The 55,517-nt window shown below is 63.1% G+C and carries 56 protein-coding genes and 1 riboswitch (2 of these 57 only partly in view); of the genes, 32 read left to right on the forward strand and 24 right to left on the reverse strand.

The window, feature by feature from the left end; translation table 11 throughout:
- Positions 1–174, forward strand: the end of a protein-coding gene (gene ubiA / locus USDA257_RS02825; RefSeq protein ID WP_014761362.1) for a 4-hydroxybenzoate octaprenyltransferase. The gene continues 786 nt to the left of window position 1, outside the view; 174 of the gene's 960 nt are visible here — the last part of the coding sequence; the start codon falls outside the window, past its left edge; the stop codon is at positions 172–174.
- A gap of 294 nt (positions 175–468) precedes the next feature.
- On the opposite strand, the gene USDA257_RS02830 is transcribed toward ubiA, so the two are convergent.
- Positions 469–1,035: a DUF6101 family protein gene (locus tag USDA257_RS02830; RefSeq protein ID WP_014761364.1), complete on the reverse strand. Its 567-nt coding sequence runs from the start codon at positions 1,033–1,035 to the stop codon at positions 469–471.
- Between the two features lie 328 nt (positions 1,036–1,363).
- On the opposite strand from USDA257_RS02830, the gene USDA257_RS02840 reads away from it, so the two are divergent.
- A complete protein-coding gene (locus tag USDA257_RS02840; RefSeq protein ID WP_014761366.1) occupies positions 1,364–3,673 on the forward strand; it encodes a DUF1217 domain-containing protein in 2,310 nt (769 codons plus the stop codon).
- 16 nt (positions 3,674–3,689) lie between these two features.
- On the opposite strand, the gene USDA257_RS02845 is transcribed toward USDA257_RS02840, so the two are convergent.
- From USDA257_RS02845 to USDA257_RS02855, 3 genes are all read right to left on the reverse strand, one after another.
- Entirely contained in the window at positions 3,690–5,120 is a 1,431-nt protein-coding gene (locus USDA257_RS02845; protein WP_014761367.1) for an FAD-binding oxidoreductase, read from the reverse strand.
- A 60-nt stretch (positions 5,121–5,180) separates the two neighbouring features.
- Positions 5,181–6,155, reverse strand: coding sequence for an L-threonylcarbamoyladenylate synthase (locus USDA257_RS02850; RefSeq protein WP_014761368.1), 975 nt, complete (start codon positions 6,153–6,155; stop codon positions 5,181–5,183).
- Between the two features lie 79 nt (positions 6,156–6,234).
- Complete coding sequence (locus USDA257_RS02855; protein WP_014761369.1) at positions 6,235–6,834, reverse strand: DUF6656 family protein; 600 nt, start codon at positions 6,832–6,834, stop codon at positions 6,235–6,237.
- 307 nt (positions 6,835–7,141) lie between these two features.
- Positions 7,142–7,343: riboswitch (cobalamin riboswitch) on the forward strand.
- A gap of 104 nt (positions 7,344–7,447) precedes the next feature.
- Between USDA257_RS02855 and USDA257_RS02860 the strand changes: the two genes are divergently transcribed.
- Together USDA257_RS02860 and USDA257_RS02865 are read left to right on the forward strand one after the other, a co-directional pair.
- A complete protein-coding gene (locus USDA257_RS02860) occupies positions 7,448–8,692 on the forward strand; it encodes an aromatic ring-hydroxylating oxygenase subunit alpha (RefSeq protein WP_041413871.1) in 1,245 nt (414 codons plus the stop codon).
- Between the two features lie 2 nt (positions 8,693–8,694).
- Complete coding sequence (locus tag USDA257_RS02865; RefSeq protein ID WP_014761372.1) at positions 8,695–9,789, forward strand: hybrid-cluster NAD(P)-dependent oxidoreductase; 1,095 nt, start codon at positions 8,695–8,697, stop codon at positions 9,787–9,789.
- Between the two features lie 21 nt (positions 9,790–9,810).
- On the opposite strand, the gene USDA257_RS02870 is transcribed toward USDA257_RS02865, so the two are convergent.
- The gene (locus tag USDA257_RS02870) at positions 9,811–10,872 is read right to left on the reverse strand and encodes a glycoside hydrolase family 25 protein (protein WP_041413872.1); all 1,062 of its coding nucleotides are present in this window, start codon (positions 10,870–10,872) and stop codon (positions 9,811–9,813) included.
- 161 nt (positions 10,873–11,033) lie between these two features.
- On the reverse strand, positions 11,034–12,023 hold the full coding sequence (locus tag USDA257_RS02875; RefSeq protein ID WP_041413873.1) for a transporter: 990 nt from the start codon (positions 12,021–12,023) through the stop codon (positions 11,034–11,036).
- A 190-nt stretch (positions 12,024–12,213) separates the two neighbouring features.
- Here USDA257_RS02875 and USDA257_RS02880 point away from each other — a divergent pair, with 190 nt between their 5' ends.
- The 3 genes from USDA257_RS02880 to mcpU all read left to right on the forward strand — a co-directional run bounded on the left by USDA257_RS02880 (position 12,214) and on the right by mcpU (position 17,326).
- Positions 12,214–13,995: an acyl-CoA dehydrogenase gene (locus USDA257_RS02880; protein ID WP_014761375.1), complete on the forward strand. Its 1,782-nt coding sequence runs from the start codon at positions 12,214–12,216 to the stop codon at positions 13,993–13,995.
- Positions 13,996–14,162: 167 nt separating this feature from the next.
- Complete coding sequence (locus USDA257_RS02885; RefSeq protein WP_014761376.1) at positions 14,163–14,915, forward strand: crotonase/enoyl-CoA hydratase family protein; 753 nt, start codon at positions 14,163–14,165, stop codon at positions 14,913–14,915.
- Between the two features lie 311 nt (positions 14,916–15,226).
- Positions 15,227–17,326: a methyl-accepting chemotaxis protein McpU gene (gene mcpU, locus USDA257_RS02890; RefSeq protein ID WP_014761377.1), complete on the forward strand. Its 2,100-nt coding sequence runs from the start codon at positions 15,227–15,229 to the stop codon at positions 17,324–17,326.
- 46 nt (positions 17,327–17,372) lie between these two features.
- Here mcpU and USDA257_RS02895 read toward each other — a convergent pair whose 3' ends face one another.
- From USDA257_RS02895 to USDA257_RS02925, 7 genes are all read right to left on the reverse strand, one after another.
- Entirely contained in the window at positions 17,373–18,620 is a 1,248-nt protein-coding gene (locus USDA257_RS02895; RefSeq protein WP_014761378.1) for a class I SAM-dependent RNA methyltransferase, read from the reverse strand.
- On the reverse strand, positions 18,617–19,372 hold the full coding sequence (locus USDA257_RS02900; protein WP_014761379.1) for a TlyA family RNA methyltransferase: 756 nt from the start codon (positions 19,370–19,372) through the stop codon (positions 18,617–18,619). The genes USDA257_RS02895 and USDA257_RS02900 overlap by 4 nt, the downstream gene beginning before the upstream one ends.
- Before the next feature lie 59 nt (positions 19,373–19,431).
- On the reverse strand, positions 19,432–21,345 hold the full coding sequence (gene dxs, locus USDA257_RS02905) for a 1-deoxy-D-xylulose-5-phosphate synthase (RefSeq protein WP_041413874.1): 1,914 nt from the start codon (positions 21,343–21,345) through the stop codon (positions 19,432–19,434).
- A gap of 163 nt (positions 21,346–21,508) precedes the next feature.
- On the reverse strand, positions 21,509–22,432 hold the full coding sequence (locus USDA257_RS02910; protein ID WP_014761381.1) for a pirin family protein: 924 nt from the start codon (positions 22,430–22,432) through the stop codon (positions 21,509–21,511).
- Between the two features lie 96 nt (positions 22,433–22,528).
- Positions 22,529–22,786: an exodeoxyribonuclease VII small subunit gene (locus USDA257_RS02915; RefSeq protein ID WP_014761382.1), complete on the reverse strand. Its 258-nt coding sequence runs from the start codon at positions 22,784–22,786 to the stop codon at positions 22,529–22,531.
- Positions 22,787–22,789: 3 nt separating this feature from the next.
- The gene (locus USDA257_RS02920) at positions 22,790–23,719 is read right to left on the reverse strand and encodes a histone deacetylase family protein (protein ID WP_014761383.1); all 930 of its coding nucleotides are present in this window, start codon (positions 23,717–23,719) and stop codon (positions 22,790–22,792) included.
- A gap of 63 nt (positions 23,720–23,782) precedes the next feature.
- Positions 23,783–24,751, reverse strand: a complete 969-nt coding sequence (locus tag USDA257_RS02925; protein ID WP_014761384.1) for a zinc-dependent alcohol dehydrogenase family protein — start codon at positions 24,749–24,751, stop codon at positions 23,783–23,785.
- 14 nt (positions 24,752–24,765) lie between these two features.
- On the opposite strand from USDA257_RS02925, the gene USDA257_RS02930 reads away from it, so the two are divergent.
- The gene (locus tag USDA257_RS02930) at positions 24,766–25,167 is read left to right on the forward strand and encodes an acyl-CoA thioesterase (RefSeq protein ID WP_014761385.1); all 402 of its coding nucleotides are present in this window, start codon (positions 24,766–24,768) and stop codon (positions 25,165–25,167) included.
- Here the strand turns inward: USDA257_RS02930 and USDA257_RS02935 are convergent.
- Genes USDA257_RS02935 through USDA257_RS02955 form a run of 5 tightly spaced genes read right to left on the reverse strand, consistent with a single transcriptional unit; the run spans position 25,155 to position 29,707 of the window.
- Complete coding sequence (locus tag USDA257_RS02935) at positions 25,155–26,348, reverse strand: thiolase family protein (protein ID WP_041413875.1); 1,194 nt, start codon at positions 26,346–26,348, stop codon at positions 25,155–25,157. The two genes, USDA257_RS02930 and USDA257_RS02935, sit on opposite strands and share 13 nt — an antisense overlap.
- The gene (locus USDA257_RS02940) at positions 26,332–27,828 is read right to left on the reverse strand and encodes a class I adenylate-forming enzyme family protein (RefSeq protein ID WP_014761387.1); all 1,497 of its coding nucleotides are present in this window, start codon (positions 27,826–27,828) and stop codon (positions 26,332–26,334) included. Before USDA257_RS02940 ends, USDA257_RS02935 begins: the two co-directional genes overlap by 17 nt.
- Positions 27,829–27,832: 4 nt before the next feature.
- Positions 27,833–28,396: a biotin transporter BioY gene (locus tag USDA257_RS02945; protein WP_014761388.1), complete on the reverse strand. Its 564-nt coding sequence runs from the start codon at positions 28,394–28,396 to the stop codon at positions 27,833–27,835.
- Between the two features lie 31 nt (positions 28,397–28,427).
- Positions 28,428–29,033, reverse strand: coding sequence for an energy-coupling factor transporter transmembrane component T family protein (locus USDA257_RS02950; protein ID WP_014761389.1), 606 nt, complete (start codon positions 29,031–29,033; stop codon positions 28,428–28,430).
- Positions 29,027–29,707 (reverse strand): energy-coupling factor ABC transporter ATP-binding protein, encoded by a 681-nt coding sequence (locus USDA257_RS02955; protein WP_014761390.1) that lies wholly within the window; start codon positions 29,705–29,707, stop codon positions 29,027–29,029. Before USDA257_RS02955 ends, USDA257_RS02950 begins: the two co-directional genes overlap by 7 nt.
- 117 nt (positions 29,708–29,824) lie before the next feature.
- On the opposite strand from USDA257_RS02955, the gene USDA257_RS02960 reads away from it, so the two are divergent.
- From USDA257_RS02960 to USDA257_RS02970, 3 genes are all read left to right on the forward strand, one after another.
- On the forward strand, positions 29,825–31,024 hold the full coding sequence (locus USDA257_RS02960) for a winged helix-turn-helix domain-containing protein (protein WP_014761391.1): 1,200 nt from the start codon (positions 29,825–29,827) through the stop codon (positions 31,022–31,024).
- Positions 31,025–31,097: 73 nt separating this feature from the next.
- Positions 31,098–32,513 (forward strand): metalloprotease TldD, encoded by a 1,416-nt coding sequence (gene tldD / locus USDA257_RS02965; protein WP_014761392.1) that lies wholly within the window; start codon positions 31,098–31,100, stop codon positions 32,511–32,513.
- A 10-nt stretch (positions 32,514–32,523) separates the two neighbouring features.
- A complete protein-coding gene (locus tag USDA257_RS02970; RefSeq protein ID WP_014761393.1) occupies positions 32,524–33,036 on the forward strand; it encodes a GNAT family N-acetyltransferase in 513 nt (170 codons plus the stop codon).
- On the opposite strand, the gene USDA257_RS02975 is transcribed toward USDA257_RS02970, so the two are convergent.
- Complete coding sequence (locus tag USDA257_RS02975) at positions 33,033–34,280, reverse strand: D-alanyl-D-alanine carboxypeptidase (protein WP_014761394.1); 1,248 nt, start codon at positions 34,278–34,280, stop codon at positions 33,033–33,035. The two genes, USDA257_RS02970 and USDA257_RS02975, sit on opposite strands and share 4 nt — an antisense overlap.
- 240 nt (positions 34,281–34,520) lie before the next feature.
- On the opposite strand from USDA257_RS02975, the gene USDA257_RS02980 reads away from it, so the two are divergent.
- On the forward strand, positions 34,521–35,570 hold the full coding sequence (locus USDA257_RS02980) for a polysaccharide deacetylase family protein (RefSeq protein ID WP_014761395.1): 1,050 nt from the start codon (positions 34,521–34,523) through the stop codon (positions 35,568–35,570).
- Positions 35,571–35,585: 15 nt separating this feature from the next.
- Here USDA257_RS02980 and pdxH read toward each other — a convergent pair whose 3' ends face one another.
- Positions 35,586–36,206: a pyridoxamine 5'-phosphate oxidase gene (gene pdxH, locus USDA257_RS02985; protein ID WP_014761396.1), complete on the reverse strand. Its 621-nt coding sequence runs from the start codon at positions 36,204–36,206 to the stop codon at positions 35,586–35,588.
- A 137-nt stretch (positions 36,207–36,343) separates the two neighbouring features.
- On the opposite strand from pdxH, the gene USDA257_RS02990 reads away from it, so the two are divergent.
- From USDA257_RS02990 to USDA257_RS03005, 4 genes are all read left to right on the forward strand, one after another.
- Positions 36,344–36,796, forward strand: coding sequence for an RT0821/Lpp0805 family surface protein (locus USDA257_RS02990; protein ID WP_041414929.1), 453 nt, complete (start codon positions 36,344–36,346; stop codon positions 36,794–36,796).
- 208 nt (positions 36,797–37,004) lie between these two features.
- Positions 37,005–38,051, forward strand: a complete 1,047-nt coding sequence (locus tag USDA257_RS02995; RefSeq protein ID WP_014761398.1) for a DnaJ C-terminal domain-containing protein — start codon at positions 37,005–37,007, stop codon at positions 38,049–38,051.
- 204 nt (positions 38,052–38,255) lie between these two features.
- Complete coding sequence (fabI, locus tag USDA257_RS03000) at positions 38,256–39,074, forward strand: enoyl-ACP reductase FabI (protein WP_014761399.1); 819 nt, start codon at positions 38,256–38,258, stop codon at positions 39,072–39,074.
- 129 nt (positions 39,075–39,203) lie between these two features.
- Positions 39,204–39,788, forward strand: a complete 585-nt coding sequence (locus tag USDA257_RS03005; RefSeq protein ID WP_041413876.1) for a histidine phosphatase family protein — start codon at positions 39,204–39,206, stop codon at positions 39,786–39,788.
- A 45-nt stretch (positions 39,789–39,833) separates the two neighbouring features.
- On the opposite strand, the gene USDA257_RS03010 is transcribed toward USDA257_RS03005, so the two are convergent.
- The gene (locus USDA257_RS03010; RefSeq protein WP_014761401.1) at positions 39,834–40,094 is read right to left on the reverse strand and encodes a DUF1344 domain-containing protein; all 261 of its coding nucleotides are present in this window, start codon (positions 40,092–40,094) and stop codon (positions 39,834–39,836) included.
- 515 nt (positions 40,095–40,609) lie between these two features.
- Between USDA257_RS03010 and aroC the strand changes: the two genes are divergently transcribed.
- The gene (aroC, locus tag USDA257_RS03015) at positions 40,610–41,704 is read left to right on the forward strand and encodes a chorismate synthase (RefSeq protein WP_014761403.1); all 1,095 of its coding nucleotides are present in this window, start codon (positions 40,610–40,612) and stop codon (positions 41,702–41,704) included.
- A 23-nt stretch (positions 41,705–41,727) separates the two neighbouring features.
- Complete coding sequence (ribB, locus tag USDA257_RS03020; RefSeq protein WP_014761404.1) at positions 41,728–42,828, forward strand: 3,4-dihydroxy-2-butanone-4-phosphate synthase; 1,101 nt, start codon at positions 41,728–41,730, stop codon at positions 42,826–42,828.
- A 99-nt stretch (positions 42,829–42,927) separates the two neighbouring features.
- Here ribB and USDA257_RS03025 read toward each other — a convergent pair whose 3' ends face one another.
- The gene (locus USDA257_RS03025; protein WP_370056485.1) at positions 42,928–43,482 is read right to left on the reverse strand and encodes an invasion associated locus B family protein; all 555 of its coding nucleotides are present in this window, start codon (positions 43,480–43,482) and stop codon (positions 42,928–42,930) included.
- 358 nt (positions 43,483–43,840) lie between these two features.
- Here USDA257_RS03025 and coxB point away from each other — a divergent pair, with 358 nt between their 5' ends.
- The 13 genes from coxB to rnhA all read left to right on the forward strand — a co-directional run bounded on the left by coxB (position 43,841) and on the right by rnhA (position 53,774).
- Positions 43,841–44,725 (forward strand): cytochrome c oxidase subunit II, encoded by an 885-nt coding sequence (coxB, locus tag USDA257_RS03030; RefSeq protein WP_014761407.1) that lies wholly within the window; start codon positions 43,841–43,843, stop codon positions 44,723–44,725.
- A gap of 20 nt (positions 44,726–44,745) precedes the next feature.
- Positions 44,746–46,434, forward strand: coding sequence for a cytochrome c oxidase subunit I (ctaD, locus tag USDA257_RS03035; RefSeq protein WP_014761408.1), 1,689 nt, complete (start codon positions 44,746–44,748; stop codon positions 46,432–46,434).
- A gap of 98 nt (positions 46,435–46,532) precedes the next feature.
- Entirely contained in the window at positions 46,533–47,489 is a 957-nt protein-coding gene (locus USDA257_RS03040) for a heme o synthase (protein ID WP_014761409.1), read from the forward strand.
- Positions 47,489–47,629: a hypothetical protein gene (locus tag USDA257_RS36995; RefSeq protein WP_014761410.1), complete on the forward strand. Its 141-nt coding sequence runs from the start codon at positions 47,489–47,491 to the stop codon at positions 47,627–47,629. The genes USDA257_RS03040 and USDA257_RS36995 overlap by 1 nt, the downstream gene beginning before the upstream one ends.
- An 11-nt stretch (positions 47,630–47,640) precedes the next feature.
- Positions 47,641–48,240, forward strand: coding sequence for a cytochrome c oxidase assembly protein (locus USDA257_RS03050; RefSeq protein ID WP_014761411.1), 600 nt, complete (start codon positions 47,641–47,643; stop codon positions 48,238–48,240).
- A gap of 61 nt (positions 48,241–48,301) precedes the next feature.
- A complete protein-coding gene (locus tag USDA257_RS03055; protein WP_014761412.1) occupies positions 48,302–49,180 on the forward strand; it encodes a cytochrome c oxidase subunit 3 in 879 nt (292 codons plus the stop codon).
- A gap of 69 nt (positions 49,181–49,249) precedes the next feature.
- Complete coding sequence (locus tag USDA257_RS03060) at positions 49,250–49,747, forward strand: L,D-transpeptidase family protein (protein ID WP_179875408.1); 498 nt, start codon at positions 49,250–49,252, stop codon at positions 49,745–49,747.
- Positions 49,744–50,127, forward strand: a complete 384-nt coding sequence (locus USDA257_RS03065; protein ID WP_014761414.1) for a DUF983 domain-containing protein — start codon at positions 49,744–49,746, stop codon at positions 50,125–50,127. The genes USDA257_RS03060 and USDA257_RS03065 overlap by 4 nt, the downstream gene beginning before the upstream one ends.
- Positions 50,096–50,881 carry an SURF1 family protein gene (locus USDA257_RS03070; protein WP_014761415.1) on the forward strand — a complete coding sequence of 262 codons (786 nt, stop codon included), beginning with the start codon at positions 50,096–50,098 and terminating at the stop codon, positions 50,879–50,881. The genes USDA257_RS03065 and USDA257_RS03070 overlap by 32 nt, the downstream gene beginning before the upstream one ends.
- A gap of 12 nt (positions 50,882–50,893) precedes the next feature.
- Positions 50,894–51,259: a DUF1304 domain-containing protein gene (locus USDA257_RS03075; protein ID WP_014761416.1), complete on the forward strand. Its 366-nt coding sequence runs from the start codon at positions 50,894–50,896 to the stop codon at positions 51,257–51,259.
- 3 nt (positions 51,260–51,262) lie between these two features.
- Complete coding sequence (ispH, locus tag USDA257_RS03080) at positions 51,263–52,273, forward strand: 4-hydroxy-3-methylbut-2-enyl diphosphate reductase (protein ID WP_014761417.1); 1,011 nt, start codon at positions 51,263–51,265, stop codon at positions 52,271–52,273.
- 62 nt (positions 52,274–52,335) lie between these two features.
- Complete coding sequence (locus USDA257_RS03085) at positions 52,336–53,316, forward strand: homoserine kinase (RefSeq protein ID WP_014761418.1); 981 nt, start codon at positions 52,336–52,338, stop codon at positions 53,314–53,316.
- Positions 53,313–53,774 carry a ribonuclease HI gene (gene rnhA / locus USDA257_RS03090; RefSeq protein WP_014761419.1) on the forward strand — a complete coding sequence of 154 codons (462 nt, stop codon included), beginning with the start codon at positions 53,313–53,315 and terminating at the stop codon, positions 53,772–53,774. The genes USDA257_RS03085 and rnhA overlap by 4 nt, the downstream gene beginning before the upstream one ends.
- Before the next feature lie 47 nt (positions 53,775–53,821).
- Here the strand turns inward: rnhA and USDA257_RS03095 are convergent, their stop codons facing one another.
- The gene (locus tag USDA257_RS03095; RefSeq protein WP_014761420.1) at positions 53,822–54,307 is read right to left on the reverse strand and encodes a peroxiredoxin; all 486 of its coding nucleotides are present in this window, start codon (positions 54,305–54,307) and stop codon (positions 53,822–53,824) included.
- A 71-nt stretch (positions 54,308–54,378) separates the two neighbouring features.
- On the reverse strand, positions 54,379–55,221 hold the full coding sequence (locus USDA257_RS03100) for a protein-disulfide reductase DsbD domain-containing protein (protein ID WP_041413877.1): 843 nt from the start codon (positions 55,219–55,221) through the stop codon (positions 54,379–54,381).
- A gap of 240 nt (positions 55,222–55,461) precedes the next feature.
- On the opposite strand from USDA257_RS03100, the gene USDA257_RS03110 reads away from it, so the two are divergent.
- Positions 55,462–55,517, forward strand: partial view of a YqgE/AlgH family protein gene (locus tag USDA257_RS03110; protein WP_014761422.1) — the start only. Its footprint extends 550 nt past the window's final position; the window shows 56 of its 606 coding nt (coding positions 1–56); its start codon is at positions 55,462–55,464; its stop codon lies off the right edge, out of view.

Here is a 55,517-nt window from a genome sequence, read left to right on the forward strand (position 1 = left end):
GGTTTTTTCGCCCATCTCGGCCTCGCGGTGGCGGCTGTCATGCTCGCCTATCAGATCCTGGTGCTGAACATCCACGACGCCGAACAGTGCCTTGCACTCTTCAAATTCAACAGTGTCGTCGGGCTGATCGTCTTCGCCGGGCTAGTGCTTGCGCTTCTGCTGCGTCTGATATGAAAAATCCTCCGAGAGATCCGGAGGATAGGAAATTCAACTTGATCAGGTCGGGGGATCACGCCCAGCTTGCTTCGGCGTCCGCCTTGCGGCGGATGGCAGAAATGCGCGTGCGAACAGCGGCCCGAAGGTTGATGAGGGTGGCGAGCAGGCGCTTGCGCATCGGTACCTCCTTCATTCGTTGCCTTGGCTATGCGCCGCTTGTGGCATGACGAAGGCCGCGCCTGCTGTTCCCGCCGTAACAAAAAGCCGGCCGCAGGGATTTGGCCGGCTTCTGAACTGGAGATGGATGGGCGGTCAGGACCGAGCGATGATCTCGCGGCCGTCGATTTTCATATGCACACCGAGCTTGCCGGTGGAGCGGCGCACGAGGAAGCGTGGACGGCGCTCGGCAAAGAAGGAGTGGCGCCGGCGCGGCTTCACCGGTGCGGTGCGGATCTCGCCGAGATGTTCTTCCAGCGGCCGGGCGACCCCGTCCGCTTCGACCATCAGCATCGGGATGCGATAGGCCTCCGCCCAGGCACGCCAGTCGGCCGCGATGTCGGATAAATCATGCGCAACGAGCAACGGGATGCAAAGATCCGGATCGTCGTGATGAAGCTCCAGCGTCACAGTTACCTCCCCGTCGCCATGGTCGATGGCCCGCGCAGCCACGCCCTTGAAAGCTCGCGCAGGCAAGGCGATCGAAAGGGGCAGGCCGCTGGATGGTAGCACCTTGCGCAGAACGGCGCCACGGTGGTCGAGGCTGATGCTCACATTGCCCACATCGCCGCGCAGGACATAGGTCGCCTGCTGGGGAAAACGCTTCGGGTCGAGCCGCAGCGTATTTCCGGCCCAAGCCGGTTGAGAAAGTGTGTTGCGCATTTTCAATCGCCCTTGTTTTCCTTGAGAGCCGGTTCCCGGTCTTCTCCTCGGGACGTTTTCGTCCTCTATGGGCTGGAGGATAGGCGGCCCCTCTTCCGGACGACTTAAAAATCGCGGTTAAAAAAACTTTGCGTCGCCCGATGGTTAGCAAAAGCCGAGGTGGCAAGGTTTCTCTTTCGTCAACAAAAAGGCCGGCATTTTGCGGTTCGCCGGACAGTCGGCCGAAAAGCCACGCGCAAGCCTGTTGATCCAGGTTCGGATGATCGGATAACTATCGGGGATGTCGCGACGCCGGCTGTCCCCGATCCTTGTTGGCGGGGCGACGCGCATGGTTTCGACCTATCTCGACTATAATCTCATCGCGCGGGACATGAAGGTCAGCCTGAAGCGCGTGTCGGAGCAGACGGTCGTCGCGCGCGACATGCAATACTACAAAGAGAATATCGGCAATGTGAGCTCGGTCGACGCGTTCCTCGACGACTACCGCCTCTATTCCTACGCGATGACGGCCTTTGGCCTGGGAGACATGATCGATTCGGTCGCCTTCATGCGCAAGGTGTTGGAAAGCGACCTCTCCGACGCGAGCAGCTTCGCCAACAACCTGACGGACGACCGCTATCGCGAATTCGCTCTCGCTTATAGCTTCAGCGGCGGGACCGCCGTCTCGCAGACGGAGGCGCAGCTCGACGAGATCATCGGCCTCTATGATACGAGCATTCTCAATATCGCGGAGACCCAGAAGGAGGAGACCCGCTACTACAACATCATGATCGATAAGATCACCAGCGTCGATCAGCTGTTGAATAACGACCGGCTCAGAGCCTACGTCTTCACCGCCTACGGCATCGACGAGAGCACCTACTCCCGCCAGACGCTCCGCAACGTGCTCTCCAGCAGTTCCGACGATGCGAGCAGCTACGAGAATACGGTGATCGCTCCTCAGATCACCAGCCTCGAGGCGGCCAAGGCCGAGGCGCAGTCGAAGCTGGCGGCAGGCGGACTTACGGATGCCGAGGAGACGGAACTCACACGCAATATAACGACCTATGCCAACTCGATCGCCACGCTGAACAACTATCTCGACCTCGCCGCCGCCTTCGACTTTGACTCCGACGGCGCGGTGACCGCAGGCGCTGCCCAGACGGCCGAGAACAAGGACGCGACCAACGAGCTCTATGTCTACAGCAATTCCCGCGTCACGCAGCAGGCAGCGCTGCTGAACAAGGCCTATTTCGAGGAGAAGATAGAGACGATCACGACCGTCGACGAACTCGTTTCCGATACGCGCCTCTACGGCTATATCAGGACCGCCTTCGACCTCACCGGGGTCACAGTCGTTTCCGCAACGATCAAAAACATTCTCACAAGCGACCCGGATGATCCGGACAGCTATGTCAACACGGTCGGCGGCGGCGACGAGAACTACATAGCGCTTGCCGGTGCCTTCAATTTTGAGGAGGACGGCACGCTGGCCGATGGCGACAGCGCGCAGACTTCGGCCCAGACGACGCTCACCTCAAATCGCTACCTGACGCGCTACAACGACGAGGACGACGAGGCGGACGAGGCGGCGATCAGTGCCTACAAGGCTGCTGTCGCTGGCATGACGTCCGTCGACGAGTTCATCAATTCCGCTTCGATCTATGATTTCGCCCTGCAGGCTGTCGGTTTGGATCCCGACACGGCCAGCGCCCGCACCATAAAGCGCGTCCTGACCAGCGACCTCACCGATGCGGAAAGCTACGTCTACACGCTGAAGGACGGGCGATACGTGACGCTCGCCAAACTGTTCAACTTTACGACAGACGGTGAGATCGGCGCGCCGGCCCTGGCTCAATCCGAAACGCAAATCCAGGAAACCGCGAAGAACTACATCGTCATCAAGTCCCGTTTTGGTTCTGAAGAGGACAGGACAGCGGCCGAAGAGGAAGGCGAATATTATACCGCCGAGGTCGCCAAGATTTCCTCGCTCGACGAATTTCTGGCGGACAGCCGTCTCGTCACTATCGCGCTCGAGGCGAACGGCATCGACCCGGAGGGCGTGACCAGCGATTTCCTCCGTGACATCTTCGCCTCCGATCTCGACGATCCCGAGAGCGTCATCAACGAGCAGGAGAATTCCGCCGCCTATGTCTCGCTCGTTACCTCTTTCAATTTCGACAGCGAAGGAAACGTACTGCGCGAGGATCAGGACGCAATTGTCACACGCCAGGGACTTTACGAGACGCTCGACCAATATCTGCGTCAGACACTGGAAGAGCAGGCGGGCGAGGACAATGAAGGCGTCCGCCTTGCACTTTATTTCGAGCGGAAGGCGGGCTCGCTCGTCGATGCCTATGACCTCCTGGCGGACGACGCGCTCGCCGAGGTGTTCCGCACGATCTTCAGCTTGCCCGACGAGTTCAGCTCAATGGACATCGACCAGCAGGCGAAGATCGTCGAAAAGAACCTCGATCTCGAGAAACTGAGCGACCCGGCTGAACTCAAGAAACTTCTGGCGCGCTTTGCGGTGCTTTACGATCTGGAAAACAACACGGAGGTCGACCCAGCGGTGATCGTACTATCGAGCACGGGAAGCAGCGTCGGCATCAGCGCCGATACGCTCTATACGCTTTCTCAGCTCAGGATGGGTGGATAAGCGCGCGGCCTTCGTCTCACTCCTGGCGCAGCACCTTGTCCGGATTCATGATCCCAGCGGGATCGAAGGCATGCTTGATCCGCCGCATCAGCTCGATCTCGATCGGCGAGCGGATGGCCGCGAGTTCGTCGCGCTTCAACTGGCCGATGCCGTGTTCGGCCGAAATCGATCCGTTATATTTCAGCACGATGGCGTGGACGATGGCATTTACTTCGCGCCAGCGGGCCAGAAAGGCGCCGCGGTCCGCGCCGACCGGCTGGGAAATGTTGTAGTGGATGTTGCCGTCGCCCATATGGCCGAAGGCGCAGACGCGCGCATCGGGGATCGCCGTCATGACCGCCGCGTCAGCCTCGGCCATGAAGGCCGGAATGCTCGACACCGGCACGGAAACGTCGTGCTTGATCGAGCCGCCTTCGGGCTTCTGCGCCGGAGACATGCTCTCGCGCATGTGCCATAGCGCCTTTCGCTGCGCTTCGCTCTGGGCGATGACGGCATTTTCGACGAGCCCGTCGGCGATGCCCGCCTCGAGCAGGCTTTGCACCATGCGCTCCGCGCTCTCGGCGGCGTCCGATGTGGAGATATCGATCAGCGCATACCAGGGATGGCTCGTTTCCATCGGATCGCGCACGCCCGGTATGTGGCGGGTGGTGAACTCGATGCCGAGCCTCGGCATCAGTTCGAAACCGGTCAAGGCGGGCCCGCAGAGGCTCGATGCCCGGTCGAAGAGAGCGAGCGCGTCTTCGACGCTTGCGAGGCCGGCAAAGGCGACCTGATGGCCGCGCGGTTTCGGGAAGAGCTTCAGGACCGCGCCGGTGATGACGCCGAGCGTCCCTTCCGCGCCGATGAAGAGATCGCGCAGGTCATAGCCGGTATTGTCCTTCTTGAGCCGCCGGAGCCCGTCCCAGACTTCTCCGGTCGGAAGCACGACCTCCAGCCCCAGGCAGAACTGGCGCATATTGCCATAGGCAAGCACGGCGGTGCCGCCGGCATTGGTCGAGAGATTGCCGCCGATCCGTGCCGAGCCTTCCGATCCGAGCGACAGAGGGAACAAGCGGTCGACGTCGTCGGCCGCCTTCTGGATATCCGCGAGAATGCAGCCGGCGTCGGCAACGATGACATTGCCGACAGGATCGATATCGCGAATCCGGTTCATGCGCTCGAGCGACAGCACCACGTCGGACTTCCCTTCGCGCGGGATTTGCCCGGCCACGTGGCCGGTGTTTCCGCCCTGCGGCACGATGGCCGTTTGCGTCCGGCTGGCGAGCTCAAGGATGCGCGAGATTTCGTCGACCGAACCGGGCCTGAGGACAAGCGGGGTGGTGCCGCGGTAGAGGCCGCGCGATTCGACCAGATAGGGTGCCGTCTCCGCCGGTCCGGTCAGCGCATGGCCCGGCCCGACGATGTCGGTGAAGGAGGCGATCAGTTCGGGAGAAGGAATTGTGTTCATGATCCTGCCTGGGATTTCTCTTGCCGAAACAGCCCGGCTGCGCACGTTTCGCGCTTCCGGTCAGGCCCTCGGGGCGGCCGCCCGCTCGAGGCGGTCGACGATCGCTTCGCCGAGACCCTGGCGCGGGACCGGCCCGAAAGCGATACTCGCAGCGCCGCTCGCATCCGCCTTCTTCATATAATCGAAAAGATTGGCGGCCGCTTCCCTGAGATTGCCGCTGGGGCTGAGGTCGAGGACGATCGCCGCGGCGATCTCGCCGGGTAGCGCCTTGCCGCCGAAGCGGATCAGAGCCTCGCCTTCGCGGACGTCCTTGGCGTTGAGCCGAACCGCGGCGCCCGGCGCATAGTGCGAGGCAAGCATGCCCGGCGCTTCGATCGTGGCGCCCGCCGCTTCCGGTCGTTCGACGGGAAGGCCGGTCAACGCCTCGATCTCGGCCGCGTCGAGACCACCCGGCCGAAGCAGCCGGAGGCTGCCGTCCTCGACCTTGATGATCGTCGATTCGAGGCCGATCTCTGCAGGACCCGCATCCAGGATCAGTTTCAGCTTCGGCCCGAGGTCGACCTCCACATGCGTTGCGCTGGTCGGACTGATCCTGCCCGACGTATTGGCGCTCGGGGCCGCCAGCGGCCGGCCAAAGTGTCCAATCACCCGCCGGGAGAAACCCTCGGGCATGCGGATCCCGAGCGTGTCGAGCCCGGCGGAGGCCAGCGCATGCACGCCGCTTTCCGGTCGCTGCGGCAGGATCAGCGTCAGAGGTCCGGGCCAGAAGGCTTCCGCGAGGCGCCGGGAGATTTGATCGAACGCCACATGCGCTTCGGCCATTGCCATGTCGGAGACATGGCAGATCAGCGGATTGAAGCGCGGCCGGCCCTTCATCTCGTAGATGCGGCTGATCGCATCGGCATTGGTCGCATCCGCAGCAAGCCCGTAGACGGTTTCCGTCGGGATCGCGACCGGTTCGCCTTCTGAAAGCACGGCGCAGGCCTTTTCGATCGCTCGATCCGGTTCGTTGCGCGTATCGATGATTTCGGCCATGGCGGTTCCGATCCTTTCCGTCGCTTCCTTAACGGAGGAGGAGGGAAAACAGAAAGACTTTCTTCGCCGACGGGCGGGATCAGAGGCTCCGAATAACCCGCCGCAAAGCCTCGTCGCGTGCGCCGAGCATCAGGACGTTCTTGAGCGCCACTTTCGGGTCCTGCGTCCGGAAGATCAGCCCATTGCCGCGAACGTTGCGATTGATGGCCATTTGCCCAAGTTCGGAGTCCGGCGCGATGGCGACGGCGAAATACATGCGTGAATAGCTGGTTTGTATCCGTTCGAAGAAATGCGTCTCGTCCCCGAGGTCGGAGAAGAAGTTGGCGAAGTAGAAAGCCCAGGTGATTTCGCGCGATTGGTTGAGCTTCGCCTTAGCGGCTGTCACATGGCAATAGCCGAGGTGGGGGCTATCGGCGAGCGTCCGGTGGAAGATCATCTTCGGGAACTGGATGGAGGCGTGAAAGCCGTTGATCCGCTTGTGAGTCGTCTCTCCCGCCGCCTGCAATTTCTGGCCGGTTCTCTCGGCCACCTCTTCATGGGTCATGTAGCGGCGCTGCTCGGGCATCCACGGGCGGCGCCGGTCAAAGCGGCCGGTGCGCAGGAACTCCGTGTGGCCCGCCGTTTTCGGCGTCGGCGCCTGCGCTTTGCCGGAGGCGTCGTAGTATCTGAGCTTTGCCATCGACCTCTGTGTCACCTAGTCCGTCAAACGGATTGATCCGTCAGTGAACGCTAAATCACTATGGTTAACAGAGTATTTCGGGCGCCACACTGGCTGCTCCGCATCGCCTGTATGTCGCAAAATGGCCAGTTGTCTTCGCGGCGGGGATGGCGCGGTTAAGAAAAGCTTCAGCTGCTGAAATAGACATCTATCATCTTGTTTATTATAAAAAATGTGACGGACGTCTCCATGCGGCCGCGCGAAAATCTCTGTCGTCTTTCCGGAATGGAATGTCGCACACCGGCAATTGCCGAGCCGGGCTGCGCGCTTAGATTGGGATGCTCAAGGTGCCGCCTCTCAGAGGGGGCGGAGAATTGGGAAGCCGGTCAAATCCCGGCGCTGCCCCCGCAACGGTGGTGGAGTGAAAGCCACGGCAGAGAGCCACTGGACAGGTCGTCCGGGAAGGTGCCGGGCTGGTCCTTCGGGGACGACTCCAGAGCCCGGAAACCAGCCTTGGAGCGAAACGACCGTAACAGGTTGCGGCGGGCAGCCGGATCGGAGCTATGGCGTACGGCAAATCACCGGCGCGGTTCCTGTCCTGCCTGTCCGAAACAGGGCTAACGAGGACATGGGCATGGACACTCAGAATGAAATGCTGCGCAAGCTGAAGACCCGCCGCGAGGGCTACAGTCTCGACCGGGCCTTCTACATCGACCCGGACTATTACCGTCAGGACCTGGAGCATATCTGGTACAAGGACTGGCTCTTCGTCGGCCACGACTGCGAAATCCCGCGGCCTGGCAACTATTTCACCCTGCAGGTCGGCGACTATCCGATCGTCATCGTGCGCGATCGCCAGGGGGCAGTGCGGGCGCTGCATAATTCCTGTCGCCACCGCGGCTCGCGCGTTTGCACGCAGCACAAGGGCTCCTCGGCCAAGCTGGTTTGTCCCTATCATCAATGGACCTACGAACTGGACGGCAGGCTTCTCTTCGCCCGGCAGATGCCGGAGGATTTCGATCCCGCCCAGCACAGTCTGAAGCCGGTGCATTGTGAAACGGTCGGCGGCTATATCTTCGTCAGTCTCGCCGAGCAGCCGATGGATTTCCAGCCGTTCCGCGACACGGTCGCCAGCTATCTCGCACCGCATCGCCTCGGCGAAACCAAGGTCGCATATGAGAGCACCATCGTCGAGAAGGGCAACTGGAAGCTCGTCTGGGAAAACAATCGCGAGTGCTACCATTGCGCCGCCAATCACCCGGAACTCTGCCGCACCTATCCGGAGGCTCCGACAGTGACCGGCGTCCAGGGCGCCATGGACGACCCCGAAATCGGTGCCCATTGGGAAAGATGCGAAGCGGCGGGACTGCCGAGCGCCTTCAGGATCGGACCGACCGGCCAGTTCCGCATGACGAGAATGCCGCTGATCAACAGGGCCGAGAGCTATACGATGTCCGGCGAGAAGGCCGTCCGCAAAGAGCTTTCCGCCGGCGTCAGCGCCAAGGGCATCGGCACGCTGCTTCTCTTCCACTATCCGACGACCTGGAACCACATCCTCGGAGACCACGCGATCACCTTCCGCGTGCTGCCGCTCGGGCCGGAACTGACGCAGGTGACCACCAAATGGCTCGTCAACAAGGATGCGGTCGAGGGGGTCGACTATACGCTCGAGGACCTCACCCATGTCTGGACGGAGACCAACGATCAGGACCGGCAGATCGTCGAGGAAAACGCCTTCGGCATCCGCTCGCCGGCCTATGAGCCGGGTCCCTATTCGGCCGAACACGAGGGCGGCGTGATGCAGTTCGTCGACTGGTATTCGCGCTTCATGGTGGATCGCCTCCAGGGCAAGTCCTCTCCTTTGTCGCGGGTGGCCTGACCATGGAAATGGCCCGTTCCTTTCATCATTTCGATGAGCTTCATCCCTGGATCGACCGCCAGCACCTGCTTGAATGCACCTCCGTGGTCGCCGAGACCGCGGATGTGATGACCTTCACCTTCCGGTCGGACAAGCCGGCCTGGTTCCGCTACCTACCCGGGCAGTTCGTGACGCTGGAACTGCCTGTCGGGGAAGAGCCGGTCTTTCGCACCTATACGCTGTCGTCCTCGCCGTCCCGCCCACTCTCCGTGGCGGTGACGGTCAAGGCCCAGCCGGGCAGCATCGGCACGCGCTGGATGTTCGACAATCTGAAGCCAGGTGTCGTGCTGAAAGCGCTGGGTCCGCTTGGCGATTTCAGCTTCGTTCGCCATCCGGGCGAAAAATATCTTTTCATCTCGGCCGGCTCCGGCATCACGCCGATGATATCGATGACCCGCTGGATGGCGGATTGCGCTCCGGATACGGATGTCACCTTCATCTCCTGCGCCCGGCAGCCGGAAGACCTTCTGTTCAAGTCGGAACTCGAGGTCCTGGCGCGCCAGATGTCGCGTCTCAATCTCGGCTTCCTGGTGGAGGGGCACGAAGCACGTCACGGCTGGCACGGCCTGCGCGGCCGCATCGATGCGGCGAAGCTGCCGCTGCTTGCGCCGGATTTTCTGGAGCGAACGGTCTTCTGTTGCGGCCCCGAGCCCTTCATGCGGGGGGTCCGGGAGATGCTGAAGGGGGCTGGTCTCGACATGGCCCGCTACCATCAGGAAAGCTTCCAGCCGGCAGCAGCCCCCGCGGCGGAGGAACTCGCCATTCGCGCCGGACCGGCGGGGAGCGCCGGGGCCGAGGCGGCGCGGGTGACTTTCACCATGAGCGGCAAAGAAGTCTCGGCCGTCCCGGGCCAGACGATCCTGCAGACGGCACGCGCCAACGGTGTGCGGATCGGCGCGGCCTGCGAGGGGGGCATTTGCGGCACGTGCCGCGTGCTGAAGATCGCCGGCGATGTCGAGATGAACCACAATGGCGGCATTCTCGATGACGAGGTCGATGAGGGCTATATCCTCGCCTGCTGCTCGCGGCCCGTCGGCGACGTTCAGATCGAGGCATAAGTCGTTCTGCCGCTGGCCAGGTCAGCGACGCTTCGGCTGATTTGGCAACTCCGCCTCGGCAGCCTTTATGCTGATCGAACCGGTGACCGTTGCGTCGACGCCGGTGCCCGATCCGCTGTCGGCCTGGGCCCGGCTGATGAGCAAGGGCTTTGCGAGCGGGACGGAGGTCGCCGCGCTGGCTGCCGGCGCCCTGCCGACTTTTGCGGAGGCGATGACGGTGACAATCGGCGGCTTCTCCGGGAGGAGGGAGCCATGTGCCCACACCTTCTTCAGCGCTGAAGCGCTCATCGCAGCGACGTTCACGTCGATGTCGTTGAGCGTGCCCGGGACGCGATAGGGGCAGCGCTTCTTGCCGCAATTATGGGACGACGAGAACTGCCACAGCGCGTAGCCGTCCCAGTTGCCCATAGGAAAGACGTCGCGAATGTCTGGCTTGTAGCGGGCATACCAGAGCGGCAGGCGGGAGAGCAGCCGGTGCTGGGAGCGGCTGGCGGCGATCTGTTTTGCGGTGATGTGGTTGGTGTAGAGGATCGGGTAGCGCCCGGTGCGGGCCTTGATGTGGCCGGCAAAAATCGCGGCGTCCTCGAGCGACATGTAGTTCGCGGGATCGATGCCCTCGATGTCGAGGACCATCAATTCGTCCTCGCGCGGTTCCGCATAGTCGAGGAAGTGATTGGCCTGGTCGACAGGATTGCCCGGTCGCGCCAGGTGGTAGGCGCCCCATAAGAGGCCTTGCGAGCGGGCGATCATCCGGCGCGTCTGATAGAGTTCCCGGCTGACCGCGTATTTTCGCCACATGGTCTTGCAGTGGGCGACGGTGTCTCCGCCGTGATCGCCGGTGCAGGTAAAGCTTTCCGGAAGGCCGTCGGAAGCTTTCGCGATGAACCCCGCGATGCGCTTGTCCTTCAGCATCGCTTCCCAATCGATGCTGTTCAACTCGTAGGCGTCGACGATGATAGCGTTCTGCCGCTCTTTCCACGGCTCGACGTCTGCGGCGCGTGCGTTCGCCACCGCAAAGGTCAGGCCTACAAGGGCCGCCAGGCGCAAGATCATCCCCGAGATCGAGATTCCCCGCTTTTCCATTCTCTGAGATTGCCGACTTTGCGTTAAAGGGTCGTAAATCTCAGCCCCTTGAGCCAATCTGCGCGAGAGCGCCGCTCCTGTACACTGACCAGTGGCGGTAAAGCGCCTCCGAACTCGGCTCTGGATTGCAGGCGAACCGCGGCAGCCGGTGGTGACCCGGTCTAAAGGATGCCGATGCGCTTGAGGATAAACCAGGCCAGTCCCATGGAGGAGGCGATGATTAGCCCCGCGAAAAGCGTGCCGCCGCCATCGGAGAAGGGCAGGGCACCCGTGTTCATGCCGAAGAATCCGGTGACGAGCGTCGGCGGCAGCAGGAAGGCGGTCATCAGCGACAGAATGTAGAGGTGACGATTGGTCTCCGAGGAAATCTTGCTGTCGATCTCCTCGTGCAGCAGCCTGGCGCGCTCCTGAAGCGCAAAGACGTCGCGATCGACCGCCTCCAGCCGATCCGAAAGCCGCTCGGCCACGTCGATGAAACCCGGCGGCACCTCGTCCTCATCGGACGCGGCGGCGCGCCGCAGCAGGGCAAGGATCGTCCGCAGATGCCGATGCAGCCGCACCACGGTTCGGCGCAAGGGCGCCAGCCCGGGCTGCTGCCGGTGTTCCGCTTCGCCATAAACGCGATCCTCGATGACGTTCAACTCCTCCGTCAATTCGAGCACCAGCGTGATCAGCGTCCGCTGGAACTCGACGACGAGCATTTCGAAGAGATCGATCGGCCGGCCGCATTTGGTGCTTTTCTCGACCGCCGCCTTGACGCGGTCGATGCTTCTCAACGGATGCAGGCGGGTGGTGACGATCATCCGGTCGCTGACAGCAAAATGCAGCCATCCAATCGTCTTGGTCATCGTGTCGAATGTCCGTTCGAAATCGACAAGCGTCCCGTAGACGACGTCCTCGGCAACGGTGATCGCCGCCTGGGTGTCATGGCTGGTGAGGGTTGCGATCGCTGCCGGCGGAAGATTACTGATGCGCTCGATCAGCGCCGGCGTGCGCGCATCGCTCAGCGCCAGATGCAGCCAGACCCAGCCGTCTCCCGCCTGCAGGCTGTCGACGGGGGAGTCGGTCGCGATGCGCAGGCAACGGCTTTCTCCGGGCGGGAACCGGTAGGCCCAGACGAGGCCGGGTATCTCGGGAGAAATCAGGTTCATTGCAGCACCGTGACTGGGGCCATGCGCCATGGCTTCTATTCGCCCTTGATGACAGTTTTGTTACATTTCCGTCACTGCCGCGGCGGCCTAGAATTGGCGTTGACGTTGACGTTTACGTAAAAACAAATAGTGTGCAGCGCAGGAAGCATGCCGACGCGGCCTCGACCACGGCTGCAAAGGGAGGAGCACCATGTACAAGGCACCGGTCGACGAGATCGCATTCACCCTGAAACACGTAGCCGGCATGGCCGATGCCGTGAACACCGGCGTCTTCGGCGAACTCGGTGAGGATCTCGTCGATGCGATCCTGTCTGAAGCCGGCCGTTTTGCGACCAAAGAGGTGGCGCCACTCGGCGAGGTGGGCGACCGGCAGGGGTCACGGCTTGTCGACGGAGCGGTCAAGACGCCGGAGGGCTGGCGCGATCTCTACCGTAGCTGGATTGACGGCGGCTGGAACGGCCTGACGGCGCCCGAGGCCTTCGGCGGCCAGGACCTTCCGCACATGCTGCACGTCGCAGCCATGGAGATGTGGAACAGCGGCTCCATGGCTTTCGCGCTCGGTCCGACGCTGACCATGGGCGCGATCGAGGCGCTGGAGAAGCATGGTTCCAATGCCTTGAAGGCGACCTTCCTGTCGAAGATGGTCTCCGGAGAGTGGATGGGGACGATGAACCTGACCGAGCCGCATGCCGGCTCAGATCTGGGCGTGCTCAAGACGCGCGCCGAGCGCCGCGCCGACGGAACCTATCGTATCTTCGGCCAGAAGATCTTCATCACCTGGGGCGAGCACGACTTCACCGACAACATCGTCCACCTTGTCCTGGCGCGCCTGCCGGATGCGCCTGTCGGCACGAAGGGTATTTCGCTGTTTCTCGTGCCGAAGTTCCTCGTCAATGAGGACGGCTCGCTCGGCGCCCGCAATGATCTCTTCTGCCATTCGCTTGAACACAAGCTCGGCATCCATGGTTCGCCGACCTGCACGATGATCTACGGCGACGGCAGGTTCGGCGATGAGAAAGGCGCAATCGGCTATCTGGTCGGCGAGGAAAACCGCGGGCTTGCCTGCATGTTCACGATGATGAACAACGCTCGCCTCGCCGTCGGCATGCAGGGCGTCGCGATCGCCGAGGCGTCTACCCAGAAGGCAATCGCCTATGCCAGGGAGCGCACCCAGGGCCGGGCGCCCGGCTGGAATGGTGCGGGCATGAGCCCGATTATCGAACATCCGGATGTCGCCCGCACGCTGCTGACGATGAAGGCGCTCACCCAAGGCTCGCGCGCCATCGCCTATGCTTGCGCTCATGCCGTCGACATGGCGCATGCCAGCCACGGCGACGAGACCCGCCATTGGCAGGAGCGCTCGAGCCTGCTGACCCCGATCGCCAAGTCCTTCGCCACCGATGCCGGTGTCGATGTCGCTTCCATGGGCATTCAGGTGCATGGCGGCATGGGCTTCATCGAGGAAACGGGCGCGGCCCGTTACTTGCGCGACGCCCGCATCGCGCCGATCTACGAAGGAACCAACGGCATCCAGGCGATCGACCTCGTCACCCGCAAGCTGCCGCTCTCCAAAGGCGGCCAGGTGCGCGGCTTCATTGGCGAGCTTCGTGAGATCGCCGCCGCCGTCGGCGCCTCGAACAGGCAGAGCTTCGGCCAGACTGCCGCGCGGCTGGAGGCGTCGATCGCCGAACTCTCCGAGGCGACGGAATGGCTGCTTGCAGCGCTCGGTGAAGGACGAACCGTCGATGCCCTTGCCGGCGCGACGGCCTATCAACGCCTCTTCGGCCTGGTGCTGACCGGTGTCTATCTCGCCAGGGGCGGCCTGGCGGAGGCCGGCGACGGGAAAGAGGAGGCGCGCATCGCCCTCTGCCGGTTCGCTGCGGAGAACCTGCTCGCCGAAACGGCGGCGCTCAAGGATCGTGTCGTCAGCGGGGCGGAGAGCCTCGCCGCCGCGCGTGCCATTCTCGACTAATGCATGTCGCCCAAAAGTGTGCAGCGGTTTTGGGATGACGACATGCATAAAAACAAGGATCTAAAGCGCGCCGCATGAATTCGTTTGAATGCGACGCGCTTTAGCACGGGATGGGTGTGCGCGGGCTTGCCGCCCGCGTGCCTCTTCTTAACCACAAAGGGAACCTCATGACCGATCATGTGCTTGTCGAACGTCCGGAGGCCTATCCCGGCGTACAGGTGATCCGCTTCAACCGGCCGGACAAGAAGAACGCCATCACGCGCGAGATGTACGCGAAGATGACGAATGCCTTGACGGTCGCCGGGTCGGACGCGGCGATCCGCGCCACCGCATTTCTCGGCACAAATGGCTGCTTCTCGGCCGGCAACGACATGAACGATTTTCTTGCCTTCGCCATGGGCGGGAGCATGGGAGGCGAGGTCCTCGATTTCCTTCGGGCCCTGGCGAGCGCGACGAAGCCGGTGGTTTCCGGGGTTGACGGCCTGGCGATCGGCATCGGCACGACGATCCATCTCCACTGTGACCTGACGGTTGCCTCCGCCCGGTCGGTGTTCAAGACGCCCTTCGTCGATCTGGCGCTCGTTCCGGAAGCCGCCTCGAGCCTCATCGCACCGCGCCTCATGGGCTATCAGCGGGCCTTCGCGCTGCTTGCCGCCGGCGAGCCGCTCGAGGCGGCCGATGCGCTTCAGGCCGGGCTGGTCTGGAAAATCGTTGGCGAGAACACGGTCGAGGAGGAAACGCTGTCGCTTGCCTCGCGTCTTGCCAGGAAGCCGCCAGAAGCGCTGCGCATCGCCCGTGATCTGATCCGCTGCGACCGAAAAGAAGTCCTCGCGCGAATCGACGAGGAAGCCGAGCACTTCGCGGCGCAACTGAAGAGTGCCGAGGCGCGAGCGGCATTCGAGGCCTTCATGCGCCGGTAAGGGCGTTCACGACTGCCTCCGGCACCCTAAAATTGCACATATGAATATTAATCGCTTCTTAAATACCGCTCGATAGCGTGCGGCCGCAGTAGGTCCCTCCTCGAGGCCGCATAGCTTTTTTGCATTTGCAGAGCGCATGGCGCTTCGGTGAGGTCTCCCGGCCGCATGACGCATGGCCGGCTCTGCCTTCGCGGCATGTCCAATCGTTCTCCCGCAAATTCCTGTCGCCGCGGCGTCCGTCGGCGCGCGGAAGAATCCATCACGAGCTGTTGTCCGGCAAGGCTTGCCGGCCGCTTCCAAGGAGCCCACCCTTGTCCAAACCATCGAACCTGATGACGCGCATCCTCGTTGCCGCGTCCTGCGTCGTTGTCGGCGCCTTCGCCGGCTTTTCCGTCTACATCGACACGCTCCAGCACGGCACGACGACAAAGGCCGTCGAAGAGAACATCTCCGCTTCCGGCAAGCAGGCAGCCCAAAGTGTCGCCAATTGGTTGAACGGCCGCGTGACGCTCACCGCCATGGCCGCCGATGCTGCGGCCCGCGCAAACGACGAGGCTGCCATCCTCGGCGCGCTCAAGAACGACGTCCTGACCGGCGAGTTCATGTCAACCTATGTCGGTAACGAGGGCGGCAAGTTCATCACCTGGCCGGAGATGAAGCTGCCGGAGGGCTATGACCCGCGCCAGCGTCCCTGGTATCAGCAGGCGGTCAAGGCCGATGCCCGCGTGCTCACCGAACCCTATATCGATGCCTCGAGCGGCGACCTGATCATCAGCGCGGCCGTGCCGGTCAAGCACGATGGCAAGCTCTATGGTGTGGCTGCCAGCGACTTCTCGCTGAAAACCCTGGTCTCCATGATCACCAACATCGACGTCGGTGGCGAAGGTTTCGCCTTCCTGGTGAGCAAGGACGGGCAGATTCTTGTTCATCCGGATGCGAAGCTCGTGACGAAGGCGCTGGCCGATGCCTTCCCGGTCGCTACACCTTCGATCGGCAGTAGCATCGTGCACACCGAACTCGGTGGTAAGCCGATGCTCGTCAGTTTCGTGCCGGTCCAGGGGCTTCCCTCGGTAGAATGGTATATCGGCTTCGTCCTCGACGCGGATGCCGCCTATTCGGCGATCGGCCAGTTCCGCGTCGCCGCGACCGTGGCAACGCTTCTCGCCGTCGGGGTCATGATCGCCTTCCTTGCCACCCTACTCAGCCGGCTGGTGATCCGTCCGGTGACGCAAATGACCGGTGCCATGGAAAAGCTCGCCGCCGGCAATCTCGACGTTGCCATCCCCGGCGAGGAGCGCCGCGACCAGATCGGCTCGATGGCTGCAGCCGTCGCCGTCTTCCGTGCCAATGCGCTCGAGCGGGTGCGGCTCGAGGACGAGGCGCATGCCAACCGGTCGCTCTCCGAGCGCGAACGCCTCGATCGCGAGGCGCAGAAGGCCCGCGACGCTGCCGAAGTGCAGCACGCCGTGGAAGCGCTGGCGGCCGGCCTCGGCCGGCTGGCCGGCGGTGATCTCGCCTACCGGATCGACAGTCCTTTCGCCGATCGTCTCGATCGGCTGAGGGCCGATTTCAACAACTCCGTCGCCAAGCTGCATGACGCGCTCTGCGCCGTCGGCGCCAATGCCCGTGCTATCGACGCCGGTGCGAGCGAGATCCGTTCGGCCGCCGACGATCTTGCCCGCCGCACCGAGCAGCAGGCCGCCTCCGTCGAGGAAACCGCAGCCGCACTCGAAGAGATCACCACGACCGTAAAGGACTCGGCCCATCGTGCCGAAGAGGTAGGCGGTCTCGTCGCCCGCACTCGCGCCGGCGCGGAGAAATCCGGCGAAGTGGTGCAGAATGCGGTCGAGGCCATGCACGCCATCGAGAAGTCGTCGGGCGAGATCTCCAACATTATCGGCGTCATCGACGACATCGCCTTCCAGACCAATCTCCTGGCGCTGAACGCCGGCGTCGAGGCGGCGCGAGCAGGCGAGGCCGGCAAGGGCTTTGCCGTCGTCGCCCAGGAAGTGCGCGAACTCGCCCAGCGTTCGGCCAATGCCGCCAAGGAGATCAAGGCGCTGATCACTACCTCCGGCCACCAAGTCCGCTCCGGCGTGTCACTGGTCGGCGAAACCGGCCGGGCGCTTCAGGCGATCGTCGCCGAGGTCCAGGAGATCAACAAGCATGTGAGTGCGATAGTCACAGCGACGCGCGAACAGTCGACCGGTCTTCAGGAGATCAACACGGCGGTCAACACGATGGACCAGGGCACGCAGCAGAACGCGGCCATGGTCGAGGAACAGACGGCGGCAAGTCACGGGCTGGCGCAGGAAGCCGCCGCGCTCAATGCGCTGCTTGCGCAGTTCAAACTGGGCGATGTGCAGACGCCCACGAGCCTCGCCCACGGCCGGCGGCGCTACGCGGCCTGACGGACTGTTCCAGGAGTGAGAGGCCCGGTCATGCGCCGGGCCTTTCTCATTTTTCGAGCGTCGCAACCGCCTCGACATGCGCCGACCAGAGGAACTGGTCGATCGGCGTAACCGATGTGATGCGGTAGCCGGCGATAACCAGGATCGAGAGATCCCTCGCGAGTGTGGTCGGGTTGCAGGAGACCGCGGCAACCTTCTTCACGCCGGATCGGGCGAGCTCGTGGCATTGGACCTCGGCGCCGGCCCGCGGCGGATCGAAGACAACCGCGTCGAAGACTTTCAGCTCCTGCGCCATCATCGGCCGACGGAAAAGGTCGCGCTTCTCGACCGTTACCGGCTTCAGGCCTTGCGTATTGCGGGCCGCGAAGTCGAGCGCCTTCACCGCCTTGTCCTCGCCCTCCACGGCGTGCACGCGCGCCGATCGGGCGATCCGGAGTGCAAAGGTGCCGACGCCGGCGAAAAGATCGGCCACGCGCTTCGCCTTGCCGATGTGGTCGAGGACGAGTCGCGCCATCGCCTCCTCGGCCGGCCGCGTCGCCTGTGTGAAGGCACCGGGCGGCGGCGAGACTGACACGCCGCCGAAATCGATTAGCGGCTTGACCGGCTCGATGATGATCTCCCCGTTCAGGCTGACGCGGGCAATGCCGCGCTCGCCGAGAACGGCCTCGACGGTCGAACGCCGCTGCCGGTCGTTGAGCTTGATGTCTTCGAAGGCGAGGTCGAGTCCCGTGTCGGTCTCGAGCACGGTGATCCGGAACGGTTCGGCGCTCGACACCATCGCTGCCGCAATTTTGCGGATTGTCGCGAGCCGCGAGACGATGCCCGGGCTCGTGATGGGACATTCGCCGATCGCGACGATATGGTGGCTTTGCGCCTGGTTGAAGCCGAGCAGCAGTTCCTTTTCCGTCTGCCGGGCCGTGAACACGGCGCGCCGCCGCTCGCCGGGCCGCGCTATGACGAGCGGCGCCACCGCCGGGGCAAGCCCCTTCGACTTCAAGGCGTCGATGACGAGATTGCGCTTGAAGGCATGATAGAGCGCGTCGGAGGCATGCTGCAGGGTGCAGCCGCCGCAGGTGCCGTTGACGCCATCGGGACCGAAGTGACGGCATTTCGGTTCGACGCGCTCCGGCGAGGCCTGCTTCAGCGAAATCAGCGTGCCATGCGTCTTGTTAACGGCAAGCGCAACGGTCTCGCCGGGCAGGGTGAACGGTGCAAAGACCGGGCCTTCCTCGGTCTGGGCGATGCCGTCGCCCTGCGCGCCGAGACGGTTGATGGTGACGATCCCGGTGCTCATGGCTTCAGCCCTGCAAGCAGAAACTCCTTGTTGCCGTCGCCGCCGGCAATGGGTGAGGGGATGAGGCCGCGGCCCTGCCAGCCCATGTCTTCCACCAGCCAGCGTTCGAGTTCGGCCGCGACAGTCGGGGCGCTCTCGGGATCCTTGAGGAGCCCGGCCTTGCTGATCGCCTCGCGTCCGGCCTCGAACTGCGGCTTGACGAGCAGGATGCAATGGGCGCCAGGCTCGGCGAGCGATAGCGCCGGCGGCAGTGCGAGCTTCAGCGAGATGAACGAAACGTCGGAGACGACGAAGCTGATCGGCCGGTTGCCGATGTCGTGTGCCGTCATCGCCCGGGCGTTCAGTCCTTCGATATTGGTGACGCGCGGGTCTTCCGCGACGCGCGGATGCATCTGCCCGTGGCCGACATCGACGGCAACGACATGGGCGGCGCCGTGCTTCAACAGCACCTCGGTAAAGCCGCCCGTCGAGGCGCCGACGTCAAGGCAGGTCTGACCGGTCGGATCGAAGCCGAAATGGTCAAGCGCGGCAACGAGCTTCAGCGCCGCGCGGGAGACATAGGCCTGCGCCGGGTCGTCGATGGAAATCTCGGCGGTTTCGGCAAACGTGGCGGCCGGCTTGGTCACCGTGTTCCCGTCGACCCGGACGGTTCCCCGTTGGATCGCGTCGCGCGCCCGGGCGCGGCTCGCCACCAGGCCTTTGTTCAGGACCAGCTGGTCGAGGCGGATCATGCTGTGCTTGCTATCGGACATGGGCCGTCATCGCCCGTCGGGCGACACATTGCAAGGGAGTTCGGTAAGATCTGTTCTATCTAGCCTGCCGCGCCGAGGCCGACGGACTGCTTCTGGCCGAGGGCCTTGAAGACGGTCGAGACGATGCCGGCCCGATCGAGGCCAGCGCTGGCGTACATGGATTCCGGCTTGGCCTGTTCCATCCAGATGTCCGGCAAGACCATCGGCCGCACCTTGAGCCCGCCATCGAGCAGGCCTTCTTCCGCAAGGAAGTGCAGCACGTGGCTGGCGAAGCCGCCGATGGCGCCTTCCTCAATGGTAATCAGCACCTCGTGATGACGGGCAAGCTGGCGGATCAGTTCCTGGTCGAGCGGTTTGGCGAAACGTGCATCGGCAACCGTCGTCGAAAGGCCGGCGGCATCCAGGTCCTCGGCCGCCAGCAGACAGTCGGCGAGCCGCGTCCCGAACGAAAGCAGCGCCACCTTCGTGCCTTCCTTGATGATCCGTCCCTTGCCGATCTGCAGGATTTCGCCGCGCTCCGGGAGTTCGACCCCGACGCCCTCGCCGCGCGGGTAGCGGAAGGAGATCGGTCCGTCATCATAGGCCGCGGCGGTGCGCACCATGTGCTTCAATTCCGCCTCGTCGGCCGCCGCCATCACCACGAAGCCCGGCAGCGAGGCGAGATAGGTCGTATCGAAGGAGCCGGCATGGGTCGGCCCGTCGGCACCGACGAAGCCGGCGCGGTCGATCGGGAAACGCACCGGCAGGCCCTGGATCGCCACGTCGTGCACGACCTGGTCATAGGCACGCTGCAGGAAGGTCGAGTAAAGTGCCGCGAAGGGCTTGTATCCTTCCGCCGCAAGGCCGGCGGCGAAGGTCACGGCATGCTGCTCGGCGATACCGACGTCGAAGCAGCGCGACGGATGCACGGCTGCAAACCTGTCGAGACCGGTACCGGACGGCATGGCGGCGGTGATCGCGACAATCTTGTCGTCGAGGCTTGCCTCCTGCACGAGCGCATCGGCAAACACGGACGTATAGGCCGGCGCGTTCGGCTTTGCCTTCGCCTGGGCACCAGTGATCACGTCGAACTTGTTGACGCCGTGGTATTTGTCGGCGGCCGCTTCTGCCGGCGGATAGCCCTTGCCCTTCTGCGTCACCACATGGATCAGCACCGGTCCGCGCCTATTGTCGCGGACGTTGCGCAGAACCGGCAGCAGATGGTCGAAGGAGTGACCGTCGATGGGGCCGATGTGGTAGAAGCCCATTTCCTCGAAGAGCGTTCCGCCGGTGACGTAGCCGCGGGCATGCTCGACGGCGCGGGTGATCGCCCGGTCGACCGTCTTGCCGAGATAGGCGGTGAGCTTCTTGCCGACCTCGCGAATGCCCATATAGGTCCGCCCGGACGCCAGCCGCGCCAGATAGGCGCTCATCGCGCCCGTCGGCGGGGCGATCGACATGTCGTTGTCGTTGAGGATGACGATGAGGCGGGCGTCGAGAGCCCCGGCATTGTTGAGCGCTTCATAGGCCATGCCGGCCGACAGCGCACCGTCGCCGATCACCGCAACGACGTTGCGGCTCTTGCCGTCGAGATCGGCGGCGACCGCCATGCCGAGGCCGGCGGATATCGAGGTCGAGGAATGCGCCGCGCCAAAGGGATCGTACTCGCTCTCGGCGCGCCGCGTGAAGCCGGACAGGCCGCCCTCCTGACGCAGGGTGCGGATGCGGTCGCGTCGCCCGGTCAGGATCTTGTGCGGATAGCATTGATGACCGACATCGAAGATCAGCCGGTCATGCGGCGTGTCGAAGACCTTGTGGATGGCGATCGTCAGTTCGACGACGCCCAGGCCGGCGCCGAGATGGCCGCCGGTGCGCGACACCGCATCGATCATTTCCGCGCGCAATTCGCTCGCCAGCTGCGGCAGGTCCTTGTCGTCGATCTTCTTCAGATCATCGGGGACATCGACCTTGTCGAGCAACGGGGTCGCCGGCATCGGATTGGTTGGCAGTTGTGTCACGCTGCGTGCCTCGTGCGCGCCAAAGGCGGGGGCGCGCGAATTGTTGATGAGTTCCGTAAGGATGGCTGTTTAGACGCAATCCTCGTTGAATGCAAAAATTAGGCTTTCCTGCGTCTTCAACCAAGACCCAGACGAAAAATTAGCTAGAAGGCAAGGGGATGAACTCTTCCTCGTCCCCCGGCACGATATCGAAGCGGCCGCTTCGCCATTCTTCCTTCGCCTTGTCGATGCGCTCCTTGGATGATGACACGAAGTTCCACCAGATATGACGCGGCGAGCCGAGTGCCGCGCCGCCGAAGAGCATGACGTGACAGCCGGATGGCCCCGCAGTGATGGTGATCTCGTCCCCGGGCCGAAAGACGAGAAGCTGGTTGTCGGCGAAATGGTCGCCCGCGATGACCGCTTCGCCCGAGAGAATATAGATGGCGCGTTCTTCCCAATGGGCGGCAAAGGGAGCGCTGCGGCCGGCCTCGATCGACAGGTCCACATAGATCGTATCGGTGAAAGCAGAGACGGGCGAGGCGGCGCCTTCGAAGCGGCCGATGACGACTCGCGCGCGGACGCCGCCCTCGGCAAGATGCGGCAGCATGCGCTCCTCGGTGTGTGCGAAGACCGGATCGACCTCTTCCTTGTCGTCGGGCAAGGCCAGCCAGGTCTGCAATCCGGACAGCGAGCGTTCCTGGCCGCGCTGGTTTTCCGGCGAGCGCTCGGAATGCACGATGCCGCGGCCCGCCGTCATCAGGTTCACGTCGCCGGGACGGATCACCATTTCGGTACCGAGACTGTCGCGATGCTTGATCTCGCCGTCGAAGAGATAGGTGACCGTCGATAGGCCGATATGCGGATGCGGGCGGACGTCGATCGCCTGTCCGGCGCGCAGCAGCGCCGGTCCCATGCGGTCGAAGAAGATGAACGGGCCGACGAGCCGGCGCCGCGCCGTCGGAAGTGCCCGGCGCACCTCGAGGCCGCCGATATCGCTGGTGCGCGGGATGATCAGATGCTCGATGGCGTCACAGGCCGGCTTGTCGCCGGCGAGCGGATCGGGACCGGGAAAGAAGGACATGGCAATCGCTCCGTTTGTGGGCGTTTCCGCGTGAGGCTATCCCCGATCCCATCCTCCTGGTAGAGCTGACTTGAAGACGCTGCGTTTCCGCGACGTTCACTGTTCCGCGTCGAGCGGCTCGACGCCTTGGGGCTTGCCGTTGCGGTCGAGGCGGATTTTCTCGATGCGGTCCTCTGCAGCCTTCAGCAGCGTCTCGCAATGCTTCTTGAGGGCTTCGCCGCGCTCATAGATTTCGATCGACTTGTCGAGCGCGACATCGCCGCGTTCGAGGGCCGAGACGATCCGTTCCAGCTCCTCGACCGCCTGCTCGAAGGAGAGGGCAGAGACGTCCGGCTGCGCATTGTTGTTGTTCATCGATTACCCTCTCATCAGTCTCATTATGTGCATGGCCGCCGATTCGGCGAGACCCTGCAGGTCATAGCCGCCCTCGAGCATGCTGACCACTCGGTTGCCGGCGCTCTTGCCGGCGGCCTCCATCAGTCGTCCGGTCGCCCAGTCGAAGTCCTCCGCCACGAGGTTGATCTGGGCCAGGGGATCGCGGTAATGCGCGTCGAAACCGGCGGAGATGAGCACCAGGTCTGGGCGGAAATTGTCGAGAGCGGATAGCACGCGGGTCCTGAAAGCGTCGCGGAAATGTTCGCTGCCGCTGTTGGGGGAGAGCGGCGCATTGACGATATTGTGCTTGACACCCGTCTCTTCCTTGGCGCCGGTGCCCGGATAGAGCGGCATCTGGTGGGTGGAGCAGAAGAGCACCGACGGGTCGTTCCAGAAGATGTCCTGCGTGCCGTTGCCGTGGTGTACGTCCCAGTCGACGATGGCGACTCGTTCGACGCCGTGGGCCTTCTGCGCATAGCGCGCGGCGATCGCAATCGTGTTGAAGAAGCAGAAGCCCATCGCCTTGTTCTTCTCGGCGTGGTGGCCCGGCGGGCGCGCCGCGACGAAGGCGTTGTCGGCCTCGCCGACGAAAACCGCGTCGATGGCCGCGACGGCGCCGCCGATCCCGGTGAGCGCCGCCTCGAAGCTTGACGGGCTCGCATAGGTGTCGGCTTCGATCTGGCTAATGTCGTCGTCCGGGACTGCCCGGGCGATCGACCGAAGGTGCTCCTCCGTATGGGCGAGCAGCACCAGTTCCTCGCTGCCCCTCGATGCCTCGACACGCTTGAGCGGCGCGAAATTCGGATGCTCCAGCGCGAGGTTCAGCGCCCTCAGCCGGTCCGGGCGCTCCGGGTGCCCCTCCGGAACTTTGTGCTCCTGGAAGAGCGCATTTTCATAGAGATGCGTGGTCATCCGCGGAAAGCTAGTGCGCGCGACTGTCAAAATCCATGGCCGCCACCGCAAAAGTACCGATTTTCAACAGCGCGGATCGAGCAGGATCTTGCCGTTGCGAAGCGGATCAGCCTGGTGCGCCAAGGCCTCGCCCAGCCGGCTCAACGGGTAGGTTGCGGCGACCGGGCTGGCGAACAGCCCGTCACGGAGGCCCGCGAAGCTTCTGGCAAAGGCGGCTTCGAGTGCTTCGCGCCCGGCGGAGTGGACCCAGGTCCTCAGCCACAGGAAGGCGAAGCGAACGTCCGCACGGGCGGCGATCGCCGCCTGCGGGACAGGAATGCCGCTCAGGGCGCCGTACTGGATAAAGGTCCCGCCCGGATGGAGGGATCGGACGATCAGTTCGGCCGCTAGCGTCCCGCCGACGGCATCGAGGACGGCGTCGAACCGCGTCCCTGCCGGTAGATTGCTGCCGTCGGCAACGATGGTCGGATATTCCTCACTGACGCGGCTGCGGCTTTCTTCGCTGCGGAGAATCGCCGTGGGCGCCAAACCTTCCAGAGCAAGCAGCTTCATCAGCATCCCGCCGATCGCCGAGCCTGCCGCCGTCACGCCGACGCTACGGCCAGCGAGAGAGCCAAAATGCATGCGCAGGGCCTCGACGAGCCGCAGCGCCGTCAGGGGATTGACGTAGCTCATCGCCGCCTCGGCGTCGCTCAGGTCGTCCGGCACTAAAAAACACCAATCGGCCGGGCGGACGAGGAGTTGCTGCCATAGCCCGCTGGCGCCGATCGGAATGACCCGGTCTCCGGGTTTCAGGTGTTCCACGCCCGCTCCGACGCGGCAGACGACGCCGACGCCCTCGAAGCCGGGCACGAAGGGCAGGTCGGTGCGGGCGCGATAGGCGCCGGTGACGGGGATCAGATCCGAGGGGTTGATCGCCGCAAGCGAGATTTCGACCTCGACCTCGCCGGCCGCCGGGTCGACGCGGGCGGCGTCGACAAGCTCGATGACTTGTTCGGGATCGCCAAACTGTCTAACGAGGGTGGAGCGCATGTAAGAGGCCTCGCATGGACGGCACAGAGCGGGAAAATGTCACGGAAGTCCGCATTCCGTTTCGCGATATAGACATGCATGGCCACATGCACAATGCGGCCTACTACGCGCATGCCGAGGCGGCACTCGCCAATCTCTGGCGCCATCGGCCGCAGATGAAGGACGAGCCGGCCTATCTGGTGCGCCGCTCGGCCTGCCTCTTCCATCGCGGCTTGCGCTTCGACGAGCCGGCCCGTTTCATTGTATCCGTCGCGAAGATCGGCGGCAGCTCGGTGAGCTTTGCCGTGCGCGTCGAGGCCGTCGGCCACCTCGCGGCGGAGGTCGAGATCGTCTGGGTCGCCGTCGAGCGTGCTCGCCATCAGCCGGTGCCGTTGCCGGCCGCGACGCGCGACTGGCTCGCCGGCTACACGGCGTGACCGAGCTTGAGCGTGCGGAAATGGGCGACGACGCCCATGCCGCCTCCGACCCCCATCATCACCAGACCCTCGCTATCCGTTGCGGCGGTGAGCATTTGCGAAAACAGCCTGCCGACGAGAATCGCGCCGGAAGCCCCGTAGGGATGGCCGAGCGCAATCGCACCGCCATCGCGATTGACGCGTTCCGATGGGATATCGAGCTGGTGGAGACTGCCGAGGACCTGTGAGGCGAAGGCCTCGTTGAACTCGATGAATTCGATATCGGCGACGTCGAGCGCCGGATTGCGGGCACGAAGCCTCGCCATTGCCGGGATCGGACCGAGGCCGAGCAGGTTGGGATCGACGCCCGCCGTCGCCGCATCGACGAATTCGAGAGCAAAGGGCGCGCCAAGCCGGCGCGCTTCGGCGAGCGACGTCACCAGCACGATTGCCGCGCCGTCGTTGATCGGGCAGGAGTTGCCGGCGGTGACGGTGCCGTCCTTGACGAAGACCGGCTTCAGCCGGGCAAGCGTCTCGGCCGAGGCGTTGACGCGGGGGCACTCGTCGCTGGCGATGAGGCCGGCCGGTGTCGGAACCGGGACGATCTCGCGCGCGAAGCGGCCCGCAGTCTCGGCCGCCACGGCACGGCGATGACTTTCGAGGGCAAACTGGTCCTGGCGCTGGCGCGAGATGCCGCAGGCGGTGGCGACGTTCTCCGCGGCGACCCCCATATCGGGATCACCGATGAGATCGGGAGCCATGCGCGCGCGCTTCACCGGTTGGAGTTCCTCGCCACGCGCCAGTGGCGGGCGAAGCCGGATATGCGCACGGCTGGCGCTTTCGGTGCCGCCGGCGAGAAAGTACCGCCCGGCGCCGGCCTGGATCTGCCGTGCTGCAAGGACGATCGCTTCGAGCCCGGAGCCGCACTGGCGGTCGACGGTCACGCCGGGAATGGAAACCGGCAAGCCGGCTTCGAGAGCAGCAAGACGAGCGAGATTGCCGGCGCTGTTTGCGGCGTTGCCGAGAAGCACGTCGTCGATCTCGTTCCGGTCGATACCGGTGTCCGTGACGATCCTGTCGAGCAGCAAGGCGGCAAGGGTTGCCGGCTCGATCGTCGCAAGGCTGCCGTTGACGCGGCCGATCAGGGTGCGCAGCGCCGCGATGACGACCGGGGTGCGAGCGGGATCAGAAGAGCCGTTCAAGGACACCGTTTCCCTCCGCGATCCATTGCCGCAGTTGACCGGCCGCAATCTTGCCGGAGGCGGTCATCGGCATCTCCCGGCAGAACCAGATCTTGCGCGGGTGTTTGTAGCGCGGCAGGGCGGCAGCAAGATGACGCTCGAGCGCCTCACGTTCGAACGTACCAACGTTCGGCTGGATGACTGCTGCAAGCTCGCTGCCGAGATCCGGATGATCGAGACCGAAGACCAGCACCGCGCTTACCCCGGCGGCGCTCATGATCGCGGCCTCGACTTCGGAGGGATAGATATTGTTGCCGCCGGAAAGCACCATGCCGCCGGCGCGGCCGATCAGATGCAGGGTGCCGTCCTCATCGAGAAAACCGAGGTCGCCGACGGTTGCGAGCCGTCCCTGGCGGCGAAAGCCGACGCCGTCGCCGCCAGGGATGTAGCCGTCCGATATCAGCGCGCTTTCGACGAAGATCGTCCCGGTTTCCCCCGGCGACAAGCTATTGCCGTGATCGTCGAGGACGGCCAGCCGGACGCCAGGGAATGCCTTGCCCACCGCGGTCGCCGCGTGACGATCGTCTGCGCCGGCGACGGTGATGAAGCCAAGTTCCGATGCGCCGTAATATTCGGTCACTTCAGCCGTCGGGAAGGTGCTGGCGGCAGCGCTCCGGTCCGCCGGCGTGAGCTTGGCGCCGGCGACGGTGATCTTTTCGACGGAGGTCAATGCAGCGCCTTCGGCCTGTTCGCAAAGCCGCCGCAGCATTGTCGGCACCAGCACCAGGCGTTTTGCATCGGCGCCGCCAATAACTTCGAGCGCCTGGCGCGGCTGGAAATGACGTGCGCCGATGAATTCGGCCCCCGCCGCAAGGCTCTCGACAAGCGCGTAAAGTGCCAGTCCGTGTGCCAGAGGTCCGGGCGCGTAGGTCGTCGTTTCCGGTCCAATGCCGAAGAAATTCCGACCAGTTTCGAGGCTGAGGCGCCAGGATCTTCGGTCGCGGATGATCGCCTTCGGCTCGCCGGTGGTGCCGGAGGTGAAGACGACGAGAAAAGGTTCCGCCCGGTCGCCGACGCGAATCGGTGACGAACCGTCGAAGGCCTCTAGTGCATGCGTTTGCCCGGCGGAGGGCACGTCCAGTTGCAGAAGATCGCCGTCCGCGCGGATGACGATCTCCGGCCGCAGTTTTTCCGTCATCCGCCGGCGCGTCGATTCCGGCAGGTGCGGATCGACGACCGCGGCACAATTGCCGCCCGACGTTGCGGCGATGAAGGCCGCGGCAAAGAGCGGGTGATTGCCGGTTTCGAGGGCAATCAGCCGCACGCGGCCGGAAAGCACGCTGTGCCCGGTTGCGTGCAAGGCCGATTGTTCGATCGCATGGAGAATGTGGCCTGCCGCGGCAGCAAGCTCGCCGAATGTGAAAACCCGGCCCTCCATGCGGAAGGCCGGGGCGTGCGGGCGCTCGCCCGCATGCAGCATTATGGCGCTCGCAAGCGGCATCGCGTCAGGCGCGGGCCGGCAGCAGCGGGTAGCCGGCGTAGACGGCGCGGGCGGCGAGCGTCGCGATCGCCGCCTTGAGGAGATCGCCCGGAATGAACACGAGCGAACCGGTCGCGGCGGTCATCAGCGGCGTGCCGGTAACCGCGGAGAGCCACGGAACGCCGATCGCGTAGAGGACGACGATGCCGCCGATCACCGAGGCGAGGAAGAAACCGACGAACTGGCGCCCTTCCGAATTCCCCGGCTGTACGAAGCGCTCGGCGATCAGCCCGGTGACGTAGGCGGCGACCGCCCAGCCGAGGATGAAGCCGCCCGAGGGGCCGGCGAAGACGGCGAGCCCACCGCGGCCACCCGACAGCACCGGCAGGCCGATGGCGACCAGCAGGATGAACAGCAGGAACGATAGCGCGCCGCGTCTTGCGCCGATGATGCAGCCGGCGAGCATGACGCCCATGGATTGCGCCGTGATCGGAACGGGGATGAAGCCGAGCGTGATCGGCGGGATGAGGCCGAGCACGACGACGATTGCGGCGAAGAGCGCAATGAGGACGAGGTCTCTGGTGTTCATGTGGTCCTACCCTTTATTAGAAAGCGCGAATTTATTGGCGGCGAAATCCGCGGGCGTCAATGGCCGCGGCGATCGTATCCGCATCTTTCAGCGTCAGGATGATCAGCGGCCCGATGATCGTCAGCGGGCGGATTGGCAGTCCTCGCGCGCGGTGCGCCTCGCTGATCGCCTGATATCGGGCGAAGATATCCGGAACGAAGCGCAGGACGAGGCCGAGCGCCAAGCTGACGTCGGCCGCCCGCAACAGGCCAAGGCGCTCCAGGGGTTTCAGAAGAATGGTGATCTCGTCCATGAAGGCGCCGATCGTCGTCGTCGCCGTGACGGCGGCGGCAAGGAGTACGAGGGCCGTCAACCGCAGGATGAGAGCGACCACCTGGGGGACCGGAACAAGGAAGAGATTGACCGCGGCGAGCACGAGGATAGTGAACAGGACGAAGCCGACGCGCGAAAACGCTTCGTGCGCCGTCATGCCGAGGGAAAGGTAGAGCGCGCCGCAGCCGAGAAAGGCCGGCAGCAGCAGAAGCGGCGAATTCGTGGTGAAGAGCGCCACGCTGAGGACGAGGAGCGCAATGAGCTTCAGGCGCACCGGCACCCGGTGGAACCAGCTCTGTCCTTCCACATAAAGGCTCGTCAGCATCCGGCCACCTCGTGATAGTAGCGGATGGTATCGTCCGGACTCCCGTCGGCGACGAGACGACCCTCATGAAAGAGCAGGAGCCGCTCCACCCCTTCGACCAGCCCGAGGTCGTGGGTGATGACGATCGTGTCCTCATCGAGCGCATCGATGGTTTCTGAAACCATGCGGCGGTTGCGCAGGTCGAGCTGGTTGGTCGGCTCGTCGAGAATCAGGATTCTCGGTCCGGTGACGACGACGCTCGCCATGGCGACGAGCTGCGTTTCCCCGCCGGAAAGCTCGTGCACCCGCCGCCGCGCCAGATGGCTGACGCCGAAACGGGACAGCACCGCTTCCGTGCGCGACGAGATTTCGTGAGCCGGCAGCCCGCGATTCTTGAGCCCGAAGGCAATGTCGTCGGAAACGATAGGCATGATCAACTGGTGCTGCGGATTCTGGAAGATGAAGCCGGCTTCGGCAAGCACCGCCCTATCGTCCTTCACCGTGTCGAGTCCGTTGACCGAGACACGGCCCGTCGTCGGCTTGACGAGCCCGTTGATCAGTCGCGCGAAGGTCGTCTTGCCGGAGCCGTTGAGGCCGATGATGCCGATCCGCCGTTCGTCGAGGGCAAGCGTCAGGGGGTGGAGCGCAACCCGTTCGCCGAACCGAACCGTGCAATCGGTAAAGCGGATGTCCAATCCCAGTTCCTCGTGAGTTGTCGTGGGTGGCTCTATAGGCAACTCGATCTGCAAGGGCAATGCGCTTCGCTTCGCGGTGTATTTGAAAATTGGGAATAAAAGCCTACTCTCTCCTGCATGATGATTCGCCTTTCCAACCGCGATGCCCGGCGCATCTTTCTCGCCAAGCAGGGTCTCTCCACAGCGCCGCATCGCGCGCTCGGCAAGGAGGGTCTCCTGCGGTTGATCCAGGACATCGGTTTCGTCCAGGTCGACAGCATCGCAACCGTGGAGCGCGCCCATCATCAGATCCTGTTTTCGCGTAACCAGACCTATCGACGCGAACATCTGAACGAGCTCCTCGAGGAGGACGGCGAACTCTTCGAGCACTGGACGCACGATGCTTCGATCATTCCGAGCGCATTCTTCGTCTATTGGAAACATCGCTTCAAATGGGAGAGCGAAACGCTCCGCGAGCGCTGGCGCAAATGGCGCGGCGAGGGGTTCGACGCGGGATGCGACGAAACCTACGAGCGGATCGCCAGCGGCGGGGCGGTCATGGCGCGCGACTTGAAAGAGGATCATCACCAATCCGGCGGCTGGTGGAACTGGCATCCGTCGAAGACCGCCCTGGAGGTGCTCTGGCGGCAGGGCAGGCTCGCGATCGCCCGTCGCGTCAATTTTCAGAAGGTCTATGACCTCACCGAACGGGTCATTCCGGCGCATCACTACGAAGGCGATGTGAGCCATCCCGAATTTATCGACTGGGCCTGCCGGAGCGCCCTCGAACGCCTCGGCTTTGCAACGCATGGGGAGATCGCCGGCTTCTGGGATCTCGTCTCGCCCGAGGAGGCGAAGACCTGGGTTGCCGATCATCGCGACGAACTTTGCGAGATCGTCATCGAGGCCGCCAATGGCGGCAAGCCGCGGCCGTCCTATGCCTTCGCGGGCTTTCCGGACAATCTCGGCGATCTTCCAGATCCGCCTTCGCGCATTCGCGTGTTGAGCCCCTTCGATCCCCTGCTGCGCGACCGGAACCGGACAGAACGGCTGTTCGGCTTCTTCTACCGCATCGAGGTCTTCGTCCCGGAGGCGAAGCGCGAATACGGCTACTATGTTTTTCCCCTTCTCGAAGGCGACCGGCTGATCGGCCGCATCGACATGAAGGCCGACCGCAAGCGCGGCAGCCTCGACGTCCGGCGCCTCTGGCTCGAAGACGGCGTCAAGGCGTCGTCCGGCCGTATCGAGAAGGTGATGGCCGAACTCGATCGGATCGCCCGCTTCGCTGGCGTCGGAGACGTCAATCTGCTCGACGGCTGGAACGCCGCGCGGTCCTGATCGATTTTTCTTGGCTTGCGGCGCCGGGCTTCCTAAATGGAACGAGGAATCCTTCACGACGCGGAGCAGAACGATGGACACCAACCTCATAAGCCTGTTCGATGCGGACGAGGCGACGGTCCGCAAGGTTCTCTCCGAGACGCTTGCCGGCGCCGACGACGGCGAACTCTTCCTCGAACATGCCCAGGCGGAGGTGCTCTCCTTCGACAATGGCCGCCTGAAGGGCGGCAGCTTCAACACAGACCAGGGCTTCGGCCTGCGGGCGGTCGCCGGCGAAGCGGTCGGTTACGCCCATGCCGGGGAACTATCGGTTGCCGCCTTGAAGAGGGCGGCGGACGCGGTAGGGCAGGTGACCCGCGGCTATTCCGGCTCCTATGCCGCTGCCCCGCAGCGCACCAACAAGAAGCTCTATGGCGATGAAAACCCGATCGGCGAACCGAGCTTCGAGACCAAGGTAACGTTGCTCCGGGAGATCGACGCCTACCTGCGCGCCAAGGAGCCCAAGGTCAGGCAGGTGACGGCGACGATCGCCGCAAGCTGGCAGGTGGTGGACATTTTGAGGTCGGATGGACATCGCGTTCACGACGTGCGGCCGATGACGCGCATCAACATCTCGGTCGTGGTTGGCGAGGGTGACCGGCAGGAGTCCGGTTCCTTCGGCATCGGCGGACGGCGCGGCTTTGGCGATTTCATCACGGAAGAGAACTGGAAGCGCGGCGCCGACGAGGCGTTGCGGCAGGCGCTCGTCAATCTCGAAGCGATCGATGCGCCGGCGGGAACGATGGACGTCGTGCTCGCTTCCGGCTGGCCCGGAGTGATGCTGCATGAAGCGGTCGGTCACGGCCTGGAAGGTGATTTCAATCGCAAGAAAACCTCTGCCTTCGCCGGGTTGCTCGGCGAGCAGGTGGCGGCCAGGGGCGTCACCGTCGTGGATGACGGAACGATCGAGGCGCGGCGCGGTTCGATCTCGATCGACGACGAGGGCACGCCCTCCGGCTACAACGTCCTGATCGAGGACGGCAAGCTCGTCGGCTATATGCAGGACCGGCAGAACGCGCGGTTGATGGGCATGAAGCCGACCGGCAACGGCCGCCGCCAGGGCTATGCCCATGTGCCGATGCCGCGCATGACCAACACCTACATGCTCGCCGGCGACCGTACGCCAGATGAAATCATCGCCTCGGTGAAGCGAGGCATCTATGCCGTTTCCTTCGGCGGCGGCCAAGTGGATATCACCTCGGGCAAGTTCGTGTTCGGCTGTACCGAAGCCTATCTCATCGAGGATGGCAAGGTAGGCGCGCCGGTCAAGGGCGCGATGCTGATCGGCAACGGGCCGGATGCGATGAAGCGGGTGACGATGGTCGGCAACGATATGAAGCTCGACACCGGCATCGGCAATTGCGGCAAGGGCGGCCAATGGGTGCCTGTCGGCGTCGGCCAGCCGCATCTCAGGATGGACCAGATCACCGTCGGCGGCACCCAGGCATAGGCAAGGCGGAATGACCAGCCAGTCGCGAGAAACTCTGCAAATCCGGCGTTTTTCCGCGGCAGATGAGGAAGGTGTCATAGACCTTATCCTGCCAATCCAGCAGGAGGAGTTCGGCATCGCCGTCACTGCCGAAGATCAGCCGGATCTTCGGGCAATCCCCGAATTCTATCAGACGGGCGACGGCGACTTCTGGGTTGCGGCCGTTGGAGAGCGGATCGTCGGCACGCTTGCCCTGAAGGATATCGGAGGCGCTGAGGCAGCCTTGCGCAAGATGTTCGTCGCGTCCGACTTTCGTGGCCGCGAACACGGCGTGGCCGCCCGCCTGCTCGAAGCGCTCCTCGCCCATGCCGAACAGCGGAAGATAGAGGCGATCTACCTCGGGACGACCGAGAAGTTCCTCGCGGCCCATCGGTTCTACGAAAAGAACGGCTTTGTCGAAATCGCCAGGCAAGATCTGCCGGCGAGCTTTCCCGTCATGGGCGTCGATACGAAATTCTATGTTCGTCGGTTGGCCTCACGCTAGCTGCGGCCGCGAAGCAGCAAGCAGTCATAGGACCGTTTCTTGAGGATGCTGCAGGCTGAGGCGGCTGCCTCCCGGCTGGCGAAGCCGATGAAGCGGGCGCGGTAGCGCTTGCCGCTGCTGTCCACATCCGTATGGGGCGAAGCGCCGAGCAGAGCGGCACCGCCGGCCGACTGTGCCTCGACGAGGATCCTGCGCGCAGCTTCCGCAGTGGGTGACGTCGAAATTTGGATCTGCCAGTAGGCATTGGCCTTAGGCTCGGTGCTCGCAACCTCCTGAATGGCAGTTGGCCGATCCGCCGGAACCACGGCAGCCGTCGACGCCGCCATGATCGCTGCCTTGACGTTTTTCCCAGCACGATTGGGTTCGGAATAGAGCGACACGCCGGGCAAGGTTGCGACTTCGACCGTGTCGAGCGGCTTCGCCGCGGCGATTGCCGGGCCGTCGCCCGTCGCGGGCGCCCGGCCCAAATGCTGATCGAGCAGCGCGGCCATCTTGTTGTCGCGGCTCTTCGCCGTCCGCCCGCCGAGTACGACGCCGATGACGCGGCGGTTACCGTCACTGACGGCGCTGACGAGATTGAAACCGGAAGCGTTGGTATACCCGGTCTTGATGCCGTCCATGCCGTTGTAGCGATACATCAGCTTGTTGTGGCCGCGGATCACCCGGCCGCGGAAATTGAAACTCTGCGCCGAAAAGAGTCGATATTCCCGCGGAAAGTCCCTGAGCAGCGCCATGCCGAGCCTCGCCATATCGCGCGCCGTCGTCACCTGCTGGCTTGCAGGCAGGCCCGATGCGTTGACGAAGATGGTGCGCGTCATTCCGAGCCGGCGCGCCTTCGCCGTCATCATCTGGGCAAAGGCGGCTTCGGACCCGCCGAGCTTTTCCGCCATCGCCGCAGCGGCATCATTGGCGGAATGGACGATCATGCCGTAGACGGCCTGCTCGACGGTGATGGCATCGCCAGGCTTGAGGCCGAGCTTGGTCGGGGGCTTGCGCGCCGCCTCCTTCGACATCGGCACCGGGGTTTGCCAGTTGATCTCGCCCCGGTGCAGCGCTTCGAAGGTCAGGTAAAGCGTCATCATTTTCGTCAACGACGCGGGATAATTCAGCTCATCGACGTTCTCGGCGGAGAGAATCCTGCCGCTGCGGGCGTCGATGACGAGAGAAGCGCTGCCAGCGAAAGCCGATGCGGTGGCGGCGACGAATGCCACGATCGCGGCCAAGGCAAATTGCAAGTTCTTCATGATCCCCCCCTTGAGCCCCGTAGTTCTGGCACGCGAAACGTATCAGGACGTGACGGCCGTGGACTTGTCGTAACATTAAGGCCGAAAATCGATAAAGGCAGCCCCCTTTTTGAGCTTTGCCCCGACTTATGAACGCGCGGGTCGATTCAGCAAGGCTTAACAGAGGTGGCGTAAAGCTGCGGCAATTGCGGCGGGGCGGGTGTATCGCGTCCCGCAATCAGTGCGGGACAGCGGAGAAAGATGAAACACTCGCTCGCAAAGATGGTCCGCAACCATTTGAGGCGGGCCGCAATTGCCGGCGGGCTCGAGGCCGCCCATCTCCTCGCACGTGTCGGTCTGATGGGGAAGGCGCGCGGTCGCGGCGCCGTCTTTACCCTGCATCATGTCCGCCCCAAGGGGCATCGGGACTTCGATCCCAACGCCCATCTGGAAATCACCCCGGCGTTTCTTGAAAAAACGATCCTGATGTTGAAGCGCGACGGCTACCGTTTCGTTGCTCTAGAAGAGCTGCCGGAATGGCTCGCCTCGGTCGACGATCGGCCCTTCGCCTGCTTCACCCTGGACGACGGCTACCGCAACAATCTCGAATGGGCGCTGCCCGTGTTCGAAAAACACGGCGTCCCCTTCACCGTCTTCGTCACGGCCGGTTATGTCGATCGCACCCACACCCTGTGGTGGGAAACGCTTGCCGATTTGCTGTCCGCTTGCCGCGAGTTCCGCTTCGACTTTGGTGATGGTGCGGTTTCGGTGTCGAGCGGCACGTACAGGCAGAAGCAAGCGGCCTTCGATCGCATCGCCGCTTACATCCATGGCGTCGATGAGGCGAGCGCCGTGGCGGCTCTGAATCGTACTGCGAACGCCTGTGGAATCGACCCCTTCGCCATCACCGGGCGATTGACGCTCGACGAAAGCGGTCTTCGTGACTTGATCTCAAGTCCGCTCGCGCGCCTTGGCGCGCATACGATCAGCCACCGGGCGCTGGCACGGCTCGATGACGACGAGGCCCGCCGGGAAATCGCCTCATCCGCCGCACGCGTCGCGGCGATCACCGGCAGGCCTCCGTCGACGATCGCCTATCCCTACGGCTACCGGTCGACGGTTTCGGCCCGCGACCATCGGCTGGCCGCGGATCTCGGCTTTACCGTTGCGGTGACGACGGAGCCGGGCACGCTTTCCTCCGGCGTCAACCTTCACGCCGTGCCTCGGATATCGCTGAACGGTCATTTCCAGAGCGAGCGGCATGTATCAGCGCTGGCCTCCGGCATCCCGTTCCGGCTCGCCGCGCCATAAGTTGCTACGCCTCGGTCAGGGATACATCCGCACCTTCTCCCAACCCCCTTCCGGAACCGGGCGACGGAACTCGACGCGATCATGCAGTCGGAACGGACGGTCGTGCCAGAACTCGATCGAGGTCGGCCGGATGCGGAAACCGGACCAACATTGCGGGCGCGGGATCTCGCCGATTGCGTGACGGGCGGTGAATTCGGCGACGGCCTTCTCCAGGGCAAAGCGGCTCTCGAGCGGGCGGGATTGCTTCGAGGCCCAGGCGCCGATGCGGCTGCCGCGCGGTCGGCTCCTGAAATATTCATCCGCCTCTTCGTTCGTGACGATTTCCACCGGCCCGCGCAGGCGCACCTGGCGGCGCAGCGACTTCCAGTGGAAACACATGGCCGCCTTGCGGGTGGCCAGCAGTTCCTGGCCTTTCTGACTTTCAAAATTCGTGTAAAAGACAAAGCCGCGTTCGTCGAAACCCTTGAGCAGCACCATGCGCACATTGGGCAGTCCATCGGGATCGACGGTCGCAAGGGCGACCGCGTTGGGGTCATTCACCTCGCTTTTCTCGGCGTCCTTCAGCCATGTGCCAAAGAGGGAAAAGGGCTCGTCTGCTTCCGTGAAGTCACCGGTTATTAACTCATTCGCGGTCATATTGCCTTCCTATGCCGTGTATCTGGCGCGGGGACGCGTTGGGATGAGCCCGATCGTGTTTCCGCATCGAAAATTGTCGGAGCCTGCCAGTGCGTCGTCGCTCTGTGCTCGGCTCTGGCGAGTCTGACAGGATTGCCGTGCAAGACATAGCAAAGTGGATCGATGGCAAGAAGGGCTTTTCCATTGCGTTGCTGCGCAGTGCGGCACTCTGCCTGAGCATTTTCGCGCTCCCAGGATGCATGGGGTCCGGTCTCGACCTCTTCGGAAATTCCAGCGTCGATCGCTCCGTCGCGACCGGGACCGTGCCGGTCGCCAAGACGTCCGATGGTCTGTCTGACGCCGTCGCCGTGCGCAACGCTGTTTCCTCCGCCGATATCGCTTCGGGCGGCAGCGCCATTCCCTGGGCCAATACCTCGTCGGGCAGCGCCGGCGTCATCAGCAGTATCGAGGAAGACCATGCTTCCGGCGTGCTCTGCCGCCGTTTCACGACAACGCGCCACTCCTTTGAAGGCATCGCCAAGTTCGACGGCAGGACCTGCCGGCTCGACAACGGCGAGTGGTATCTGACGAGCTTCGGCCCGCAGGGCTGAAATCCGCGGTTAACCACAATCGCGCAAAGGCGCGGACCGACGCCCCGTACCGTCCGGATCCGCTGCCGGGGGAGGGACCAACTAACCGTTAGTTAGCAACTTCCCTGGATCATCGCCTGTGAGTAAACCGGCCCATCACGGGCTGCCTTCGTAATGCGTAGACGAGCCGCCGCGAAGCGTGGCCGTTCAAAGACTGTGGTGACAAGCCATGCGCGATCCCTATCAAATCCTCGGCGTGCGTCGCGGTGCCGGGCAGGAGGAAATCAAGGCCGCCTGGCGCTCTGTCGCCAAAGCGATCCACCCGGACCATAATCAGGATGACCCGCTGGCGACGGAACGTTTTGCCGAAGCCGGCAGGGCTTACGAAGTGCTGCGGGATCCGGCGCGCCGGAGCCGCTACGACCACGCGCGGCGCGAGGCGGAATTGCGTCGCATGGAAGCAATGAAAGAGAAGATGCGCGGCCCCGAGCCGGCCGAGGAGCCAGTCGCCGCGGAAAGCGCCGAAGAGGCGATATCGCGAATCTTCGGCGTCGATCCGCAGCCCGCGCCATCCGGTACGAAGGCCTCGTCGCCGCGCTCCGCCGAGAAGGCCGGTCCCGCTGCCGAGGCAAAGCCGGAGCCGACGGCCGAGACGAAACAGGAGCCTGCGAAGACGGAGGCGACGGTCCGGCGATCTGCTGCGCCCGGGACGGAACTGGTCGCGGCGATCGTCCGGCGCATTCGGGACCGGATTGCAAAAACCGCGGAGAAGGTGCCGGATTTGGTCGTCGATCTGCCCGTCAGCATCGAAGAGGTGATGAACCGATCGCGTGTCGCCATGGAGCTTCCGGACGGCGAAATGGTGAAGGTAGCAATTCCGCCTGGCGCGATCGACGGACAGGTGATTCGCCTGAAGGAGCAGGGATACCGCGTCGCCGGTATGACCCGCGGCGACGTCGTCGCGACCTTGCGTGTTCGTCAGGACGGTCCGTTTCGCACCCAGGGGCTCGACCTCGCGACAACTCTACCGCTTGACCTCCAGGATGCGGTGCTGGGCTGCGAGACCAGGATCGAAACACCGAGCGGAATCGCGACGGTGGTGGTCCCGGCATGGTCGGGATCCGACAAGGTCATCCGCATTCCCGGCAAGGGTTTAAAGGGACCCGATGGCGAAAGCGGCGACCTCCTGGTCGAGTTGCGCTTGGTGTTGCATGAAAAGCCCGACGACAAGATCACGGACTTGATGCGGTCGCAGCGCGACGGGCTGTATTTGTAACGATTTAATGACAAGCTGAACCAATATTACGGGGACTAACAGTTCCTGATCCGCGCCGCGCTTGAACCGCTCTGGCGGCTATGCCATAGGCAATTCTCGACATTTTGCCGCACCGATCTATGGTGGCGTGGTGCGGTGCCATCGACTTCGGGAATTCTGGCATCGGCGCCGGCTGGTCCAGGCAGACAGTATTGGGGACATTCCATGGCTCAGGCATCGGGTCTGATGAATGGCAAGCGCGGCGTCATCATGGGCGTCGCAAACAACCGCTCGATTGCGTGGGGCATCGCCAAGGCTCTGTCTGAAGCGGGCGCGGAGATCGCGCTGACGTGGCAGGGCGATGCGCTGAAGAAGCGCGTCGAGCCGCTGGCGCAGGAACTCGGCGCCTTCATGGCCGGGCATTGTGATGTGACCGACCTCGCCACGATCGACGCCGTCTTCTCGGCGCTTGAGGAAAAGTGGGGCAAGATCGATTTCGTCGTGCACGCCATCGCCTTCTCCGACAAGGACGAGCTGACGGGCCGCTATCTCGAGACGAGCCGCGACAACTTCGCCCGCACGATGGATATTTCCGTCTACTCCTTCACGGCCGTTGCCGCGCGTGCCGAGCGCATCATGAATGATGGCGGCTCGATGCTGACGCTCACATACTACGGCGCCGAAAAGGTGATGCCGCATTATAACGTCATGGGCGTTGCCAAGGCGGCGCTGGAAGCAAGCGTGCGGTATCTCGCCGTCGATCTCGGCAACCGCGGCATCCGCGTCAATGCCATCTCGGCCGGTCCGATCAAGACGCTTGCCGCCTCCGGCATCGGCGATTTCCGCTATATCCTCAAGTGGAACGAGTACAATGCGCCGCTGAAGCGCACCGTTTCGATCGAGGAGGTCGGCAATTCGGCGCTTTATCTGCTGTCCAATCTGTCGACGGGCGTCACCGGTGAGGTGCACCATGTCGATTCCGGTTATCATACGATCGGCATGAAGTCGGTCGACGCCCCGGATATTTCCGTACTGAAGGACTGATTGCTTCTTGCCTGCAACTGCTTGATTCCTTACACCGAATTCGATCTAAGATCCGCAGGGCACGACAGCGGCCTTCGCGTGCCTGATAAGACGCGCCCACGGTGGGCGGCCTCATCCGGAGTGAAACCTGTGCTCATCTACATGGTTCGCCACGGTCAGACGGACTGGAATGCCGAGAGTCGTCTTCAGGGGCAGAAGGACATTCCCCTCAATGAAACCGGTCGCCAGCAAGCGACCGGCAATGGCGCGGCTCTTGGAGAGATCCTCGGGCGCGATGCAGCCGGCTTCGATTTCGTCAGCAGTCCACTCGGTCGAACGCGCGACACCATGGAACGCCTCAGGCGGGCCATGGGGCTCGACCCGTTCAACTATCGCACCGACGAGCGGCTGAAGGAGGTCTCCTTCGGCGCTTGGGAGGGCTTCACGCTTGGCGAATTGAAACGCCGGGTGCCGGAGCGCATCGCCGCGAGACGGGTGGCAAAGTGGGATTTCATTCCGCCTGGCGAAGATGCGGAAAGCTACGAAATCCTGTCCTGGAGGGTCGGCGCTTGGCTGAAGGACGTGAGAAAGCCCACCGTCTGCGTCAGCCACGGCGGGGTTATTCGTACACTGTTCAAGCTGCTCGGAGAAATGGAGCCGGATGAGGCGGCGGCGGCCGCCATTCCGCAGGACCGGCTGCTGAAGATCGTCGACGGTTCGATCAATTGGCTTTAAGCGAAAAAGGCGGAGCGTCTGCCCGATCCATTCGAGGGAACAGTCCTACTGGACGATCTCCAGATCGTTGATGACGCGCTTGCCATCGACTTCGGTGTAGAAGACGAGAACCTTGACGCCGGCCTCCAGGCCCTCGAAGTTGAATTCCTCGGGTGCCTGGTAGCTCTTGCCGTCGTCGAGCGATAGGCTCAGTCGCTCAGTATCGATGTTGGTGATCACGGCCTCGACGTCGGCGCTTTCGGCGTGGACCGAGAGCGGTGAAAGCAAGCTTGCGGTAGCCATGAGCGTCGCAATGACAAATCGCATCCTTCTTGCCCTCTTCCATGCTTTTGCGAATTTTCTTGTCTTCACCCTTTGATCCCCGATTGTGGCAAAAGTTCTTTTTTGCGGTGGTTTTTTAGGATTCTAGCTGCTCGTTTGAATGTGCTTTCGGCGAATGAGAGAGTGAACGCGGGCCCGGTGGATTTCAAGTCGCCGAAGCATGAACGGGAGTGCTGAGCGCCTTGCTGCGGCTGCTGTCGCCAAGTTTTCCAAAGAAAGATTACCGAGGCCTATCTCGGACCCCGGCGGTACGGCAGGCGCTGCAATCCGAGGTGGTGACTCCAAGCGAATCGCCGACGAAATCCTCCGCCATGCCGGCAGCAAATCTCCCGCAGCAGCGCAAGCTCTTTCCCCAGTGAGTGCTTTACACTAAGAGAGGGCAGCGTCGGAAGCAGGACGAAGAATGCAGTGTTCGCGTTCTGCCCTGACTCGATTAGAATTGATCCGAAGAGATTGGATCGCCCGGTCCGATCACTCGGACTCTGAACCCGGTAGCCATCATGTCGCACAATACCTTCGGTCATCTCTTCCGCGTCACCACCTGGGGCGAGAGCCACGGTGCGGCGCTCGGCTGCGTCGTCGACGGGTGCCCGCCCGGTATCCGATTCACGCTCGCCGAGATCCAGGCCTGGCTCGACAAGCGCAAGCCGGGACAGTCGCGCTTCGTCACCCAGCGTCGCGAAGACGATCTTGTGAAGGTTCTTTCCGGCGTGATGCTCGACGAGGACGGCGAGACGATGATCTCCACGGGAACGCCGATCTCGATGATGATCGAGAATACCGACCAGCGCTCGAAAGACTATTCCGAGATCGCCAAGCGCTATCGCCCGGGGCATGCAGATTATACCTATGACGTCAAATACGGCATTCGCGACTATCGCGGCGGCGGCCGGTCCTCGGCACGCGAGACGGCCGCGCGTGTGGCCGCCGGCGGCATTGCCCGCAAGGTCGTGCCAGGCCTCGTCGTTCGCGGTGCGCTCGTGCAGATCGGCAAGCACCGGATCGATCGGGCCAATTGGGACTGGGCCGAGGTCAACAACAATCCGTTCTTTGCGCCGGATCCGGCAATCGTTCCCGTATGGGAGGAGTATCTCGACAGCGTCCGCAAGGCCGGCTCGTCGATCGGCGCAGTCGTCGAGGTCGTTGCCGAAGGTGTGCCGGCCGGCATCGGTGCGCCGATCTACGGCAAGCTCGACCAGGATATCGCTTCGAACCTGATGTCGATCAACGCCGTCAAGGGCGTCGAGATCGGCAATGGCTTTGCCGCCGCCGAGTTCAGCGGTGAGGAAAACGCGGACGAGATGCGCATCGGCGCGAACGGCGAGCCTGTCTTCCTGTCCAACCATGCCGGCGGCATTCTGGGCGGCATCGCGACCGGCCAGCCGATCGTCGCGCGCTTCGCGATCAAGCCGACCTCTTCCATCCTGACCGAGCGCCGCTCCATCGACAGCGATGGCAACGAGGTCGACGTGCGCACCAAGGGTCGCCACGATCCCTGCGTCGGGATCAGGGCGGTGCCGATCGGCGAGGCCATGCTTGCCTGCACGATCGCTGATCATTACCTGCGCGATCGGGGCCAGACCGGTCGGCTGTAGCAATTTGCTGGAGAAGAGTGAAAATGTCCTATGACCAGAAGCGCGTCGTCGAGGCCATTCGTGCCTTCGAGGCCGGCGAGATCGTCGTCGTCACCGATGATGGCGGGCGCGAGAACGAAGGCGACCTGATCGTCGCGGCGGTGCATTGCACGCCCGAGAAGATGGCCTTCATCGTCAGGCACACTTCGGGCATCGTCTGTGCGCCCATGCCGCGCGACGAGGCGAAACGCCTCAACCTGAATGCAATGGTCGCCGAGAACGATTCCGCTCACACCACCGCTTTCACTGTTTCCGTCGATTTCAAGCACGGGACGACCACCGGCATTTCTGCCGACGATCGCACCTTGACGGTGAGAAACCTTGCCAATCCGAACGTCGGAGCGACGGATTTCGTGCGGCCCGGCCATATCTTCCCGCTGGTGGCGCGCGAAGGCGGCGTCCTGATGCGCTCCGGTCACACCGAGGCGGCCGTCGACCTCTGCAAGCTCGCGAGCCTGCCGCCGATCGGCGTCATTTGCGAACTCGTCAATGACGACGGTACGGTGACGCGCGGGCCGCAGGTGGAGACGTTCGCCGAAGCCCATGGTTTGAAACAGGTCTCCGTGGCGGATCTCATCGCCTACCGGCAGCGCAAGGAGACCTTGATCGAGAAGGCCAATAGCTTCGAGATCGAGACGGCCTACGGCAAGGCGAAGGCGCACACGTATTCGCTGCCCTGGGATCCGATGCAGCATCTTGCCGCCGTTTTCGGCGACGTTCGCGACGGCGTCGACATTCCCGTCCGTCTTCACCTCGAGAATGTCGGCGCGGACGTCTTCGGCAACGATCGCCAGATCGATGAGATCATGAAGCGCATCGCCGGAGAGGGCAGGGGTGTCATCGTCTATCTGCGCGAGGGCTCGGTCGGTGTCGGCGTCTCACAGACCGCGCGAAAGGGTAAACACGATCGCGAGGCCCATTCGGAAGCGCAGGCGCGCGAAAACGAATGGCTCGAAATCGGTCTTGGCGCCCAGATCCTCAAGGACCTCGGCATTACGTCCATCCGCCTCCTCTCGTCCCGCGAGCGCCACTATGTCGGCCTCGAAGGCTTCGGCATCAAGATTGCCGCGACCGAGATCCTGTAGCGCGCATACGCGGCTTACAAGCCCACAAAGAAGCCGCGCATCCGAGGAGCGCGGCTTTTTCACTTAAGCGGCTTTTTCACTTAAAGAGTGACTGGGAACTTACGGGAGCGCGTCGTAGCCCTCGCCGAAACCCTTGAGGTCGACCGGAATGCCCACCCCTTCCTCCGGCGATTGGAAGACGATGAAGGTTGCCGTCCCGCCGGCGCGCAGCGTCTTCAAGAGCTCGTCCTCGAGAACGACCTCGGCATAGCAGCCGTCGGAGAAGCAGCGGACAAAATAGGCACGGCCGATATCCTTGCCATCGACATTGAGACCAAGTCCGTTGGGCAGAAGCACGCCGAGGGGCGCCAGAACGCGAAGGATCTTCGCCTTGCGATCTGCGGTCTTCAGAACGACGACCGAGAGCCCGACCTCCGGCCGGTCCTCGGCGATGACGTTCTGCATCAGCGCGCATTGCTCTGCCGAGGCGCCAGCCGGTTGATCGCAGACGATCGACCAGGCGCCGTGGTTCGACTTTACCGTCCCCGGTGTCGCGGCCGATTGCTGGGCCATGCTTGCGGCAGGGAAGACGAAGGCGGCAATTCCGAGCGCGATCAAAGCGGGCAGCCGGGAGAAGAGGGACAGGCCCATGTAAACCTCAAAACGTCGAATCATTCAGGCTATTCTTGAAGTGCAGAGAGATAAATGAAAAGCCCTGCCACTTACATTCCAGCGGCATATGGCCGAAATTGGGCCCTGCCTCGCCCGTATCAGACGCGCCGGGCATTTCTGCCGCAGCCGCTTGCTCCGAGGTGGTAGCGTAGAGACCAGGCGCGGATCGGGCCCTAACACAATCTTTGATACGGCGCGAAGGGGGCGGCGAGAAAACTTGGCTTTGTGCAAAAATGCCGCATGAGGTTCATTGCACAGATGTTGCGGCGCTGGTCAAACTGTGGTTTGAAGCGCTTCCAGTATCGCAGGGATTCTGCGTTCCGGGATTGATCCTGATCAAGCGCATTGGGGAGACGTAATTGTGAAAAACAAGGCCTATGCAGTTCTGGCAGCGCTTGCCTGTCTGCTTTTTGCTTCGAGCGCTTTTGCTGACAAGCCTGTCGACTGGCAGACGAGCTTTCAGCCGGCCGCGACGGGCATCATGGAAGAAATCGCGTGGTTTGAACAGTACACATTGTGGTTCATCATTCCGATCACGCTCCTGGTCCTCCTGCTGCTGATCATCGTCGTCGTGAAATTCCGCGAGGGCGCCAATCCCGTTCCTTCGCGGACCAGCCACAATACTGCGATCGAAGTGATCTGGACCGTCGGTCCGGTTATCATTCTGCTCTTCCTGGCCATTCCCTCCTTCCAGCTTCTCACCGAGCAACTCACGCCGCCGCAGAACCCGGACCTGACGGTCAAGGCGACCGGAAACCAGTGGTACTGGTCCTACGAATATGAAGTCGGCGAAAATCCGCTGTCCTTCGACAGCCTGCTTTTGAAGGATGAGGATCGCGCAAGCGTCGGGAAGGAAGACAAGGCGGCTTATCCGCGCCTGCTCGCCGTCGACAACGAAGTCGTCGTCCCGGTCGGCAAGACCGTCCGTCTCCTGGTCACGGCCGCCGACGTCATCCATGCCTTCGCCATGCCGGCCTTCGGCGTGAAGATCGACGCCGTTCCGGGCCGTCTCAACGAGACCTGGTTTAAGGCGGACCGCGAAGGTCTCTACTATGGCCAGTGTTCCGAGCTCTGCGGCAAGGATCACGCCTATATGCCGATCGCCGTCCGCGTGGTTTCGCAAGAGAAATACGACGCGTGGCTCGCTGCCGCCGCAACCAATATCGGCGAGGCGAACAAGGCGCTCATGGCGTCCATCGACGGCGCGGCCAAGACCGTTGACGTCGCCGCAAACGCCGCACAGTAATCGGAAGGGGAGCTCGACCCATGGCTGGAACAGCCGTTCATCACGATCACCGCCATGATCATTCGGATCATGGCCACGCGGACCACGCGCACAAGCCGCTGACCTTCTTCCAGCGCTGGTTCCTGTCGACCAACCACAAGGACATCGGCACGCTCTATCTGATCTTCGCGATCATCGCCGGCATCATCGGCGGTACGCTGTCGGTCTTCATGCGCGCCGAACTTCAGGAGCCGGGCATCCAGATCTTCCACGGTCTGGCGCAGATGGTCTATGGCTTCGAGGGCGATGCTGCCATCGACGGCGGCAAGCACATGTTCAACGTCTTCACCACCGCCCATGCGCTGATCATGATCTTCTTCATGGTCATGCCGGCTTTGATCGGCGGCTTCGCCAACTGGATGGTGCCGATCATGATCGGCGCGCCGGACATGGCGTTCCCGCGCATGAACAACATATCGTTCTGGCTGATCGTGCCGGCCTTCCTGCTCGTGCTGCTTTCGATGTTCGTCGAAGGGCCGGCGGGTGCCTACGGTGCCGGCGGCGGCTGGACGATCTATCCGCCATTCTCGACGTCCGGCATGCCGGGACCGGCAATGGATCTGGCGATCCTCGGCCTGCACATCGCCGGTGCCTCGTCGATCCTCGGCGCGATCAACTTCATCACGACGATCCTCAACATGCGCGCTCCGGGCATGACACTGCATAAGATGCCGCTCTTTGCCTGGTCTGTTCTGATCACCGCCTTCCTGCTCCTGCTGTCGCTGCCGGTTCTGGCTGGTGCCATCACCATGCTCCTGACCGATCGCAACTTCGGCACGACGTTCTTCGCCCCCGAAGGCGGCGGCGATCCGATCCTGTTCCAGCACCTGTTCTGGTTCTTCGGTCATCCGGAAGTATACATCCTGATCCTGCCGGGCTTCGGCATCGTCAGCCACATCATCTCGACCTTCGCGCGCAAGCCGATTTTCGGCTATCTCGGCATGGCCTATGCCATGGTCGCGATTGGCGCCGTCGGCTTCATTGTGTGGGCGCACCACATGTATACGGTCGGCATGTCGCTTCAGACGCAGCGCTACTTCGTCTTCGCGACGATGGTCATCGCGGTTCCGACCGGCGTGAAGATCTTCTCCTGGATCGCAACAATGTGGGGCGGCTCGATCCGCTTCACCACTCCGATGGTCTGGGCGATCGGCTTCATCTTCCTCTTCACCGTCGGCGGCGTCACGGGCGTTCAGCTCGCAAACGCCGGCCTCGACCGTGCTCTGCACGACACCTACTACGTGGTTGCCCACTTCCACTACGTGTTGTCGCTCGGTGCCGTCTTTGCGATCTTCGCGGCCTGGTACTACTGGTTCCCAAAGATGAGCGGCTACATGTACTCCGAGTTCCTCGGCAAGCTGCATTTCTGGGTGATGTTCGTCGGCGTGAACCTCATCTTCTTCCCGCAGCACTTCCTGGGTCTTGCCGGCATGCCGCGCCGCTACATCGACTATCCGGATGCCTTTGCCGGCTGGAACATGGTATCGTCCTACGGCTCCTACATCGCCGCGGTCGGCGTGCTGATCTTCCTCTTCGGCGTCGCCGAGGCCTTCGCGAAGAAGCGCGTCGCGGGCGATAATCCGTGGGGTGAGGGCGCCAACACGCTGGAATGGCAGCTGTCTTCGCCGCCGCCGTTCCACCAGTGGGAACAGCTCCCGCGGATCAAGTGACGGACAACGAACAGAAGCCGCCGGTTACGGCGGCTTCTCCCCGCCGGCCTTCCGGCATGATGCGGCTTATCGTTCCGCAGCAAATTCGGGAAAGAGACATGACGCTCATCGACAATCACGAGGCAGTCGGCATGGAAGGCGCAGCGCGCCTGTCCGAAGCCTCTGCGCGGGATTACTTCGAGCTCCTGAAGCCGCGCGTCATGTCGCTGGTCGTCTTCACGGCCTTTGCCGGGCTAGTGCTCGCGCCCGGCTCCATCAATCCCGTCATCGGCTTCATCGCCATTCTCTGCATCGCGATCGGCGCCGGCGCCTCCGGGGCGCTGAACATGTGGTATGACGCCGATATCGATGCGGTGATGAGCCGTACCGCCAAGCGTCCCATCCCCGCAGGCAAGATCCTGCCGCAGGAAGCGCTCGGCTTCGGACTCACCTTGTCGGCGTTCTCCGTGATCATCCTTGGGCTCGCCGTCAATTGGCTCGCAGCCGGATTGCTCGCCTTCACAATCTTCTTCTACGTGGTCATCTATACGATATGGCTGAAGCGCTCGACGCCGCAGAACATCGTCATCGGCGGCGCCGCGGGAGCTTTCCCGCCGATGATCGGCTGGGCCTGCGTGACCGGCGGAGTGTCGCTCGAAAGCATTGTGCTCTTCCTCATCATCTTCCTTTGGACGCCGGCCCACTTCTGGGCACTGGCGCTCTTCAAGATGCGTGACTACGGCGCCGTCGGCGTGCCGATGATGCCGAACGTCTGCGGCGAGGCGACGACCAAGCGGCAGATCCTGGTGTACGCGCTCCTGACCGCGCTGAGCGGCATCTGTCCCACCCTGCTCGGCTTTGCGAGCCTGGGATACGGAGCCGTTGCGGCTGCCCTTGGACTGGGTTTCATCTGGTATTCGCTTGCCGTGCTGCGCATGCCCGAAGGCGATCTCAAAATGCTGCCGGCGAAGAAACTCTTCGCCTTCTCGATCGCCTATCTCTTCGCGATCTTCTCGGCCCTGCTCGTGGATTACGTTGTCGCCCATATCTGGCTCAATGCCGGAGGTATCATCTAATGGAAACCGTCAAACTCAGCGACGCGCAGAAGAAGTCCCGCCGCGGCCGCAACATCGCGCTCGGCCTGGTGCTCGCCGGTCTCGTCGCGCTGTTCTATGTCGTCACGCTGATCAAGTTCGGCGGCGGCATGGCCCATTGAAGGTGCGGCGCATGACGAACACCCCGCAATCACCCGGGAAGGAACGCGCCAACAGCGTCATCGTCGGCGGCTGCCTTGCCTTCGTCGCCGGCATGGTCGGCATGGCCTATGCGGCCGTTCCGCTCTACGACATGTTCTGCCGGGTGACTGGCTATAACGGCACGACGCAGCGCGTCGAACAGGCTTCGGACGTTATTCTCGACGAGAAGGTCAAGGTGACCTTCGACGCCAATGTCGGGCCGGGTCTGCCATGGGATTTCAGTCCGGTCCAGCGTGACATCGACGTCAGGATCGGCGAGACGGTGCAGGTCATGTACCGGGCGAAGAACCTTTCGTCGAAGCCGACGACCGGTCAAGCGACGTTCAATGTGACGCCGATGGCGGCGGGCGCCTATTTCAACAAGGTACAATGCTTCTGCTTCACCGAAACGACGCTTCAGCCGGGCGAGGAAATGGAGATGCCCGTCGTCTTTTTCGTCGATCCGGAGATCGTCAAGCCGGTCGAGAGCAAGGACATCAAGACACTGACGCTATCCTACACCTTCTATCCGCGCGAGCCGTCCAAACCGGTCGCTGCGGTGAAGGACGAGGAAATTGAGAATAGACTTTGACAGGAGGTCCGTTTCGGCTATTCCGGGCGGGCGACACATAGGACTATCGGGGATTACTGACATGGCCGGAGCGCATCAGAAAAATCACGACTACCACATCATCGATCCGAGCCCGTGGCCGCTGCTTGCCTCCATCGGCGCCTTCGTCATGGCCTTCGGTGGCGTCGGTCTCATGCGCTACGCTGCCGGCGGTTCGTTCAAGCTGTTCGGTCTGGAGCTCGCCAATCCGTGGCTTTTCGTGATCGGCCTGGCGATCGTTCTCTACACGATGTTCGGCTGGTGGTCGGACACCATCAAGGAAGGCCGTGAGGGTCATCACACCCGCGTCGTGTCGCTGCACCTGCGCTACGGCATGATCATGTTCATCGCCTCCGAGGTGATGTTCTTCGCCGCCTGGTTCTGGGCCTTCTTCGATGCGAGCCTGTTTGCCGGCGAACCGATTCAAGCCGCTCGCGCCGCTTATACCGGTGGCGTCTGGCCGCCCAAGGGCATCGAGGTCCTCGATCCCTGGCACCTGCCCCTTTACAACACCGTCATCCTGCTGCTCTCCGGTACGACCGTCACCTGGGCGCACCACGCGCTGCTGCACGACGACCGCAAGGGCCTCATCTCCGGCCTGACGCTCACGGTGCTGCTCGGCGTTCTCTTCTCCTTCGTCCAGGGCTACGAGTACGCGCATGCGCCGTTCGCCTTCCGGGATTCGATCTATGGCGCCACCTTCTTCATGGCGACCGGCTTCCACGGTTTCCACGTTCTGGTCGGCACCATCTTCCTGCTGGTCTGCCTGTTCCGGGCGCTGGGCGGCGGCTTCAGCCAGCAGCATCATTTCGGCTTCGAGGCGGCCGCCTGGTACTGGCACTTCGTCGACGTGGTCTGGCTGTTCCTCTTCTTCTCCATCTACATCTGGGGTGGATGGGGCGCGCCGATCGCTCACGGCTAATACCGACGCGGTACGATGATCACGGGGCGGTTGCGGATGCAGCCGCCCTGTTTCGTTAGAGAGCGGGCGATGAAAAATGCGTATGTGTGGCCGCTTGCTGCGGTGCTAATTTTGACGGGCCTGTCACCGGCGCTCGGTGCCGAGACCGCGGATAGAGTCGTCGTCTACAAGGAACGCCGCCTGCTGCAATTGTTTAAGGGCGAGCGGCTCTTGCGCGAATTTCCGATCGCGCTTGGCGGCAATCCGGTGGGAGACAAGATGCAGGAAGGCGATCGGCGGACGCCGGAGGGGCGTTATGTTCTCGACTGGCGCAACGACGCGAGCAGCTTCTACCGGTCCATGCACATCTCCTATCCCGCGGCCGAGGATGTGCAGGCTGCCGCCGCCAAGGGCGTGGACCCGGGCGGCATGATCATGATCCATGGCCAGCCCAACTATCTCGGCTGGCTGGCCTTTTTGACGCAGATGTTCGATTGGACGGACGGTTGCATTGCCGTTACCAATGCCGAGATGGACGAAATCTGGGACATGGTCCCCAACAACACGGCGGTCGAGATCAACCCATGAATGACGACAAGGCGCTTTACCCGCCGGTTGAGCCGATCATGGCGGGAATTAAAGGAAGGTGCCCGCGCTGCGGCCAAGGCCATCTCTTCGACGGCTTCCTGAAGGTCCGGCCGGCCTGCGAGAATTGTGAACTCGACTATCGCTTTGCCGATTCCGGCGATGGCCCGGTCGTTTTCGTCATCCTCATCGTCGGCTTCATCGTCCTAGGGGCAGCGCTCTGGATGGAGGTCAATGTCAATCCACCACTATGGCTGCACTTCCTGCTCTGGATACCCCTGGCAACGGTTCTCAGCCTGGCGTTGACCAGAATGCTGAAAGGCGCGCTGATCAATCTCCAGTATCGCAACAATGCACGCCCGGGCGAAATCGACCGTGGCTGAAAAGCATAAGCCGGCCTCGCGCGGCCGCCTCGGTCGGATTGGCGGTCTTCTGCTCGTGGCGATCGCCCTCGTCGTACTCGTCTCCCTCGGCACATGGCAGGTTGAGCGGCTGCAGTGGAAGGAAGCGCTGATAGCTGCGATCGCAGAACGCCGGTCGGCGCCGCCGGTCTCCCTCGACGAGATCGAGGCCATGGCTGCGGGCGGTGAGGACATCGACTATCGCACCACCATTGTGTCCGGCGTCTACGACCACCGCAAGGAGCGGCATTTCTTTGCCACCCACGGCGGTCGCACCGGCTACTACGTCTTCACGCCGCTGATGCTCGCGGACGGCCGCGCCCTGTTCGTCAATCGCGGCTTCGTGCCCTTCGAAAAGAAGGACGCCGCGGCGCGGCCCGAGGGGCAGGTTACCGGAAGCATGACGATCAATGGCCTGGCGCGGCCGCGGCTTTCGGAGAAGCCGTCGTCGCTGGTGCCCGACAACGACATCGCAAAAAACATCTTCTACTGGAAGGATCTCGATGCGATGGCCAGGGCAGCCGGCATCGCCGCCGATCGTGTCGTTCCTTTCTTCTTCGACGCGGATGCAACGGAAAACCCGGGTGGCTTGCCGATTGGCGGGGTGACGCAGTTCGACCTGCCAAACAACCACCTCCAATATGCGCTCACCTGGTACGGCCTTGCGGGGGCGCTGGTTGTGGTGAGCGGCACCTATCTCTATCGCCAGCGACGCAGAGATGACTCCGAAAAGTGACAAGGGGAATGAATGGGTATTCTCGCCGCCATCCTGATTGCGCTTACCGCTTTGCTGCACGTCGGGTTCCTCGTGCTCGAAATGTTTCTCGGGACGAAACCCCAGGGGCGGGCTGTCTTCCATATGACGGCGGAGCGGGCCCAAACGACGCGGGTGCTTGCGGCCAATCAGGGGCTCTATAACGGATTTCTCGCCGCTGGCCTTTTCTGGTCGCTGCTCCAGCCGGAGCCGGCATTTGCCCTGCAGTTGAAGGTGTTCTTTCTTGTGTGCGTGATCGTTGCCGCTATATATGGCGGATGGTCGGTCAAGCCCCGTATTCTTCTCATCCAGGGCAGCCCGGCAATGCTCGCGCTCCTGTTCGTTCTACTGGCGTCCTGATTCATGGCCTCATCCACGGCAGCAAAATCCCCGATCACCATACGTCTGTGCGGGCCGCGTGGCTTCTGCGCGGGTGTCGACAGGGCGATCCAGATCGTCGTGCTGGCGCTCAAGGAATTCGGCCCTCCCGTCTATGTCCGGCATGAGATCGTGCACAACCGCTACGTCGTCGAGGGGTTGGAAGCCAAGGGGGCGATCTTCGTCGAGGAACTCGATGAGATTCCGCCGGAGCATCGCAAACAGCCGGTCGTCTTCTCCGCCCATGGCGTGCCGAAGTCCGTGCCGGCTGATGCCGATCAACGCAATCTCTTCTATCTCGACGCCACCTGTCCGTTGGTCTCGAAGGTGCACAAGCAGGCGATGCGCCACCACCGGTTGGGGCGCCACGTGGTGCTGATCGGCCATGCCGGGCATCCGGAGGTCATCGGTACGATGGGGCAATTGCCGGAAGGGGCGGTCTCTCTCATCGAAACGGTGGCGGATGCTGATACCTATGTACCGCCCGATCCGGACAATCTCGGCTTCGTGACGCAGACGACGCTCTCCGTTGACGACACCGCAGGGGTGATCAAGCGCTTGCACGAGCGGTTTCCAAATCTGACGGCGCCGGCGGCCGATTCCATCTGCTACGCCACGACCAACCGGCAGGAGGCGGTCAAGCAGGCAGCCCCCGGCTGCGATCTGTTCCTGATCGTCGGTGCTCCCAACTCGTCCAATTCCAAGCGGCTCGTCGAAGTGGCCTTGCGGGCCGGGGCGAAGCATGCCGTTCTCGTGCAGCGGGCCTCGGATATCGACTGGGATACCCTCGGTGACATTGAGATGGTCGGGCTGTCGGCCGGCGCCTCGGCGCCGGAAGTGATCGTCAACGAGATCATCGAGGCATTCCGCGAACGCTATCACGCGACGGTCGAGCTTGCCGATACGGTCGAGGAAAACGAGAACTTCCTTGTCAACCGCGAACTCCGCCATGTCGAGCTGACCGCCGCCGACATGGCCTTCGTCAACGGTGAATAGAGCGGGGGCGACAAAGCATACCGCTCCAACACCTTGCAATCCTGTTTCCGAAAGTAGCGACCTTGGCAGTTTACACTGATATCACGGAAGATGACTTGATCCGCTTTCTGGCGGACTATGACGTGGGAACGCTCACCTCCTACAAGGGCATCGCCGAAGGTGTGGAGAATTCAAACTTCCTTCTCCATACGACGACGGGTTCCTATATCCTCACGCTGTACGAAAAGCGGGTGAATGCCGATGACCTGCCGTTCTTCCTGGGCCTGATGCATCATCTTGCGGAAAGGGGGCTTTCCTGCCCGCTGCCCTTGCCGCGCGCCGATGGCGCGCTTCTCGGCACGCTGTCGGGCCGGCCGGCCGCCGTCATCTCCTTCCTTGAAGGCATGTGGTTGAGGAAGCCGGGGGCGCAGCACTGCCGTGAAGTGGGCCGGGCGCTCGCGTCGATGCACGAGGCTGGCGATGGATTTGCCTTGAAGCGGCCCAACGCCCTCTCTGTCGGCGGCTGGCGGCCGCTCTGGCGGAATTCCGAGGCCCGCGCCGATGAAGTGCAGGACGGATTGAAGGACGAGATCGCGGCGGAACTCGCCTATCTCGAAGAGCATTGGCCGAAGCGCCTGCCGGAGGGCGTGATCCATGCCGATCTCTTCCCGGACAACGTCTTCTTCCTCGGCGATCGCCTATCCGGGCTCATCGACTTCTATTTCGCCTGCAACGACTTCCTCGCCTACGACATCGCTGTCTGCCTGAACTCCTGGTGCTTCGAGAAGAACGGCTCCTACAACATCACCAAAGGCATGGCCTTGCTTTCGGGCTACGAAAGCGTGCGAAAGCTGACGGCGGAAGAGGTGGCGGTCCTGCCGCTACTGGCCCGGGGCTCGGCGCTGCGTTTCTTCCTGACGCGCCTCTACGACTGGCTGATGACGCCGGCCGGCGCCCTGGTGGTCAAGAAGGACCCGCTGGAATATCTGACGAAGATCCGCTTCCACCGCGCTGTCGCCTCGAGCGCCGAATACGGCCTCAGACGTGAAGAGACTCCGCGATGAAGCACGTCGAGATCTTTACCGACGGCGCCTGCTCGGGAAACCCCGGGCCCGGCGGCTGGGGGGCGGTGCTGCGCTACGGCGAAGTGGAGAAGGATCTGTTCGGCGGCGAGGCGGAGACCACCAACAACCGCATGGAGCTGATGGCCGCAATCTCGGCCTTGAACGCGCTGAAGCAGCCCTGCGAGGTCGATCTGCACACCGACAGCAAATATGTCATGGACGGCATTTCGAAATGGATTCACGGCTGGAAGCGCAACGGCTGGAAGACCGGTGACAGGAAGCCGGTGAAGAACGGCGAGCTGTGGCAGGCGCTCGATGCGGCGAGGGACCGCCACCAGGTGACCTGGCACTGGGTCAAGGGGCATGCCGGCCATGTGGAGAACGAACGTGCCGACGAACTCGCGCGCAAGGGTATGGAGCCGTTCAAAAAATCGGGCCGCGCGAAGGTCACCCTGTAGAACGGGCCGGTCGGCCCGTTCCCATGATCATTTGGTTGTCAGCCCGATCAAAGCTGTTCCAGCATCGCTGCCGCGCCGGAAACGGTCGCCTGACCCGGGGCGTCTTCGACATTCAACGCCTTGACCACACCATCCTCGACGAGCATCGAATAGCGCTTAGAGCGGATGCCGAGCGTGCCGGCGGAGAGATCGATATCGAGGCCGAGTGCCTTGGTAAAGGCGGCATTCCAGTCGGACAGGAAATGGATCTTGCCCATGCCGCCTGATGCCGTTGCCCAGGCGCCCATCACATGCAGGTCGTTGACGGCGACCACGGCGATGTCGTCGACGCCGCGCGCGAGGATCGCGTCGCGGTTTTCGAGATAGCCGGGAAGATGGTTGAGCGAGCAGGTCGGGGTGAACGCCCCCGGCACGGCGAAGAGAACGACGCGTTTGCCCTTGAAGAGCTGGTCGGTGGTTACCTCGACCGGTCCGTCGGCGGTCTTTTCCTTGAAGGATGCATTGGGTAGCTTGTCTCCGACAGCGATCGTCACGGGTCTCTCCTCGATTTCACTCGCGGTTCGGCAAAGGGGTTGCCGAGCCTGCGAGCGACTATATGAACGCGTCAGTCAAAGGCAAGGGTGGTTTCCATGCTGCGATCGCCGGCGCGAACAGTAAGCGCGATCGGTTTGCCGGCAATCGCCCGGTCCTTGCCGGCAGGCTTCACCGGAATGTCCACGCGGCGCTCTGCGCCGGCTAGATGGCCGATGACCGGTGTTCCGAAGGAGAACCCCGCTGGCCCGGCGAGGAAGATCTCCGGTTTGCCCGCCTCGCGCGGAAGCCGAAGGTCGAGGTGAATGATGCCGGCATCTTCATCGAAGGCGGCCTTCGTAATCCTGAAATCATCTGACGGTGGCTCCGGAAGTGCTGCGACGGCCTTCTCGATGCGCGCAGCGTCGAGTGGATTGTCGAAATCGCCGCTCTTCAGCGCCAGATCGAGTGTCCCCTGAACCGGGATGCAGATGTCTTCGCAAACGCCGAGGAACACGGACGCCCGGACCGCCAGATCCTTGTCATCGCTTGCCCGCTTTAGCACGAGCGGGAAGGCAACCGAGCTGTCGTAACCGACATAGCGCCCCGCTCCCTCGCCAAAGGTCTTCGGTGCGGGAAAACGGATCCCCTCCAAAGCGACGCCGCCGGTCGGATCGAGCGTGATCTGCGGCGGTATTCCGCTCGCGCCCGGGTCGCGCCAATAGGTTTTCCAGCCGGGCTCCAGTTTGATCTCGAGAATAGCGGGAATCGAGCCATCCGGTTTCGGCTGGGAGGCGACGAGGCGGATCGTCCCGCCGGGGGATGTCAGCCAGTCGCTGGTTACGGCCTGGGACTGGCTCGGCAAAAAAATAGCAACGAGAAGGCTTGCCTTCGCGAGGCACTGAGCCATCTTCTTCCTGGTTCGGCGTCCGATCATGACCTAGCACTAGCGCGTTTCAGCATCCGTCTCCAGCCGCCGTGAGAGGTCGGCGATCATATCTGCTTGATCGGCGATGCGGGTGTGATCCCGCCCGAACTGGGCCCCAACTGTGGATTCGTTATCTTCTTGATCGTTGGAGCTCGAATCAACGCGGACGAGCGTCGTGCGTGCAAATTTCGGCCTGCGCCACGTAGGGGCGCTTTTCATTTCGTGCCGAATTGGTAGGCTATCTTCATTATGGCGACAACGGTGCAGCAGAAGATACGCGAACGTGGTTTCCTTGACGGTCAGTT

Source organism: Sinorhizobium fredii USDA 257 (assembly GCF_000265205.3).
Lineage (GTDB): Bacteria > Pseudomonadota > Alphaproteobacteria > Rhizobiales > Rhizobiaceae > Sinorhizobium > Sinorhizobium fredii_B.

Bases quoted from the DNA above. Each gene is read 5' to 3' on its own strand.
- USDA257_RS03055 (WP_014761412.1), top strand. From the start codon at position 48,302: ATGGCCGGAGCGCATCAGAAAAATCACGACTACCACATCATCGATCCG.
- USDA257_RS03100 (WP_041413877.1), bottom strand. From the start codon at position 55,221: ATGATCGGACGCCGAACCAGGAAGAAGATGGCTCAGTGCCTCGCGAAG.
- USDA257_RS02995 (WP_014761398.1), top strand. From the start codon at position 37,005: ATGCGCGATCCCTATCAAATCCTCGGCGTGCGTCGCGGTGCCGGGCAG.
- ctaD (WP_014761408.1), top strand. From the start codon at position 44,746: ATGGCTGGAACAGCCGTTCATCACGATCACCGCCATGATCATTCGGAT.
- USDA257_RS02920 (WP_014761383.1), bottom strand. From the start codon at position 23,719: ATGACCACGCATCTCTATGAAAATGCGCTCTTCCAGGAGCACAAAGTT.
- USDA257_RS03010 (WP_014761401.1), bottom strand. From the start codon at position 40,094: ATGCGATTTGTCATTGCGACGCTCATGGCTACCGCAAGCTTGCTTTCA.
- USDA257_RS02950 (WP_014761389.1), bottom strand. From the start codon at position 29,033: ATGCTGACGAGCCTTTATGTGGAAGGACAGAGCTGGTTCCACCGGGTG.
- USDA257_RS02940 (WP_014761387.1), bottom strand. From the start codon at position 27,828: ATGCCGCTTGCGAGCGCCATAATGCTGCATGCGGGCGAGCGCCCGCAC.
- USDA257_RS03075 (WP_014761416.1), top strand. From the start codon at position 50,894: ATGGGTATTCTCGCCGCCATCCTGATTGCGCTTACCGCTTTGCTGCAC.
- ispH (WP_014761417.1), top strand. From the start codon at position 51,263: ATGGCCTCATCCACGGCAGCAAAATCCCCGATCACCATACGTCTGTGC.
- USDA257_RS02885 (WP_014761376.1), top strand. From the start codon at position 14,163: ATGACCGATCATGTGCTTGTCGAACGTCCGGAGGCCTATCCCGGCGTA.
- rnhA (WP_014761419.1), top strand. From the start codon at position 53,313: ATGAAGCACGTCGAGATCTTTACCGACGGCGCCTGCTCGGGAAACCCC.
- USDA257_RS03025 (WP_370056485.1), bottom strand. From the start codon at position 43,482: ATGATTCGACGTTTTGAGGTTTACATGGGCCTGTCCCTCTTCTCCCGG.
- USDA257_RS02850 (WP_014761368.1), bottom strand. From the start codon at position 6,155: ATGGCCGAAATCATCGATACGCGCAACGAACCGGATCGAGCGATCGAA.
- USDA257_RS02845 (WP_014761367.1), bottom strand. From the start codon at position 5,120: ATGAACACAATTCCTTCTCCCGAACTGATCGCCTCCTTCACCGACATC.
- USDA257_RS02945 (WP_014761388.1), bottom strand. From the start codon at position 28,396: ATGAACACCAGAGACCTCGTCCTCATTGCGCTCTTCGCCGCAATCGTC.
- USDA257_RS02900 (WP_014761379.1), bottom strand. From the start codon at position 19,372: ATGTCCGATAGCAAGCACAGCATGATCCGCCTCGACCAGCTGGTCCTG.
- fabI (WP_014761399.1), top strand. From the start codon at position 38,256: ATGGCTCAGGCATCGGGTCTGATGAATGGCAAGCGCGGCGTCATCATG.
- USDA257_RS02830 (WP_014761364.1), bottom strand. From the start codon at position 1,035: ATGCGCAACACACTTTCTCAACCGGCTTGGGCCGGAAATACGCTGCGG.
- USDA257_RS02855 (WP_014761369.1), bottom strand. From the start codon at position 6,834: ATGGCAAAGCTCAGATACTACGACGCCTCCGGCAAAGCGCAGGCGCCG.
- USDA257_RS02910 (WP_014761381.1), bottom strand. From the start codon at position 22,432: ATGTCCTTCTTTCCCGGTCCCGATCCGCTCGCCGGCGACAAGCCGGCC.
- dxs (WP_041413874.1), bottom strand. From the start codon at position 21,345: ATGCCGGCGACCCCGTTGCTCGACAAGGTCGATGTCCCCGATGATCTG.
- USDA257_RS02875 (WP_041413873.1), bottom strand. From the start codon at position 12,023: ATGAACCTGATTTCTCCCGAGATACCCGGCCTCGTCTGGGCCTACCGG.
- USDA257_RS02865 (WP_014761372.1), top strand. From the start codon at position 8,695: ATGGAAATGGCCCGTTCCTTTCATCATTTCGATGAGCTTCATCCCTGG.
- USDA257_RS02915 (WP_014761382.1), bottom strand. From the start codon at position 22,786: ATGAACAACAACAATGCGCAGCCGGACGTCTCTGCCCTCTCCTTCGAG.
- USDA257_RS02880 (WP_014761375.1), top strand. From the start codon at position 12,214: ATGTACAAGGCACCGGTCGACGAGATCGCATTCACCCTGAAACACGTA.
- tldD (WP_014761392.1), top strand. From the start codon at position 31,098: ATGGACACCAACCTCATAAGCCTGTTCGATGCGGACGAGGCGACGGTC.
- ribB (WP_014761404.1), top strand. From the start codon at position 41,728: ATGTCCTATGACCAGAAGCGCGTCGTCGAGGCCATTCGTGCCTTCGAG.
- USDA257_RS02895 (WP_014761378.1), bottom strand. From the start codon at position 18,620: ATGAGCACCGGGATCGTCACCATCAACCGTCTCGGCGCGCAGGGCGAC.
- USDA257_RS02870 (WP_041413872.1), bottom strand. From the start codon at position 10,872: ATGGAAAAGCGGGGAATCTCGATCTCGGGGATGATCTTGCGCCTGGCG.
- pdxH (WP_014761396.1), bottom strand. From the start codon at position 36,206: ATGACCGCGAATGAGTTAATAACCGGTGACTTCACGGAAGCAGACGAG.
- USDA257_RS02975 (WP_014761394.1), bottom strand. From the start codon at position 34,280: ATGAAGAACTTGCAATTTGCCTTGGCCGCGATCGTGGCATTCGTCGCC.
- USDA257_RS02925 (WP_014761384.1), bottom strand. From the start codon at position 24,751: ATGCGCTCCACCCTCGTTAGACAGTTTGGCGATCCCGAACAAGTCATC.
- USDA257_RS03040 (WP_014761409.1), top strand. From the start codon at position 46,533: ATGACGCTCATCGACAATCACGAGGCAGTCGGCATGGAAGGCGCAGCG.
- USDA257_RS02960 (WP_014761391.1), top strand. From the start codon at position 29,825: ATGATGATTCGCCTTTCCAACCGCGATGCCCGGCGCATCTTTCTCGCC.
- USDA257_RS03050 (WP_014761411.1), top strand. From the start codon at position 47,641: ATGACGAACACCCCGCAATCACCCGGGAAGGAACGCGCCAACAGCGTC.
- aroC (WP_014761403.1), top strand. From the start codon at position 40,610: ATGTCGCACAATACCTTCGGTCATCTCTTCCGCGTCACCACCTGGGGC.
- USDA257_RS02980 (WP_014761395.1), top strand. From the start codon at position 34,521: ATGAAACACTCGCTCGCAAAGATGGTCCGCAACCATTTGAGGCGGGCC.
- USDA257_RS36995 (WP_014761410.1), top strand. From the start codon at position 47,489: ATGGAAACCGTCAAACTCAGCGACGCGCAGAAGAAGTCCCGCCGCGGC.
- USDA257_RS03060 (WP_179875408.1), top strand. From the start codon at position 49,250: ATGAAAAATGCGTATGTGTGGCCGCTTGCTGCGGTGCTAATTTTGACG.
- USDA257_RS02970 (WP_014761393.1), top strand. From the start codon at position 32,524: ATGACCAGCCAGTCGCGAGAAACTCTGCAAATCCGGCGTTTTTCCGCG.
- USDA257_RS02860 (WP_041413871.1), top strand. From the start codon at position 7,448: ATGGACACTCAGAATGAAATGCTGCGCAAGCTGAAGACCCGCCGCGAG.
- USDA257_RS03065 (WP_014761414.1), top strand. From the start codon at position 49,744: ATGAATGACGACAAGGCGCTTTACCCGCCGGTTGAGCCGATCATGGCG.
- USDA257_RS02930 (WP_014761385.1), top strand. From the start codon at position 24,766: ATGGACGGCACAGAGCGGGAAAATGTCACGGAAGTCCGCATTCCGTTT.
- USDA257_RS02840 (WP_014761366.1), top strand. From the start codon at position 1,364: ATGGTTTCGACCTATCTCGACTATAATCTCATCGCGCGGGACATGAAG.
- USDA257_RS03070 (WP_014761415.1), top strand. From the start codon at position 50,096: ATGCACGCCCGGGCGAAATCGACCGTGGCTGAAAAGCATAAGCCGGCC.